47 protein-coding genes, 1 pseudogene and 1 riboswitch (2 of these 49 cut by a window edge) are annotated in these 57671 nt (G+C 69.4%); of the genes and pseudogenes, 26 read left to right on the top strand and 22 right to left on the bottom strand.

Annotated elements, in window-relative coordinates:
* Both AB0F61_RS17700 and AB0F61_RS17695 read right to left on the bottom strand, forming a co-directional pair.
* Positions 1 to 3999 carry the 5' portion of an RHS repeat-associated core domain-containing protein gene (locus tag AB0F61_RS17700; protein ID WP_357810510.1) on the bottom strand. It extends 4611 nt beyond the left edge of the window, so the window shows 3999 of its 8610 coding nt (coding positions 1–3999); the start codon lies at positions 3997 to 3999; the stop codon falls past the left edge of the window.
* Positions 4000 to 4220: 221 nt separating this feature from the next.
* Entirely contained in the window at positions 4221 to 4640 is a 420-nt protein-coding gene (locus tag AB0F61_RS17695) for a helix-turn-helix domain-containing protein (protein ID WP_357810507.1), read from the bottom strand.
* A 114-nt stretch (positions 4641 to 4754) separates the two neighbouring features.
* On the opposite strand from AB0F61_RS17695, the gene AB0F61_RS17690 reads away from it, so the two are divergent.
* Positions 4755 to 5411 (top strand): NAD(P)-binding domain-containing protein, encoded by a 657-nt coding sequence (locus tag AB0F61_RS17690; protein ID WP_357810505.1) that lies wholly within the window; start codon positions 4755 to 4757, stop codon positions 5409 to 5411.
* A 93-nt stretch (positions 5412 to 5504) separates the two neighbouring features.
* Here the strand turns inward: AB0F61_RS17690 and AB0F61_RS17685 are convergent, their stop codons facing one another.
* The 3 genes from AB0F61_RS17685 to AB0F61_RS17675 form a co-directional block, all read right to left on the bottom strand.
* A complete protein-coding gene (locus AB0F61_RS17685; protein ID WP_357810502.1) occupies positions 5505 to 6131 on the bottom strand; it encodes a DUF642 domain-containing protein in 627 nt (208 codons plus the stop codon).
* A gap of 475 nt (positions 6132 to 6606) precedes the next feature.
* The gene (locus AB0F61_RS17680) at positions 6607 to 10506 is read right to left on the bottom strand and encodes a phosphodiester glycosidase family protein (RefSeq protein WP_357810499.1); all 3900 of its coding nucleotides are present in this window, start codon (positions 10504 to 10506) and stop codon (positions 6607 to 6609) included.
* Between the two features lie 288 nt (positions 10507 to 10794).
* Positions 10795 to 11319 carry a CGNR zinc finger domain-containing protein gene (locus AB0F61_RS17675; protein WP_357810496.1) on the bottom strand — a complete coding sequence of 175 codons (525 nt, stop codon included), beginning with the start codon at positions 11317 to 11319 and terminating at the stop codon, positions 10795 to 10797.
* Positions 11320 to 11518: 199 nt separating this feature from the next.
* Between AB0F61_RS17675 and AB0F61_RS17670 the strand changes: the two genes are divergently transcribed.
* From AB0F61_RS17670 to AB0F61_RS17655, 4 genes are all read left to right on the top strand, one after another.
* Complete coding sequence (locus tag AB0F61_RS17670) at positions 11519 to 12196, top strand: pyridoxamine 5'-phosphate oxidase family protein (RefSeq protein ID WP_357810493.1); 678 nt, start codon at positions 11519 to 11521, stop codon at positions 12194 to 12196.
* Entirely contained in the window at positions 12193 to 12675 is a 483-nt protein-coding gene (locus tag AB0F61_RS17665) for a nuclear transport factor 2 family protein (RefSeq protein ID WP_357810490.1), read from the top strand. Before AB0F61_RS17670 ends, AB0F61_RS17665 begins: the two co-directional genes overlap by 4 nt.
* A gap of 192 nt (positions 12676 to 12867) precedes the next feature.
* Positions 12868 to 13623, top strand: coding sequence for an MBL fold metallo-hydrolase (locus tag AB0F61_RS17660; protein WP_357810487.1), 756 nt, complete (start codon positions 12868 to 12870; stop codon positions 13621 to 13623).
* 215 nt (positions 13624 to 13838) lie between these two features.
* Positions 13839 to 14012, top strand: a complete 174-nt coding sequence (locus tag AB0F61_RS17655; RefSeq protein WP_357810484.1) for a hypothetical protein — start codon at positions 13839 to 13841, stop codon at positions 14010 to 14012.
* A 20-nt stretch (positions 14013 to 14032) separates the two neighbouring features.
* On the opposite strand, the gene AB0F61_RS17650 is transcribed toward AB0F61_RS17655, so the two are convergent.
* Positions 14033 to 14611, bottom strand: a complete 579-nt coding sequence (locus AB0F61_RS17650; RefSeq protein WP_357810481.1) for a CGNR zinc finger domain-containing protein — start codon at positions 14609 to 14611, stop codon at positions 14033 to 14035.
* Positions 14612 to 14743: 132 nt separating this feature from the next.
* On the opposite strand from AB0F61_RS17650, the gene AB0F61_RS17645 reads away from it, so the two are divergent.
* Both AB0F61_RS17645 and AB0F61_RS17640 read left to right on the top strand, forming a co-directional pair.
* Positions 14744 to 15742 (top strand): zinc-dependent alcohol dehydrogenase family protein, encoded by a 999-nt coding sequence (locus AB0F61_RS17645; protein ID WP_357810479.1) that lies wholly within the window; start codon positions 14744 to 14746, stop codon positions 15740 to 15742.
* A 35-nt stretch (positions 15743 to 15777) separates the two neighbouring features.
* On the top strand, positions 15778 to 16794 hold the full coding sequence (locus tag AB0F61_RS17640) for an alcohol dehydrogenase catalytic domain-containing protein (protein ID WP_357810476.1): 1017 nt from the start codon (positions 15778 to 15780) through the stop codon (positions 16792 to 16794).
* Between the two features lie 57 nt (positions 16795 to 16851).
* On the opposite strand, the pseudogene AB0F61_RS17635 reads toward AB0F61_RS17640, so the two are convergent.
* Positions 16852 to 16961, bottom strand: a pseudogene (locus AB0F61_RS17635) (RtcB family protein); the annotation flags it as partial.
* Positions 16957 to 20571 carry a methionine synthase gene (gene metH, locus AB0F61_RS17630; RefSeq protein ID WP_357810473.1) on the bottom strand — a complete coding sequence of 1205 codons (3615 nt, stop codon included), beginning with the start codon at positions 20569 to 20571 and terminating at the stop codon, positions 16957 to 16959. The pseudogene AB0F61_RS17635 and the gene metH, both read right to left, overlap by 5 nt.
* A 24-nt stretch (positions 20572 to 20595) precedes the next feature.
* Positions 20596 to 20671, bottom strand: a riboswitch (S-adenosyl-L-homocysteine riboswitch).
* Between the two features lie 624 nt (positions 20672 to 21295).
* On the opposite strand from metH, the gene AB0F61_RS17625 reads away from it, so the two are divergent.
* Complete coding sequence (locus AB0F61_RS17625) at positions 21296 to 21970, top strand: hypothetical protein (RefSeq protein ID WP_357810470.1); 675 nt, start codon at positions 21296 to 21298, stop codon at positions 21968 to 21970.
* Between the two features lie 27 nt (positions 21971 to 21997).
* Here the strand turns inward: AB0F61_RS17625 and AB0F61_RS17620 are convergent, their stop codons facing one another.
* Positions 21998 to 22132, bottom strand: coding sequence for a transposase family protein (locus AB0F61_RS17620; RefSeq protein WP_357810586.1), 135 nt, complete (start codon positions 22130 to 22132; stop codon positions 21998 to 22000).
* A gap of 683 nt (positions 22133 to 22815) precedes the next feature.
* Here AB0F61_RS17620 and AB0F61_RS17615 point away from each other — a divergent pair.
* On the top strand, positions 22816 to 23190 hold the full coding sequence (locus tag AB0F61_RS17615; RefSeq protein WP_357810467.1) for a hypothetical protein: 375 nt from the start codon (positions 22816 to 22818) through the stop codon (positions 23188 to 23190).
* 283 nt (positions 23191 to 23473) lie between these two features.
* Here AB0F61_RS17615 and AB0F61_RS17610 read toward each other — a convergent pair whose 3' ends face one another.
* On the bottom strand, positions 23474 to 23647 hold the full coding sequence (locus AB0F61_RS17610) for a hypothetical protein (RefSeq protein ID WP_357810464.1): 174 nt from the start codon (positions 23645 to 23647) through the stop codon (positions 23474 to 23476).
* Between the two features lie 249 nt (positions 23648 to 23896).
* Between AB0F61_RS17610 and AB0F61_RS17605 the strand changes: the two genes are divergently transcribed.
* Positions 23897 to 25393 (top strand): sulfatase, encoded by a 1497-nt coding sequence (locus tag AB0F61_RS17605; protein ID WP_357810461.1) that lies wholly within the window; start codon positions 23897 to 23899, stop codon positions 25391 to 25393.
* 235 nt (positions 25394 to 25628) lie between these two features.
* On the top strand, positions 25629 to 26162 hold the full coding sequence (locus tag AB0F61_RS17600) for a hypothetical protein (RefSeq protein ID WP_357810458.1): 534 nt from the start codon (positions 25629 to 25631) through the stop codon (positions 26160 to 26162).
* A gap of 276 nt (positions 26163 to 26438) precedes the next feature.
* On the opposite strand, the gene AB0F61_RS17595 is transcribed toward AB0F61_RS17600, so the two are convergent.
* Positions 26439 to 26597: a hypothetical protein gene (locus AB0F61_RS17595; protein WP_357810455.1), complete on the bottom strand. Its 159-nt coding sequence runs from the start codon at positions 26595 to 26597 to the stop codon at positions 26439 to 26441.
* A 122-nt stretch (positions 26598 to 26719) separates the two neighbouring features.
* Here AB0F61_RS17595 and AB0F61_RS17590 point away from each other — a divergent pair, with 122 nt between their 5' ends.
* The gene (locus tag AB0F61_RS17590) at positions 26720 to 29485 is read left to right on the top strand and encodes an AAA family ATPase (RefSeq protein WP_357810452.1); all 2766 of its coding nucleotides are present in this window, start codon (positions 26720 to 26722) and stop codon (positions 29483 to 29485) included.
* 93 nt (positions 29486 to 29578) lie between these two features.
* On the opposite strand, the gene AB0F61_RS17585 is transcribed toward AB0F61_RS17590, so the two are convergent.
* Entirely contained in the window at positions 29579 to 30274 is a 696-nt protein-coding gene (locus AB0F61_RS17585) for an alpha/beta hydrolase (RefSeq protein ID WP_357810449.1), read from the bottom strand.
* A 594-nt stretch (positions 30275 to 30868) separates the two neighbouring features.
* Entirely contained in the window at positions 30869 to 31243 is a 375-nt protein-coding gene (locus AB0F61_RS17580) for a DUF4259 domain-containing protein (protein WP_357810446.1), read from the bottom strand.
* A 104-nt stretch (positions 31244 to 31347) separates the two neighbouring features.
* On the opposite strand from AB0F61_RS17580, the gene AB0F61_RS17575 reads away from it, so the two are divergent.
* From AB0F61_RS17575 to AB0F61_RS17565, 3 genes are all read left to right on the top strand, one after another.
* Positions 31348 to 31782 (top strand): hypothetical protein, encoded by a 435-nt coding sequence (locus tag AB0F61_RS17575; RefSeq protein ID WP_357810443.1) that lies wholly within the window; start codon positions 31348 to 31350, stop codon positions 31780 to 31782.
* A gap of 132 nt (positions 31783 to 31914) precedes the next feature.
* Complete coding sequence (locus AB0F61_RS17570; RefSeq protein ID WP_357810440.1) at positions 31915 to 32520, top strand: hypothetical protein; 606 nt, start codon at positions 31915 to 31917, stop codon at positions 32518 to 32520.
* A gap of 440 nt (positions 32521 to 32960) precedes the next feature.
* Positions 32961 to 33722 carry a GNAT family N-acetyltransferase gene (locus AB0F61_RS17565; protein ID WP_357810437.1) on the top strand — a complete coding sequence of 254 codons (762 nt, stop codon included), beginning with the start codon at positions 32961 to 32963 and terminating at the stop codon, positions 33720 to 33722.
* 255 nt (positions 33723 to 33977) lie between these two features.
* On the opposite strand, the gene AB0F61_RS17560 is transcribed toward AB0F61_RS17565, so the two are convergent.
* From AB0F61_RS17560 to AB0F61_RS17540, 5 genes are all read right to left on the bottom strand, one after another.
* Complete coding sequence (locus tag AB0F61_RS17560; RefSeq protein ID WP_357810434.1) at positions 33978 to 34757, bottom strand: AfsR/SARP family transcriptional regulator; 780 nt, start codon at positions 34755 to 34757, stop codon at positions 33978 to 33980.
* Between the two features lie 160 nt (positions 34758 to 34917).
* On the bottom strand, positions 34918 to 35058 hold the full coding sequence (locus AB0F61_RS17555) for a hypothetical protein (protein WP_357810431.1): 141 nt from the start codon (positions 35056 to 35058) through the stop codon (positions 34918 to 34920).
* 102 nt (positions 35059 to 35160) lie between these two features.
* Positions 35161 to 38403 carry a BTAD domain-containing putative transcriptional regulator gene (locus tag AB0F61_RS17550; protein ID WP_357810428.1) on the bottom strand — a complete coding sequence of 1081 codons (3243 nt, stop codon included), beginning with the start codon at positions 38401 to 38403 and terminating at the stop codon, positions 35161 to 35163.
* Between the two features lie 212 nt (positions 38404 to 38615).
* Positions 38616 to 39071, bottom strand: coding sequence for a hypothetical protein (locus AB0F61_RS17545; RefSeq protein ID WP_357810425.1), 456 nt, complete (start codon positions 39069 to 39071; stop codon positions 38616 to 38618).
* Positions 39072 to 39192: 121 nt separating this feature from the next.
* Positions 39193 to 39324: a hypothetical protein gene (locus AB0F61_RS17540; RefSeq protein WP_357810422.1), complete on the bottom strand. Its 132-nt coding sequence runs from the start codon at positions 39322 to 39324 to the stop codon at positions 39193 to 39195.
* 76 nt (positions 39325 to 39400) lie between these two features.
* Between AB0F61_RS17540 and AB0F61_RS17535 the strand changes: the two genes are divergently transcribed.
* Both AB0F61_RS17535 and AB0F61_RS17530 read left to right on the top strand, forming a co-directional pair.
* On the top strand, positions 39401 to 43492 hold the full coding sequence (locus AB0F61_RS17535) for a hypothetical protein (RefSeq protein WP_357810419.1): 4092 nt from the start codon (positions 39401 to 39403) through the stop codon (positions 43490 to 43492).
* Positions 43493 to 43710: 218 nt separating this feature from the next.
* Positions 43711 to 44358 carry a hypothetical protein gene (locus tag AB0F61_RS17530; RefSeq protein ID WP_357810416.1) on the top strand — a complete coding sequence of 216 codons (648 nt, stop codon included), beginning with the start codon at positions 43711 to 43713 and terminating at the stop codon, positions 44356 to 44358.
* A 372-nt stretch (positions 44359 to 44730) separates the two neighbouring features.
* On the opposite strand, the gene AB0F61_RS17525 is transcribed toward AB0F61_RS17530, so the two are convergent.
* The 4 genes from AB0F61_RS17525 to AB0F61_RS17510 all read right to left on the bottom strand — a co-directional run bounded on the left by AB0F61_RS17525 (position 44731) and on the right by AB0F61_RS17510 (position 48200).
* Positions 44731 to 45915, bottom strand: a complete 1185-nt coding sequence (locus tag AB0F61_RS17525) for an ABC transporter permease (protein WP_357810413.1) — start codon at positions 45913 to 45915, stop codon at positions 44731 to 44733.
* Complete coding sequence (locus tag AB0F61_RS17520) at positions 45912 to 46598, bottom strand: ABC transporter ATP-binding protein (RefSeq protein ID WP_357810410.1); 687 nt, start codon at positions 46596 to 46598, stop codon at positions 45912 to 45914. Before AB0F61_RS17520 ends, AB0F61_RS17525 begins: the two co-directional genes overlap by 4 nt.
* 82 nt (positions 46599 to 46680) lie before the next feature.
* A complete protein-coding gene (locus AB0F61_RS17515; RefSeq protein WP_357810407.1) occupies positions 46681 to 47784 on the bottom strand; it encodes an HlyD family efflux transporter periplasmic adaptor subunit in 1104 nt (367 codons plus the stop codon).
* Positions 47781 to 48200, bottom strand: a complete 420-nt coding sequence (locus tag AB0F61_RS17510; protein WP_357810404.1) for a hypothetical protein — start codon at positions 48198 to 48200, stop codon at positions 47781 to 47783. Before AB0F61_RS17510 ends, AB0F61_RS17515 begins: the two co-directional genes overlap by 4 nt.
* A gap of 296 nt (positions 48201 to 48496) precedes the next feature.
* Between AB0F61_RS17510 and AB0F61_RS17505 the strand changes: the two genes are divergently transcribed.
* The 9 genes from AB0F61_RS17505 to AB0F61_RS17465 all read left to right on the top strand — a co-directional run.
* Positions 48497 to 49846 (top strand): histidine kinase, encoded by a 1350-nt coding sequence (locus AB0F61_RS17505; protein ID WP_357810401.1) that lies wholly within the window; start codon positions 48497 to 48499, stop codon positions 49844 to 49846.
* Positions 49843 to 50508 carry a response regulator transcription factor gene (locus tag AB0F61_RS17500; protein WP_357810398.1) on the top strand — a complete coding sequence of 222 codons (666 nt, stop codon included), beginning with the start codon at positions 49843 to 49845 and terminating at the stop codon, positions 50506 to 50508. Before AB0F61_RS17505 ends, AB0F61_RS17500 begins: the two co-directional genes overlap by 4 nt.
* A 199-nt stretch (positions 50509 to 50707) precedes the next feature.
* The gene (locus AB0F61_RS17495) at positions 50708 to 50959 is read left to right on the top strand and encodes a transcriptional regulator (RefSeq protein WP_357810395.1); all 252 of its coding nucleotides are present in this window, start codon (positions 50708 to 50710) and stop codon (positions 50957 to 50959) included.
* Positions 50960 to 51039: 80 nt separating this feature from the next.
* On the top strand, positions 51040 to 51570 hold the full coding sequence (locus AB0F61_RS17490) for a hypothetical protein (protein ID WP_357810392.1): 531 nt from the start codon (positions 51040 to 51042) through the stop codon (positions 51568 to 51570).
* Positions 51571 to 51931: 361 nt separating this feature from the next.
* Positions 51932 to 54058: a molybdopterin oxidoreductase family protein gene (locus AB0F61_RS17485; protein ID WP_357810584.1), complete on the top strand. Its 2127-nt coding sequence runs from the start codon at positions 51932 to 51934 to the stop codon at positions 54056 to 54058.
* A gap of 16 nt (positions 54059 to 54074) precedes the next feature.
* Entirely contained in the window at positions 54075 to 54422 is a 348-nt protein-coding gene (locus AB0F61_RS17480) for a molybdopterin oxidoreductase (protein ID WP_196924121.1), read from the top strand.
* A complete protein-coding gene (nirB, locus tag AB0F61_RS17475) occupies positions 54422 to 57055 on the top strand; it encodes a nitrite reductase large subunit NirB (RefSeq protein WP_357810388.1) in 2634 nt (877 codons plus the stop codon). Before AB0F61_RS17480 ends, nirB begins: the two co-directional genes overlap by 1 nt.
* The gene (locus tag AB0F61_RS17470; protein ID WP_357810385.1) at positions 57055 to 57384 is read left to right on the top strand and encodes a Rieske (2Fe-2S) protein; all 330 of its coding nucleotides are present in this window, start codon (positions 57055 to 57057) and stop codon (positions 57382 to 57384) included. Before nirB ends, AB0F61_RS17470 begins: the two co-directional genes overlap by 1 nt.
* Positions 57385 to 57437: 53 nt before the next feature.
* Positions 57438 to 57671: the start of a nitrate/nitrite transporter gene (locus tag AB0F61_RS17465; RefSeq protein WP_357810382.1), read on the top strand. The gene runs 1158 nt beyond the window's last position; only the first 234 of its 1392 coding nucleotides appear in the window; it begins with the start codon at positions 57438 to 57440; its stop codon lies beyond the right edge, outside the window.

The raw sequence follows: 57671 nt of genomic DNA, 5'->3' as shown, positions 1-57671 counted from the left end.
GGTCCACGCCCACTGCTGGGCCGCGACAGGGAGTCGGACTCCGGTCCCGGGCTGCGGCCAGGCGGACCAGATGGTCGCCGTCGAGCTGGCCGTGACCGGGTCGGCCCCGCCCGCGGCGACCGTCTCCCACGCGGCCACGACCGGTCTCAGCAGGTTCGCCGCGAGCAGCGCCGGATAGACCTGGTGGCCGTACACGCGTTGCTCAAGATGAGTCTCGACGGTCCCGTCGACCGAGGTGAGCTGCCAGCAGCGCCCCAGCACGGCGCCGGCGAACGGGGCCGGCAGACCGGGAGGCACATAGTCGAAGACGGTGGCCATCGGCACCCCGTCGCGCCGTTGCACCACCGTGTCCGGCCGCACGTAGCCGCCGTAGAGGGGCAGGCACGACGCGTCCTGCCCCGGCGACGAGCTGCGGGTGTCGAACAGGGTCCAGGCCGTGGTGCTGCTCTGCACCGCCGTGCCGGTGAACACGCGTACCGCGTCCGACGGATCCGGCGCGCCGGTGTAGTCGATGTTGTAGATCGCGGCGCGGGTCGGGTCGTTCACCGACCAGAACAGATACCCGCCGTCGACCTGCACGCACTGCACCGTCGCCGTGTCGCTCACTGTGATTCCGCCGGCTGAGAACGCCTGGAGCAGCCCCGCCGAGATCGGCTCCGGCGGGCCGGGGGACGCGTCCGGGTCGAGCCCGAGGGCCGGATCGAAGTCGGTGGCGAAGGCGAATCCGCCGGCGAAGACGACGGTCTGCTGGAGCAACCCGTCGAAGAGCAGCTCGGTCGACCCGGGGACGGTCCCGTTGAGGTACGAGAAGACGGTGCGGCCGTACGTCGACGTCGCCGGGTCGGCAGCGCCGTCGTACACCGCCGAGCGGTAGTACTTCACGACCTGCCCGCTCGGGTCGCAGGTGGCGGTTGCGGCGTCGAACTCGTACGCGGTCGAGTAGCTGGCGCCGAAGCCGTCGGTGATGGTGAGTGCGCTGACCGGGTAGTCGGTGACCGGCCCGCTCATCGCCTGCCCGGCGTAGCGGAACACGCGGTAGCAGGCCGCCTCGCCGAAGCCACCCTCGTTGGCTGCGTAGGCCACCAGGGAGAGTGGCCCGGTCGGGAGCTGACCGTTCGGGCCGCCCGGGGACACCCCCGGTACGTAGTACGCCGAGCCGGACAGCACGTCCGGCAGGGGTTGGAGCACGCCGCCGTTGCGCAGCACGAGGAGCTGGACCGCGTCGTTCGCGGGCTCGGCCGCGTCGGTGACCAGATAGGCGAGGTAGGCCGGCGCCTGGTTGACGATGCTCAGGGAGTCGACGTCGGCGGCGAGCTGCGAGGTCGAGGTCAGATCGAAGACCGGCTGTTGCACCGAGTCGGTCCACGTGGTCGACGTACCCCGGTAGTAGACGGCGTTGCGGGCGACGATGAAGTCGCCGCCCGACGCGGACGGCCAGCCCTGGTCCGCGACCGCGCCGCCCGACGGCAGTGGGGTGCAGACCGGCGTCGGCTGGTCGGGGAAACCGCCGCCGTCCGGGTCGTAGGCCAGCACACCGGTCACCGCGTCGGTGTCGTCGTTGGCGACCTGGACCGCGACGTCGTCGCCGTAGGCGAACGCCAGCCATCCGTACCCCTGCATGGACGTGGCGAAGTCGGCGGTGTACCAGGTGCCGGAGTCGAATCGGAACAGGTGCTGCCGCGCCGCGACGAACGCCCCGTCCACCACGACCGGTGGCGGCGGCCAGGACACCGATTGCTGGTCGTCGATCGGCTCCCCCACCAACCCACCGACGTACGCGGTGTCGACGAACTGGTAGCCGAGATCCCAGCGCACGAGCTGCACACCGTAGGTGGTGCCGAGCTGGCCTTCGGCGAACGACAACGCGACGAGCGACGGACCAGCGTCCCAGAGCACGAGATAGTCGTCGTTGAAGTCGACCTGGTACGGCAGGGCGGCCTCTCCGCCGTCCTGCCAGGTCGATGTCGCGTCGAGCCAGCACAGCGACAGGTCGGTACCGGTCGTCGACGTGGCGGCGACGAGCAGGCACTCGGCGTGGCCGAGCGCGAACAGCGGCGCCGGCCCGGTACGCGCCGGCCCGTCCAGCCCGGTCCACCCGCAGCGCCAGTCCCACGCCCACCGGTAGAGCTGGTACGAGGCCGAGGTCGTCAGCACCGCGGCGACGAACCCGTCGCCCGCGGTCAGGCTGACCTGGCCCGCCAACGCCGGCACGCAGGTGACGCCCCACTGGTCCGGTTGCCGGGGCGTACGGCTGTAGAGCGTGACGGCGCTCGTACCGGCCTGGGTGGCAAGTGCCAGCGCGAACGTGTCGACGGCCGTGACGAGCTGCGCCTGGTCGGTGTCGAGGGGGCACGCCGGATCGTCGTAGACAGTGCCGCCACACCAGGCCGACCAGCGGCCGAGCCAGGTGTACACGTCCAGCGTCGCCGTCGTCCGGGCGGCGTTCAACCACAGCGACACGACGTAGTCGGAACCGCTCCAGACCATCGGTGTCGCGCCCTCGCCGAGCACGCTCGGTGGCGCGATCTCCGGTGTCGCACGGTCGCAGATGTCCAGACACGACGCGGCGTAGGACCAGGTGGCGACGGCACCCTGGGGGTAGGTGATGGAGCACAGCGCGCCGACGTTCGGAGAGTCCGCCGCGTCGACGTAGTAGGTGAAGGCGTAGCCGGGCAGGCTCGCGCCGTAGGCGTTGCGCTCGGTGACGCCGGCGAGGTAGCGCTTGGCGGCGGTGACCGTGAGGTCGGGCGGCGTCGTCGAGACCACCCGTGGCGCGGTGTAGGTCAGCTCGATCGCGAAGAGCAGGTCGCCGCTGGCCGCCAGGACATCGACGCCCTGCAGGTACAGCGTCTGGTAGCGGTCCTGGTAGGCGTTGGGGGTACCGAGGTTCACCGGCGGGGTTTCCGGCGCATCAGCCGGGACGAGCTGCTTGTGCGGATCGAGGTACTCCTGCGCCTCGGCCGTGAAGGTCTTGGCGCCGTACCGGAAGGCCACGACCTGACCGGCGACGCTGGTGACGCTGGTCGGGTAGACCGCCTTGGTGTAGGGCAGCCCGGCACCGACCTGCTGCTCGGCGTTGTTGCCCAGCAGGCCGTCCACGTCGCGGGGAAATTCGTTGTACGCGTAGGCGACGGACGACCCCCAGCGGTCCCGCCGGGTGCTGAGGTTCCACGCGCGGGCGTACTGCGCCTGGCCCACGACGACGGTCGACGGCCCGGTCCAGGTGCCCGCCGGCCCACCCCACTTGACCGCCCACTCGACGCTGTTTCCGGTGCTGGTCGCGTAACCCTGCGCGGTCTGGCCGAGCCCGCCACCGAACGTGCGCACCTCGGCGGAGTCGGTGGTCAGCTCCCACTTCTCGTACTGCGGGTAGTAGGAGATCTGCCAGAACAGGTAGTCCTGCGCCTGGTGGCGCAGCCCGCCGTCATAAACGTCCCCACCACTGGCGGTCGCCGCCACGGCGAAGACCCGCTCCCAGGTGGGATCGGTGATCGTCCAGCCAGCCGTGGAATCGCCGGTGACGGTCGCCGCCACGTCGAGCGGCAGGCACTGGGCCGCGAACGCCGCGACCACCTCGGCCGACACCGGGCCGTCGGTGAGCGCGCCGACGGTCTCCTGGTCGAGCTGTGCCCGCAGCCAGGGCGTCGTGTCCGGCACCAGGGCGTTGGAGACGCCCCCGGACCAGAGGACGTACCGGGGGGTGGCGCTGACCGATCCGGCGTCGCATGCCTCGATGCGGTCCCAGGCGAGGTACCAGCCGAGGCCGACGATCCCCGTGGGCGCGTCGAGGTTCCACTGGTCGACCTGGTCGCTGACATTGCTCCGGTACTGCAGGGCGACGCCGACCGCGAGCGTGTCGTCGCCGGGTACGCCGGGCAATTGAACGAGGTTCTGTGGATAGTTGAGGTCACCCCGGAACATGTTCACATTGCGCGCCAGCTTCCCGATGGCGGCGACGTCGAACTGCCCGGGATCCAGGGCGGGAACCTCGTTGGACATCGGACCCCCCGCCTCGACGCGTACCAGCCAGCGCCTCCAGCAGGCCCTGGCTCGGTATCCCTGCATTCTGAGCAGGCCGGATCCGGTCCAAGGACCATTTCGCACATGTCTACCGCAACGGGGGCGACGGACGCGTCCAGATCGACAGAACGCACTCGGTCAGCGGGCCGGCGAAGCCCTCGGCGGTGGCGCGGCGGGTCGGTATGCAGCCCCTCGCTCGATCACACCGGTGGGTTGGATGCTTTCACCAGCGACGCTGAGCTGGTGGGTTGCGGCGAACGTCTGCGCGCCTCGAACCGCTCTTGGGCGGCATCGACTGCGTCGGCGTACCTGGTGGCCCAGTGGCCCATCATCCGCATCGGCTCCAGCAGCGCGTCGCCCGCCTCCGTGAGCGCGTAGTCCACGCGGGGTGGCGTTTCTCGGAATGGCCGGCGTTCCACCAGGCCGTTGTACTCCAACCGGCGCAGCGCCTCGTTGAGTGCCTTAGGGCTGATCCCGCCGATCCGGGTGAGGAGCACCGCCGGCCGCATCGGACCGTACGCGCCGATTGTGAACACGACGACGCTGTCCCAGCGGTTGGCGAGCACCTCGAAAGCCACGCGAGCGCGGCAATCGGAGGTGTAGTCGGCGGGGGCACTCATGCGTCCATCCTGCCCGATGTATCGCACACCATTCGGTGTGCATCGCCCTGTCTATCGTTCCTGCACGGTGGTCGGCCACCGAGGTCGCCCCAGTGCGGAAACGGAGCACAACAGATGAACATCGGCATACTTGGGACGGGCGGCATGGCGGCGGCGCTCGGCGGCGCATGGACCGCGGCAGGGCACAACGTGGTGATCGGCGGGCGCAGTCAGGAACGTGCGCAACGGACCGCCGGACGAATCGGTGCCGCCGGGCACGGCACCCTCGCGGATGCGGCGAGTCACGGCGACGTCATCCTCGTAGCGACGCCGGCGACAGATGCGCCTCACCTGGTGGGCAGCCTCGCCGGTAGCCTCGCCGGCCGGACGGTCGTCGACTGCACCAACCCACTCGTGCCGACCGGCGACGGACTCATGCTCAACACCGGTGGCGCCACGTCTGTGGCACGACAACTGGCAGCGGCCGCACCTGACGCGCATGTGGTCAAGGCATTCAACCTGTGCCACGTGAGCATCTGGACGTTGCGTCCGCCAACCTTCGAGGATGTACCGCTGGCGGTGCCCTACTGCGCCGACCACCCCACCGCAGCCGCAGCCACGCAGACGCTGATCAGCTCGATCGGCTGCACGCCGGCACCGTGCGGCGGGCTGGCGCGGGCGGCGTATCTCGAGGCGACAGCGGCGCTCGCAATCGGGCTGTGGTGGGCCGGCGGACAGCCGCGCGCCGCGTTCCCATCCCTGGCCGAGGTGCCGCAATCCCTGAACGTCTGACGGCGAGTCCAGATACGTCACCCCTGCTCAGCCCAATTCGATCGCTCCCGCGAGAGAACGGACCCTGACCAAGCTGACGGGGCGACGTCGGTGCTAGGCGACTCGGACGGCCGTGGTCGTGCTGGCGGGGCAGATGACGAGCAGGCAGCTCTCGACCCGTACGTCGTCGATGACCGGGCCGAAGGCATCCGCGGTGGTGCTGGCGAACTGCAGAACCGTGGTGGGAGACAGGACGTTCGTGAAATAGATCGTCCGGTGGACGTACCCCATGGCGGATGGCGTGTGGCCGGCAGTGTCGAACGAGAAGGTGTCCACTGTCTGGCCGTTGGCCGTGACCTTGCCCGTCACGATGAGGGGGCCGTTGTCGGGGTTGCCGGCGAGGGCGTAGCTCACTCGATAGGTGGTGAGCAGCTTCGTGGGCAGGGTACGGGCGACCGCACCCGGGCTGAACCCGTTCAGGTCGAGTGACTGGTTACCTTCCGCGGCCTGCCAGTCGCGGGTCAGGCCGACGGTGCCGGTGGTGACGGTCCACGAGCCGAACTGTTGGCCGGCGGAAAACTCCGTGAAGTCGTTGGTGATGGCGGGGCTCTCGAAGCCGTCGGCGAAGACAGAGGCCGCCGCGGCCGGACTCGCTGTGAGGGCGGTCAGTAGGGCGGACAGCGTCGCCGCCAGCGCCACTCCGATTGCCGTGCGACGGGTACGCGGACGTCTCGGTGCCATGCCTGTCCTTCCGACGTGGCCACCGGCCGGGGCGGTGCCAGGACTCCGTGTCGCGGATCAACCACCGGACGCTGACAGATCGATACTCGTCAGCGACGTTACGGCGACGCCGCACGGCCTGGCAAGGCCGTTCAAACACCGAAAGTCCGCCAGAATCTGACAACGGCCGAGCATTGGTACGTCTTGACATCTACCTGCCCCAACGGCGCGACCCGGCACCCGCCCGGGTGGTCGCCCTCCCACCTCTGGTTGCGCCAGGTGGCGACCCGGTGCAGGTAGGGCCCGTCGACCGAACTCGACCGCGACGAGTGCGGGTCGGCCTGCGCCTGACGTTGATGACGGCAGCTACGAGCGGGCGTGGCTTCGCTTGTCCTGCCACGGAGGGCGGACACCGATCGGGGCTGGGGGTGGACGCGTGGCGCCCACCCCCAGCCCCGACGCCGGCTTGCAGACCTTCCTGCGGCCTGCTGAGGAACTACTCGGCCCAGGCCAAGCCGGTCTGGTTCGGGTACTGCGCCGGACCGTCTCCAGCACCCCAACTCCACTGGAGCTTGGTGCTCGTTGCGGTCAGCGTCACCGTGTCGCGGCGCTCGGCGGTGTTCGTGCGGAAGACCAGCGACGCCGTCGAGGTCACGTCCGGCCGCACCGGTGTGAACCGCACCGAAACGACGCAGGTGCCCCCCGGGGCAATCGTGCGACCCGAGCACTGGTCACGGTCGACCCGGAACACGTCCCGGTCACGGTCGGCACGCAACGCGTCTCGCGCTTCCAGGCTCTTGCTCTCAACGTCGATCGAGGAGATCCGCAACGCCGTGTCGCCGGTGTTGGTGACGGTGACCTTCTGCACCTGACCGATCGTGCCCACCGGCTGTGTGGTGAACACGGGGGCCTCGGCGGAGAACTTGGGCCCGGTTGGCGCCGGCGGTCCGACCTGGATGGTCTTCGACGTGCTGATCGGCGCGAGCGAGGCGACGTCGGTGTACTGCCGCATCGAGTCGTTCGTCACCGAGACGGTCACCGAACCACGACGCAGTGCCGTCAGCGTCCGCGTCTGCGGGTCGAGGACCGCGACCTTGCCCTCGCGGCGGGCAGCGGCGATGGCCTCGGTACCGCTGCCGATCGCCAGGCTCGACGATCCACTCCAGTGCACGGACATCGGGTATCTCAGCGGCACGACGCGCGAGCCCGTGGACACCCCCTGAGGCTGGACGATGCTGCCGCCGAGCTGCGCCGTCTCGTTCAGGTCGAGCGTCTCCGGCGCGTCCAGCGTGATCGACTGCGCGAAGGCCCGCACGTCCGCCTGCAACCACTGCTCGCTCGCGTTGCGACGGCTGTCCACCGACCAGTTCACCCAGCCGCTGAAGCCGCCCCGGTCGGGCGTGCCGTACGGGTCCTTGCCCGACGAGGGCAGCACCACGTACGGGACCCCTTCGACGCGGTGGACGTCGGCGATCTGGGCGTGCGAGCCGAACATGGTCACGCCCTTGCCGCTCTCGTCGCGGAAGTCCGTGAGCAGCTTCTCGATGAGCGCCACCTCGTCGCGATCGCCGAGCTGGCTGGATTTCGTCTCGGCCGGATCGTCCACCGGGTGGTGGGCGGACACGACAACGTTGTGTACCGACGGGTCGCGCTTGGCGTCGTTGAGCGCCTGCTGCATCATCGGCAGCTGCTCCCAGGCAGTGCCGCGCAGCGTGCCCAGTGAGCTGGCGAGCAGGATGAACCGGGTGCCCTTGTGGTCGAACGTCCGGTACGGCTGCCCGAACTCGGCCTTGAAGTTGGACAGGTCCGACTGGGTGTTGTTGAGCCCGTAGGACTCGTGGTTGCCCGGGACGTAGTAGCAGGGCACCTTCCCCGTGTTCGGGTTCGGAGTGCTGTTTTCGGCCGGCTCCTGGCCGACCGGGATCAGGTCGCATCCCGCATCGGTCAGTACCTGCCGGGCCAACGCGAGATCCTGCGGCAGGCCGCGGTCGGTGATGTCACCGTTGAGGAGCACCAGGTCCGGCTCGGTCTGACGGATCCGCCGCAGCGCGGCCGTCGCGACCTGGGCCAGATTCGGATTGTCCGCGGTGAACTGCACGTCCGACAGCGACGCGAAGGTCCAGGTGCCCACGCCGTGCAGCGACGAGCCGTCGGTCGACACGAGCCGGTCTGGCTGCAGGTCCGGCTGCGCCGGCAGGTCGATCGAGGTCGGGATGTCGGCCTCGATGCGGTTGAGGATGAACGTGCCCGCATGCTGCTGGGGAACGCTCGTGTTGATCCCTTGGAAGCCGGAGATCGCGATCGGGAACACGGTGTTGGCCGGCAGGGTGAACGTGGCGTTCTGCCAGTCGTCGCTGGCCACCAGTGCCGTTCCGTAGACGCCCGTGCCCTTGCCGTTGGCGTCGGTGTAGCCGAGGTAGGTGAGTCCGCTCGGCACCGCGATGCTCGACTTGATCCGTACCCGTACGCGCAGCGGCTGACCCGGCACCGTTACCCGGTCGGCGGTGGAGGTCGAGGCGATGCCGACGTTGCGCATCGCGGCGAAGTCGATCCGCAGGCCGTCAGGGTCCTTGGAGAACGTGGTCGCCGCGGTGCTGTTGTTGCGCCAGCGGGCGAGCACGTCGTCGTTGAAGTCGTACACCGACACGTTTTGCACGCCGATCGTGATCGGCAGCCGCACCGACTCGCCCCCGACGGAGATGGTCAGGATCGTGCCGGCGGCCTTCAGCGGGATGATCTGCAGTTTGCCGGCCGTGGGCTGGACGTTGACGACGCTGTGGTCGTAGTCCAGCTTGAGGTCGGTCGGGTCGATCGGGGCGGTGTAGCCCTGGTCGTCGCGGCCGGTGACGCTCACCGTGGCCGCGCCGTCGGGTGTCGCGTCGGCGATGGACAGGCGGCCGGCCGACAGCTCCACGCTGTCGAGCTTGCCGAGCACGTCGACCTTCGTGGTGGCGCGCTCGCGGCCGACGGTGGCGGTGACCTTGACCGTCCCGTGGTCTCGCGACGAGGCCTGCAGCATGCCGGCCTTCACCGTCGCGCCATCGGCGTCCCAGCGGATCGACTGTGGTTTCACCGCGACGGGCGTCTCGTGGTTGTCGACGCCCTGGGCGAGCAGTGCGCGGTGCAGCCCTGGGAAGACCTTCACGCCTGCGTCGCTGGACGTCCCGCCCGGGGCCGGGCTGATCAGGAGCTGGTGGAGCTTGCCATCGCCCGGGGTGACGAACACGCCGACGCCGTTCGGGTCGTTACGCTCGTGGCCGTCGGATGGCGTGTTGCGCACCGTCGCGTCGGTCCCACCCAGCGCGCGGGCAACCATCGTGGTGGAGCCGCCGCCGTCGAGGTTGACCGCGGTCTCCACACCCAGGGCGGCCAGGTCGCGTGCTTCCTTGTCGATGCCGACGCCGCCCTTGCCGGTGCCGCCCGGGCCGTCCCAGGTGGCGAGTACGAGGCTGCGGCCGCCGTCCTTGAAGCCGAGGGCGGTGCGCGGCGCGATCGAGGTGTCCAGGCCGCCGACGACCTTGCCGCCGGACACGATCGTTCCGCCCTCGCCGAGCGCGAACTTCATCGTCTTGGCGACGTCGTTGGACAGCGAGTACTTCAGCGTCACCGGGTCGCCCGGCTGCAACGCGCGCAGCGCGGCCGCCGCAGCGTCACGACCGACGAGCACGAAGCTGTCGTCCGGGATCGCGCCCGAGCCGGCCGGTCCGGTCGGAGCAACGGAGACGACCTTGTCACCAGAGACGAGGACCTCGGCGATCTGGCTGGCGTCGACGCCGGCGAAACCCCGGTTACGACTGTAAGAACCCCACGCTGCGGTGTAGGCGACCATACCGTCGACGGGTACTCCCCCGCCGTTGGCAGCGTTTATCGACAGGACCTTGTGGTCCGCGTCGGCGAAGGTCGCGTTCGAGTCGACCGCGAGGTCGACGAGTTGGGCGATGCCGTCCTTGCTGACCCCGACGTGCTCCCGCCCGCCGATGTCCGCCGTCTTGACCAGTTGGCCGTTCTGAATCTCGCCGCCGAGCGCGGCGTTGCTGTTGCCGATGTCGAAGAACTCGCCGTTGACGCCGGCCACGGCGCCGGCCTTGTTGGCCGAGACGCTGAGCGGGCCGCCGGACGCGACCGGGCCGGAGGTCAGCAGGTCGGTGCTGACCGCGCTGTTCGACAGGTCCACCGTCAGATACTGCGCGTCGTACCAACCGCTCTGGTCCAACGCCTTCACGTGCTGAAGACCGATTCCCGGACCGATCTTCTCATTCGTGTTGATCAGTTGAAGTCCGCCGGTGACGGGGACATCCGGCAGGCCCGGCTTGGCGCTCGCCATGGCCGGGAACGCCACAAGCGTGACGGCCGTGGCGAGCACGCCGACCAGCGGCGCGACCCGCCTTACGTTCATGATTCTTGATCTCACGTGGATCCTCAACTCAAAGACAGCGGGCGACGAGGCCGCGCTACGCCCCCACTCGGTTTGGGGATCGAGCCGACGCTAATGATCTTGGCCGAATCGGAGATGAATCGGCCCCGACCAGCCAATGAACCTCTTAGAGCGTGTTTGAGATGGGTTGATCAGGGCCAGGTGAAGGTATGACGGGGTTGTCGGCGGGCGGGTTGGCCGCGGGTGATCCAGGAAGTCACAGCGCGCCGACGCACAGGTACATATCGGATCGCGGCGCTTGCTACGCGGCTATGCGGTGGGCGTCCGGTGGCGTTGGTAGTGGCGGGCGGCTTTGGCGCGACTGCCGCAACCATCCATGGAGCACCAGCGCCGGGTGCCGTTGCGCGAGGTGTCGTAGAAGTGCAGGACGCAGGCGGGGTTGCCGCAGCGTCGGATTCGGGTGGGTTGCTGGCGCAGCAGGTCCAGGTAGTTGGTGACCGCCTGCCAGGAGGGAAGCCAGTCGGTGTCGACGTCACGGTGCTCCTGTACGGCCGACTGACGAAGCGTGTAGCGCGTGGCGCCGCGGGCGAGGATCGCGTTGATCCCCTGCTCGGCGTCCTCGCCGGGTTGCTCGAGGACGCGGCGCAGCGCCGAACGCGCCTGGCGCAACGGAACCTCCACCGATGCGGGATCGCCCGGGAGTCCGTGCTCGGCGAGCCATCCCCGTAGTCCGTCGGGCTCGTCGAACAGGTCGACGATGCGGCCACGCTCGGCCCACTGGGTGTTGACCAGGTCCAGCGCGAGGGGTTCGCCCACCAGCGGTCGCCGCGTCATGCGCCGAACCTTACCACCGTTCGCCAGTTGACCGGTTAGCCATAGCGTCGTAATGTCTTACCGGTCAAAGCCGTTAAGACGGTTAGGTGGCTGGCCCGCGACGTCCTCGGCCGCACCCTGCCCCGACCAGCCCGTCTGCCTGCTGGGGCGGGCAGCCGTCGCCGCCCGCACCGACCTACACCCTGGAAGACGTTTCGTCATGCCACATCGCTACCTGCAAGAACTGACCACTCCGTCGGTGGCCGCCGCGCAACAGTGCTACGGCAGCCGACCCGCCATTCAACGGATGGTCGCCGGCTGGGACACCGATGCAATGCTCGGCGCTGGTGAGGCCACCTTCATCGCCGAACGGGACAGCTTCTACCTCGCCACGGTCAGCGAGAACGGCTGGCCCTACCTGCAGCACCGCGGTGGCCCACCCGGTTTCCTACGCGTCCTCGACCCCGTTGACGGGCACAGCGTCCTCGGCTGGGCCGACCTACGCGGCAACCGGCAATATCTGTCGGTCGGCAACCTCGGCACCTCGCCCCGGGTTTCACTACTGCTCATGGACTACGCACACCAACGCCGCCTCAAAATCATCGGCACGGCCCACGTCACCGACGTGCGCGACGGCACGTCCGAGGACCTGCTGGAATGGCCGGGCGCGCCCAAGCAGCTGGGCAAGGTGGAACGGTTGATCACCGTGCACGTGCAGGGCTACGACTGGAACTGCCCTCAACACATCACGCCGCGCTTCAGCGAAGCGGAACTCTCGGACGCGCTCGCACCGATACGCGACGAACTCGCCCGCCTCCGCGCAGACAACCACGCCCTACGCGAGCAACTGCGCCGCCGTACCCGTCCGCCAGCAGCAGGGAAGCAGGGACAGCCATGAGCACTGACGCCGACGACACGCGGGCACCGCTGCGGCACCCGTTGCCCCCGTTCACCGCCGCCACCGCGCTGATCAAGGTCCAGGCGGCAGAAGACGCCTGGAACAGCCGCGATCCCCAGCACGTTGCCGCCGCTTACACACCCGACAGCACCTGGCGCAACCGGTCGACCTTCCTCACCGGCCGTGCCGAGATCGAAGCTTTTCTGACCGAGAAGTGGGAACGCGAGCTCGACTACGCCCTGCGTAAAGAGCTGTGGGCGTTCCACCAGAACCGCATCGCCGTACGGTTCCAGTACGAGTGGCACGACGCCACCGGCCAATGGTGGCGCAGCTACGGCAACGAACAGTGGGAGTTCGACGACCGCGGCTACATGAGCCGCCGCGAAGCCAGCATCAACGACGTCGCCATCACGGCAGACGAGCGTCGCATCCACGGCCGGAGGCTGCCTGGGAGCGACACCGGCATCCCGCTTCGGTGACACGGCCACCGGTTACCCGGTGGGGTGACCACGGGGTCGGCCAGCAGGCGGTCGCCGGAGCCGTGGGCTACGAGCCAACCCACCGCGTCCTCGTGCGAACGAGCCGGGCCCGTCGCGGCCTCACCATCAACAGCCGGCTCGCGGCCTGACGTCGACGACTGCAAGCGCCACAGGGCAACCAAGGAGAACGCCATGAACAAGCTGACCGTACGCATCATCGGCGGGCCGACGGCCGTCCTCGACTACGCGGGCTCGCAGGTCGTGTTGGATCCGACCTTCGACGAACCGCGGACGTACCAGAACGGACCGGTCACCGCGACCAAGCTGACCGGCCCGAGCGCCCCGCCCGGGGACCTCGACCAGGTCGATGTGGTGCTCGTGTCGCACGAGCATCACATCGACAACCTCGACATCTCCGGACGGGAGTACGCACGCCGGGCCCCTCGTGTGTTCACCACCGCGGCGGGGGCACCGAATCTCGGCCCTCATGCCGTCGGCCTCCGGCTGTTCGAGCACGCCGAGGTCGGCGACATCCGCGTCACGGCTGTCCCGGCGCTGCACGGGACGCCGGAGATCGGTGTGGTCAACGGCCCGGTCATCGGATTCGTGTTGGAGGCGGATGGTTGGCCGACGGTCTATGTCAGCGGTGACAACGCCTCGTTGGATGTCGTCGCGGTTGTCGCGGAGCAGTTTCCGGCGATAGAGATCGCGATTCTCAACCTCGGCGCGGCCCGGATCGCGGCACGCGGCGAGGGGCTCCTCACCCTGAGCGCGGAACTGGCGGCACGAGCAGCTGCCCTGCTCGGCGCCCGGGCGGTGGTCCCGGTCCACCAGGACGGCTGGGGGCACTACACCCAGGACGCCGACGACGTCGTGCGCGCCTTCGAAGAGGCGGGCTTGACGGAGGTGCTCGTCGACCTTCGGCCCGGCGACGCGACGACCATCTGACAAGGAATCGCCGGATCCGGACGAGGACAGGCCAACCTCGCCGACCCGCCAGCGCCGAACCCGGAGTGCTTGACCGCGGCGGGCGCCGGCAGGCGAACGATTCGGCTTCGGCCCGCCTGACCCACCCGGACGCCGTGGCCGACGCGATCCCGGCCGCCTGAGCCAACCCGGGCAGCGGCCACCATCGCCTCGTCCACTCGGCCAGCGTTCTCGACGTGGCCGCGCCGGAGCAGGGCGGCGGCATGCTGGGCTGGACCAGCCGGCCGCAGGAGCTGGCCGGGCTGCGGCTGGCCACCGGTCGGCTGAGTCCCCAGCACACTCCCGACGGGGTGCGGGTGACCGGCCCGCTGAGCCTGGCCGACCTGCGGCGCGTCTTCGCCGGCTTCTGACGGCCTCTCCGGCCCGCCGCTCAGCGGGCCGATGGCGTACCGGGCCGACTCCCGGCCGAGCGGGCCCGGTACGCGGCGACGTTCGCGCGGTTGCCGCAGAACTCGTAGGAGTGCCAGCGACGGCTGCGGTTGCGGCTCGTGTCGTAGAACACGACGCGGCATTCCTCGTTGGCGCAGAGCCGCAGCCGCGACCAGTTGCCCTCGGTGACGAGCGCGGCGACGGATTGGATGATCTCGCCGACCACCGGGTCGCCGGTGACCTGCCGCAGCTCCGCGTGGCCGGGAGCGCTGAAGTCCTGGCGGAAGGTGATGGATGCCGTGCGTCCGGCGAGGGCCGCCCAGTGTCCGGCGGGGTCGGTGCGGTCCGGTGGGTCCACGACGTCGAGCAGGTCGGCGCGTACGGCACGGACCAGGTCCAGCCGCTGCGGGGACGGCACGCCCTCCTGCCCGAAGGGCAGCAGCACGGCGGTGGCGTGCTCCGCGGTGTCGAGCTGGTCTGGGGAGAACGAGTACGAGCGCGAGTTGAGAAGGCCCACCACGGCCGCCGCTCGGGCGGGAACGGGGCCGTCGTCGCCGGCGCGTGCGGTGCTGGTCGCCATGGGCTCCAGCATACGTTGCAGAGGTCAAAGCCGAACGCCCCTTACGTCTGGCAGATGTGGCTGCTAGTTTCGTAAGGGTCAAACGGCGAACACTCATTACGTCTGGCACATTCCACTGCAAGGAGCACCACCATGAGCAAGCTCACCCTGGTCGGAGTCGGCGACCCCGCGCAGAATGTCCGGTTTGACGAGGACGGCGATCTGACCGTCGGCACCCACGACGTGCTCCTCCAGATGGAGGCGGCACCGATCAACCCCGTCGACAACCTCTTCGCCAACGGCTGGTACGCCGTGCAGCCGACCATTCCCGGCTCGATCGGCGCCGAGGGCGTCGGACGGGTGCTCACCGTCGGACCGGCAGCCGACCAGTCGCTGGCGGGCCGGCGAGTGGTGATCCTCGGCAGCTACGAGCAGGGCGTCTGGGCCGACCGGGTCGTCGTCCCCGCGCGCAACGTGGTCGCCGTACCCGAGGGCGTCGACGCCCTGCAACTGTCCATGGCGGTGATCAACCCAGTGACCGCCTACCTGATGCTCAACAGGTACGTCGACCTCAAGCCCGGCGACTGGATCGGCCAGACGCTCGGCAACTCTGCCGTCGCGCGCGCCGTGACCACACTCGCCCGGATCGCCGGCGTCCGGACGGTCAGCGTCGTCCGCAGCGAGAAGGCCGCCCAGGAGGCCCGAGCCGCCGGTGCGGACGTCGTGCTGGTCGACGGCGACGACCTGGCCGAGCGGACCACGGAGGCGCTGGGCGGTGCCCGGCTGCGCATGGTCTTCGACGGCGCGGGCGGCGCCACCGCGGGCAAGCTCGCGACCGTGGTGGAGACCGGCGGCACCGTGGTCAGTTACTCGTCGGCCACCGGTGAGCCGCCGGCCCTCCCGCTGGGCAACCTCGTCTTCGGTGAGTTGGCGCTGCGCGGCCTGTGGGTCGTCAGCTGGTTCCACACCGCGCCGCGCGCCGAGATCGAAGCGGTGATCGCCGAGATCGTCGAGCTGGTCGCCAGCGGCCAGCTCGCCGTCCCGGTCGACTCCACCTTCCCGCTGCACCGCTACGCCGAGGCCCTGGCCCGCAACGCCTCTCCGGAGCGCGCCGGCAAGGTGCTCTTCACCTTCGGCTCCACCCAGGCATGACCAACCCGTCACGCCACGACCACGAGGAACGGAACATGTCTGTCTACCGTGCATACGAGGTTCAGGGAGGAACCTTCGCCCTCGTCGAGCGCGAGTTGAGCGAGCCCTCCCCCGGGCAGGTACGGCTGCGGGTCGAGGCCTGCGGCGTCTGCCACAGCGATGTTCTCGCCGTCAACGGGCTACTGCGGCCGGACCCTTCGGTCCCGATCGTGCCCGGCCACGAGATCGTCGGAGTGGTCGACGCCGTCGGCGCCGGGGTCACGACGTGGCAGGTCGGTGACCGGGTGGGCGTTGGTTATCTCAACGGTCACTGCGGCGCCTGCGAGCAGTGCCGACGCGGCGACTTCGTCAACTGCACCGACCAGCCCGCCACCGGAACCACAGTGGACGGCGGGTACGCCGAGGTGGCCTTCGCCCGGGCCACCGGACTGGTCCGGATCCCGGACGGGTTGTCCGCCGTCGACGCGGCGCCACTGCTCTGCGCGGGGCTGACCGTGTCCAAGGGGCTGCAGCAGATCGACGCCGCTCCGGGCGCCTTCGTGGCCGTGCAAGGCATCGGCGGCCTCGGGCACCTGGCCATCCAGTACGCCACCAGGCTCGGCTTCCGGGTCGCCGCGATCGCTCGCGGCACCGGCAAGGCGGAGCTGGCGGCCCAGCTGGGCGCCGAGCACTACATCGACAGCAGCGTCGAGCACCCCGGTGAGGCGCTGCAGCGCCTCGGTGGCGCGGCCGCGATCGTGGCCACCGCGGCCAGCGGCGCGTCGATGTCGCCCCTGGTCCCGGGGCTGGCACCGCGCGGCCGGCTGATCGTCCTGGGCGCCGCGTTCGACCCGATCGAGGTGCAGACCGGCGACCTGATCTTCGGGACGCGGACGGTCAGCGGAAGTCTGACCGGCAGCTCCATCGAGAACGAGGACAACCTGCTGTTCAGCCAGCGGCAGGGCGTCCGCTCGATGAACGAGGTCCTGCCGCTGTCCGAGGCGCCGAAGGCGTACAGCCGGATGCTGTCGGGCGAGGCCCGGTTCCGCGTCGTGCTCGACACGGCCGCCTGAGGTCATGACCACCGGGTTCGCGCCGCCGCCGAATGCGGCGGGGGCGCGGCCCGGTCGTCAGCCCTTCACGCAGACCACCTGCTTGAGGTGCGCGACCACCTGCACCAGGTCCTCCTGCTGCGCCATCACTCGGTGATGTCCTTGTACGCGCCTGGGATCCCGTCAAGACGGTTCATAGGCCAAATTGGGTCGCAGCCACCGCTCGACGTCGGCGACGCTCATGGCGCGGCGGGCGGCGTAGTCTTCGATCTGGTCCTTGCCGATACGGCCCACTGTGAAGTACTTCGCCGCCGGGTTGGCGAAGATCAGCCCGCTGACGCTGGCGGCCGGCGTCATCGCGAAGGACTCTGTCAGGCCGATGCCGAGCTCGGCGGCCTTCAGCAGGTCGAACAGTTCCCGCTTCTCGCTGTGGTCCGGGCTGGCCGGGTAGCCGAGCGCCGGTCGGATACCCCGGAAGCGTTCGGCGTGCAGGTCGGCGAGGTCCGGCTCGGCGTCTGGCTCGAACCAGTCGCGACGGGCGTTCAGGTGGACGTACTCGGCGAAGGCTTCGGCAAGCCGGTCAGCCAGCGCCTTGACCATGATCGCGCGGTAGTCGTCGTGCTGGGCCTCGTAGTGCGCGGCCAGGGAGTCGCCGCCGTGGATGGTCACCGCGAAGCCGCCCAGGTGGTCGCCATCGGGCGCCACGTAGTCGGCCAGGCAGCGGTTGCTGCGGCCGGCCGGTTTGACCGTCTGCTGGCGCAGCATCGGCAGGCGCAACCCGTTGCCGAGGACGATGTCGTCGCCCTCGGAGCGCGCGGGCCAGAAGCCGTAGACGCCCCGGGCCTGGAAGGAGCCATCCTTCGTGATCTCGTCCAACAGGGTGTTGGCGTCGTCGTAGAGCGCGCGGGCGACCGGCTGATCCAGGATCGCCGGAAACTTGCCCTTGAGTTCCCAGGCCAGAAACAGGAACTGCCAGTCGATCATCTCGCGCAGCTCGGCAAGGATGGGCTGGACCGTCCGCCGGCCGGTGAAGGCCGGGGTCGGCAGGTCGCTGAAGTCGACCTCCTCGCGGTTGGCGCGAGCCTCAGCCAAGCCGAGCATCGGCTGGGAGCGCCGGTTGGCGTGCGCCTCGCGCAGTTGCTCCTGCTCGACGCGGTTGGCGCGGTCCAGCTCGCGGGCCCGGCCATCGTCGAGCAGGTCGGAGACCACGCCGACGACCCGGGACGCGTCGAGCACGTGCACGGTTGTGCCGTCGTACGAGGGGGCGATGCGGACGGCGGTGTGTTGACGCGATGTCGTGGCCCCGCCGATCAGCAGGGGCACCTTGAGGCCGCGGCGCTGCATCTCGGCACCGACCGTGACCATCTCGTCCAGCGATGGCGTGATCAGGCCGGACAGGCCGATGGCGTCAGCGCCCTCGGCGACGGCCGTGTCTAGAATCCGGCCGGCCGGAACCATCACGCCCAGGTCGATCACCTCGTAGTTGTTGCAGCCCAGGACCACGCCGACGATGTTCTTGCCGATATCGTGCACATCGCCCTTCACGGTCGCCAGCACGATCTTGCCCTGCCCGCGGCCCGGGTCGATCCGGCCCTCCAGGCGGGCCTGCTCCTTCTCGGCCTCCATGAACGGTTCGAGGTAGGCGACCGAGCGCTTCATCACCCGGGCGCTCTTGACCACCTGCGGCAGGAACATCTTGCCGGCGCCGAACAGGTCGCCGACGATCTTCATCCCGTCCATCAGCGGACCCTCGATGACATCGAGGGGTCGGGCGAGGCCCTGCCGGGCCTCCTCCGTGTCCTGTTCGATGAAGTCGACGATGCCCTGGACCAGCGCGTACGACAGCCGCTCGTTCACCGGCGCCTCGCGCCACGACAGGTCGACCTCGCGTTTGGTGCCCGAACCGGTAACGGTCGACGCGAAGGTGACCAGGCGCTCGGTGGCGTCCGGGTGCCGGTCGAAGATCACGTCCTCGACGAGTTCGAGGAGGTCGGCGGGGATGTCGGCGTACACGGCGAGCTGGCCGGCGTTGACGATGCCCATGTCCAGCCCGGCGCGGACAGCGTGCAACAGGAACGCGGAATGCATGGCTTCGCGAACCACGTTGTTGCCGCGGAAGGAGAAGGACAGGTTGGAGATGCCGCCGCTGGTGCGGGCACCCGGGCAGCGCGCCTTGATCAGCGGGAGGGCGTCGATGAACGCCTTCGCGTATCCGTTGTGCTCGGCGATGCCGGTGGCGACCGCGAGGACGTTCGGGTCGAAGATGATGTCCTCCGGCGCGAACCCGGCCTGCTCGACGAGCAGATCGTAGGCCCGGCCGCAGATGGACACCTTGCGGTCGGTGGTGTCGGCCTGGCCGTGTTCGTCGAAGGCCATCACCACCACGCCGGCGCCGTAATCGCGGATCCGGCGGGCCTGAGCCAGGAATGGCTCCGCACCTTCCTTGAGGCTGATCGAGTTGACCACGCCCTTGCCCTGCACGCACTTGAGGCCAGCTTCGAGGACCGTCCACTTCGAGCTGTCGATCATCACCGGGATCCGGGCTACCTCCGGCTCGGTGGCGATGAGGTTCAGGAAGGTCGTCATGGCGCGCTCGCTGTCGAGCAGGTCGGCGTCCATGTTGACGTCGAGCAGGTTGGCGCCTCCGCGGACCTGCTCCAGGGCCACGTCGACCGCGCCCTGATAGTTGTCCGACTCGATGAGCCGGCGGAACTTGGCCGAGCCGGTCACGTTGGTGCGCTCACCGATCATCACGAACCCGGTGTCCGGTCCGATCGCGAACGGCTCCAACCCACTGAACCGGGTGGTTTCCGGCAGGGCGGCAACCGTCCGTGGCGGTGTGCCCGCCACGGCGGCGACGATCTTGGCGATGTGGTCCGGTGAGGTGCCGCAGCAGCCGCCGACGATGTTGACCATGCCGGACGCGGCAAACTCGCCGACCAGGCCGGCGGTCTCCTCCGGCGTCTGGTCGTAGCCGCCGAAAGCGTTCGGCAGACCGGCGTTGGGGTGACACGCCACATAGGTCCCGGCGATCTTGGAAAGCTCCTCGACGTGCGGGCGCATCTCGGCCGCGCCCAGCGAGCAGTTCACGCCGACGACCAGCGGATTTGCCCGCTCTATCGAGCGCCAGAACGCCTCCACGGTCTGCCCCGACAGGGTCCGGCCGCTGAGGTCGACGATGGTTACGGAGATCCACAGCGGCAGCTGCGGCGCGACCTCACGGGCCGCGGCGATGGCGGCTTTCGCGTTCAACGTGTCGAAGATCGTCTCGATCAGAAGCAGGTCGACACCGCCCTCGGCCAGAGCCGAGATCTGCTCCGCGTACGCCGCGCGCACTTCGTCGAAGTCGACGGCGCGATACGCCGGGTCCTCGACCCGCGGCGACAGCGACAGTGTCACGTTCAGCGGCCCGACCGAGCCGGCCACGAACCGGCCATCGAACTCGTCCGCCGCCTGCCGGGCCAGCCGCGCACCCTGGACGTTCATCTCACGAACCAGTGACTGGAGCCCGTAGTCGGCCTGGCCGATGCTCGTCGCCGTGAAGGTGTTGGTGGTGGTGATGTCGGCGCCGGCGGCCAGATACCGCCGGTGTACGTCCAGAATGACGTCCGGCCGGGTCAGGTTGAGCAGGTCGGGATCACCGCTGACGTCCCGCGGATGGTCGACAATCAGGTCGCCTCGATAGTCTGCGGCGCTGAGTTTCGCACCCTGCAACATCGTTCCCCAGGCGCCGTCCAACACCAGAACACGCTGCGACATCAGCTGCCGCAACGACGATGCGGTGCTTCTCACGTTCACTAACGCACTCAAGGGCGCCTCCGAAGTTCGGAGGCGCCCTTGTCGATGAAATGAAGGCCGAGCGTGGCGGGCTCCGCCCGTCGCAGCGCCTCTCGACCCGACAGTCAGAGAATACCCTCGCCGGACGCCGCACCGGCAGTGGGTCGAGCAGCTCGCGCCACGCGATGACGGGCGCGGTGGTCGTGGTGTCGGGTGGCTTTCCGCCACGGGTGTAGATGGCCAGGAACGTGTCCTTGGCCGCTTGGCGCGCGGCCTTCACGTTGCTGACGCTGGCGGTGCGCGGTGGCCTTCAGGCGTAGATTGCCACAGCCGTCCCGGATTCGAACCGACGACCCCTTGACCCCCAGCAGTCCGGTGGCCCGGCGACATGCTCACGCACGTTTGCCCAGGTCGCCCCAAGCACAAACTGGCGGATTAAACGAGTCGTGGCACCGCTGCTTCGACAAGCACCGGCCTCCTGCCGACACGCAGTAGAAGCGCGCAGCGACTTTGCCTCCCACCTTTCACCTGGCTAACGAGATGTCCAGAGGGATTTGATCTCCGTCGGTGCCGACGAGGTGAAGCGGAAGCTGGAGCGGTCCACGCTGTCTGTTGGGTGAGGATCTTCGCGTGTCGGTGTTCGAGATGTTGCGAGGCCTCGCGTGCGAGTGTTCGAGTTTTGTTCGGGCGACGCGCGTGTCGGGATGGCCGGTTCCCAGGACGGACCCCTGCTACGGTCCGCGCCATGGTTGCCGTATGGCGAATCGTGGACTACCGGCGCGCCGAGACGCCCGTGACCGAGCCGATCACCAAGTTCGGCGGCCAGCCCACCTGGCTCGAGCCACCGCAGTGGCCAGTCAGCGCGGCCTGGGGCACGCCGATGCGCTTCCTGTGCCAGATGGTGCTCGAACCCGAACTCATCGGCGACGACCCGGGACGGCTCGCCTACGTCTTCGTCACTCACGGGGGCCACGGACGCGATGCCGACGAGTTCGACCCGGACGTCATCTTCGCTGACGGGGGCGAGAACGCCGTGGTCGTCCAGCCCGGTACCTTCGCCGGGCCAACCGTCCCACTGTCCAGCGGCCCGACGCTCTACCACGACGATGGATCACCTGCGGAGTACACAGTCGACCTGGTTCGCGATGAGGATCCCGAACCCCTGTTGTCGGACGTTTACCTGGCGCTGTCGTCCGAAGATCGGGACCGCTACGTCCAAGCGATCGACTACGACAAGATCGGCGGTACGGTCCTGCCGCTCGACGCGGATGACTGGCCTGCGGGTGGGCCGTGGCGGCCCCTTCTGCGTCTGGCGACGAACTGGACGCCGTTCTATCTCAACCTCGGTGCCGCTCCGGTGGCACTCGCGTTTCTATCTGCCGACGGCCGCGCAGGTTGCCTGCGGATAGAGGACTCCTAGGCCGTGTGTCATAAGGGCTCTTCGGAGTTAAGCGGAGTTGAGGTGCCCGCGGTGGCGGCGGAGGGTCGTCGGGCAGTACCAGCGTCGTCTACGCCAGCGCAGCCTCACCGGCCGACCCGCGACCGGCAGATCCCGTGGCCGGGTCGTGGCCCCCTGCGTCACCCGCACCGCCCACTGACCGCACTCAGCACAGCATCGTGCCTGCTCGCAACCGGTGGACAGATCCACCACCGGGACGCACACGGCGTCCAGTTCGACCTTCACGGCGACCAGGCCCCGCCAGGCCCAGCAGCCGGGTCGTATCGTTGACCATGCCCGCAGCTGTTTACTTGTGACTATCCGACTAGACACTCAGATGATCACAATGGGCCACAGAGCCATTCACACTCGGGTCGCCTTCAGCCACGAACCCTGCTCTACTTCGACGAGCCGACAATTGACTCCATCGCCGATAGTGGAATTCACGATATTCTGGCGACGACCGTTGAGATGGTATGGGGGGATATGGGGTGAACGAGGAAGAGGCCCAGGAGGGTACCCCACCTGGCAGCTCAGACGGTGTCTCCGACAAAGACGCGTCGCCCCCGGCCATAGGAGGTAGCGAAGGGCGGCAACCCCGCTCTCCGTCGCGGCTGTGGGAAGCCGTGGTCGGAGTCTCTGCCGCTGCCGGGGTGATCGTGGCGCTCGCCGTCGGCCTGCCGAATCTTCTGTCGGACAGGTCTGCCGAGTCCGACCGCCCCCCGGCGTCCGCGCCCCCGGCGTCGCCCCCGGCGCCGTCGCCCAGCCCTCCACCGCCTGTCATGATCCTCACGCCAACGTCAACAGATGGCGCAACCGTGAAGTGTGTGAAAGACGTCTGCGCCGTCGAGGTGCGCGGCAGGACGCGCGCTGCGACTGGGCTGCATTCGTATGTGCTGATCGCGCGCGAATGCTGCCCCGGAGACGCGCCGCGGTACTACGTCCAGTGGGATTCCACGAAAGAGGTCCCCGGTGGCGACTGGGTCGCTCTGGCCTACGTCCAAAAGCCGCCCATCAACGCCACGTTCCAGATCAAGGCGATTCTCACGACCTCCGCCATCCGGGCGACCTCCGGAGCCGATGACCTCATCGTCTGGTCCGACGACATGGCGAAAGCCGTCGGACTCGCCGCGGAGACGCCGACGGTCACCGTGAAGGTCGCGGGCATCGTCCAGGCGACCGCGTTCTGCGACTGCTCATAGCGAGTGTTATGTGCGGTACCAGGCGTCGTACCGACGCACCTGGTATTGATCCAGGCCGGCTTCAGGAGGCCGAAGATGGTCGCCCAATAGCGACCTCCGTCCTGCAAGAAACGTCGCGTGTTGTAGCCGAAAACCCAGGCGGTCGGGAATTCCTGACAAGAACAGACGACGACGTCCACACCCGCATTTTGCGGACGCCGGTGGGCGGCGCCCTCGACGTCTTGAGCGCCGTCGGCGCCGGCACCGGCGGTCAAGCTGGTGTCGCGCTCGACCGCGGACCGATCTATGCCGGCTCGCGCACGCCGCCGGCGTTGCCACCGTCGTCTGGCATCGGTTCGGCCGGGGCTTCGGGCAGTTCGTCCGGCGCGCCGAGCAGAAGGATGCCCGCGTCGTCGGGCACCGGTTCACGCGGGTCGATGGGCGGATACTGTTCGGGGTCGAGATCCGGTCCAGTCATCAGGCGAGTATCCGTCGTCTTCCGGACTCCCGCTTGTCGGGCCGTGCGTGCCGGGCGGCCTTCCCCTCGCCTTGAGCGACTGGCGGCACTGATCCGTCGGCTGCCTGGGTCACCTCGGGCGGTGCTCATCGGCGTCAGCGCCCCGATGGACACGGTGGCACGGGCCGGGCTGTGCGGCTACCGGGGTATTGACCGGATCATCACCACTTGTTGAATAGCTGCTGACAAATTTTGACCAGGCTTGGCAGCATGGCTATCACTCACCGACGCCTCCTCGCCGCCACCCTCGTGGCCGGGCTGGCTCTGCTCACCGCCTGGACACCGGCACGCGGCGCGGAGCCCGCTCCCCCGGCGCCCACCGCCACCGCACCCAACATCATCTTCGTACTCGTTGATGACCTCGCGTGGAACCTCGTGCAATACCTGCCGCAGGTGCAGCGACTACAGAGCGAAGGGGCCACCTTCACCAACTACACGGTGACCGACTCGCTGTGCTGCCCGTCCCGCTCGTCGATCCTCACCGGGCAGTTCCCGCACGACACCGGTGTATTCACCAATGGTGGAGCCGACGGCGGGTTCGCGGTCTTCAAGGGCCGGGGCAACGAGAACCGCACCTTCGCGACCGTATTGCAGGGCCAGGGCTACCGGACCGGCTTCCTCGGCAAGTACCTCAACGGCTACCTGCCGGCGGACACGCAGGGTGGTTCGCTGCCGTACGTCCCGCCCGGCTGGTCGGAGTGGTACGTGGCGGGCAACGGGTACCCCGAGTACAACTACGACCTCAACGAGAACCACACAGTGGTCCACTACGGCAGCCAACCGGCCGACTATCTGACAAACGTCCTGTCCCGCAAGGGCAAAGACTTCATCCAGCGCTCGGCGGCCGCCAACACGCCCTTCCTGCTGGAGGTCTCGACCTTCGCTCCGCACAGCCCGTTCACCCCGGCCAACCAGGACCTCGACGACTTCCCCGGCCTCACCGCCCCGCGCACCGCGGCGTACGACCGGCTGCCCACCAACCCGCCGTCCTGGCTGGCCGACAACGGACCGCTCACCGCACAGGAGAAGAGCACCCTGGACACGAACTTCCGCAAGCGTGCCCAGTCGGTGCAGGCCGTCGATCGGCTGATCGGCAACCTGCGCGCCCAGCTCGCCACCAGCGGCATCGCCGACAACACCTACGTGGTGTTCAGCTCCGACAACGGCTTCCACATGGGCGAGTACCGGCTGACCGGAGGCAAGCAGACCGCCTTCGACACCGATGTGCGGGTGCCGCTCGTCGTCGCCGGGCCGGGCGTCGTTCCCGGATCGGAGCGCGCCGAGATCGTGCAGAACATCGACCTGGCACCGACCTTCCAGCGCATCGGCGCCGCCGACGTCGGCACGCACGTCGACGGACGCAACCTGCTTCCTCTCGCGCAGGGCGAGGCGGCACCGAACTGGCGTACCGGGGCGCTGATCGAGCACCACGGCCCCAACCAGGCCGCCGACGATCCCGACGCCCAGGACCGCCGCAACGGCAGCCCGATCACCTACGAGGCCCTACGAACAGCGACCTACACCTACGTCGAGTACTCGAACGGCGAACGGGAGTACTACAACCGGACCATCGACCCCTACCAGCTCAACAACATCGCCGCCGGGCTCTCGGCAGCGCGACTGTCGGCGCTACACGATGCGCTTGCGGCATACGTCGCCTGCCACAGTCACTCGGCGTGCTGGACGGCAGGTCACGTGCCGGCCTGACGGGCGCATCAACCGCAACGGCCCTGACCTGCGGCCTCGCCCGTCGCAGGCCAGGGCCGAAGTCGTTCCAGGTTGGACGGACACTACGCTTGAACGTCAGCGGGCTTGCCGCGAGCCGTCTCCGTTGATGTTGTCGCCCGCGGGTACTCGGCGCCACGACAGGTCAACGTCGCGAAGCGCGTAGCGGCGACCAGCAATACGCTGATCCTCGGTGCCGACCGGGTATTTTTCAGGCGTGACCGAGTATGCAACTCTGCTGCACGCCTACGGCCTCGCCGTGGACACCCCCGGCCACCTGACGGCGCTCGCCGGTGACGACCCGGCGGCCCGCGCGAGGGCGATCAAGCATCTGTGGTCCGCGATCATCCATCAGGGAACGCCGTGGACCGCGACCCCACCGGCCGCCCTCGATGTGGCCGCGCTGCTCGCCGACCCGCGGGTGACCGATCCCGGCCTGCGTGCCGAATTGCTCAACTTCCTGGCCGCGGTGGCCGAGGCGGGCAGCAGCACGGACAGGGACCTGCCCGTGCCAGACTTCGACGTGGACGCCGCTCTGGCCCAGGCGCTCGGCGATGGCGACGAGGAGGGGATCTGGGAGGACGAGCGGCTGCAGGGCGCCCTCTACGTCCGGGCCGTGCTCGGTTGCCGGCAGATCGTGCCGGCGTTGCTGGCCACGGCCACTGCGGCGTTGTCCGATCCGTCCCCGCAGGTCCAGGCCGCAGCCGCGCATACGATCGGCGCCTGCGGTGGGGTGACGCCTCTCGCCTGAAGAAGTTGACCCGGGCGGCCGGGCCGGACGAGCGGGCCGCCCTGGTCCTGGCCGTCGGCGACCTCGGCGTCGCGCCTCGCCGCGATCTGCAAGATCCTCACCCGGCGGTACGCGCCTGCGCCGCTTCCGCTCCCGCGCTGGCTGCATCCAACACAAATCGGCCCGCGCACCGCAGAAGGCACCAGGAACGTTTCGCCAATCCCTGTGCTTCGGCGGCCCCGGGCGTTATTGGCTCACAACCAAAGCACGGACCCGACCCACCACCACAACATTGCACTACGCACGTGATATCGAAAACTTCCTGATTCCCATATCGGGCACCTGATCCTCGGTGACGATCAGGTTGGCCGGGCCGAGGTCCGTATGAGCGAGCCGGTCGCCGTCCATCGCCGGGTGCCCGAACCCGAGCCGCACCTTCGGACTGAACAGCGGCACACCGGGTGCTGGTGTCTACGGACTCCTCGGACCAATCGGCTCGACTTCGTAGAACCGGTATGATCGTCCCTACCCAGGCCACTGAAGGCGGCCGAGTCCGACGACGCAGAGCGTGATGGGAAATGACGACAGACATCGTCGGCAGAAGTGACGTTCTTGCGACAATCGATGAGTTCTGCGAGCACTCGCGCACGTCCGGCAAGTCTTTGATCATTGTCGCCGATCCCGGTATGGGTAAAACCACGCTGCTGCGATACGCCGCCCGGCGTTGGGTGGCAGAGGGCGGCCGCGTCCTGGGGGTGACGGCGGTCGAGTTCGAAGCGGACATCAGTTTCGCGGCGCTGAAACAGATTGTGAGCCCGATCGTCGATTCGGTCCCCGGTGCCGAGGTTACGCGAGCCACCATCCTGGAAGCCCTTCTCGATCCGAACACCTCTACGACACTGGATCGGATGGCGATCACCGAAGCACTCCGGAATGTGCTCCGTGCCGCAGCTCACGATTCGCCGATCCTCATCCTCGTCGACGACGTCCAATGGCTCGACAGGTCAAGCGCCGCGGTGCTCACGCTCCTGGCCCGGCGGCTGACCGGGACGCGTGTCGGCCTTCTCGGGTCGGCGCGTCCGGCGGCCGAAAGTTTCTTCGAGCGAGCACGCCTCGACGAGTACGTGCTGGCCCCTCTCGACGAGCAGGCAGCGGCAGAGCTCTTGACGGCCCGTCATCCCGAATTGCCGCCCGCGATCCGACGACAGGTGTTGGCCAGCGCGGCCGGGAACCCATTGGCGCTCGTTGAACTGCCGCTGGCCCTCGCCGGCCCGGGTCACGACAGTCCGAGGGCCGACCTCTCCGTCGTCCAGCTCAACCGCCGACTCCAGATGGCATTCTCGTACCGAATCGCTGGTCTGCCAGATGCCACGCGACAGTCGCTGCTGCTCGCCGCACTCGAGGCGACCGGAAGCCTCCGCGTCCTCGAGGTCGCGGCGGGTGAGCGCCTCCTGGAGACACTGGCACCCGCGGAACGCGCTCGACTCGTCCACATAACTGACCACGGCACCCGACTGGTGTTCTCTCATCCGCTGACGCGATCGGCCGTCGTCAACGCCTCCACGGCCGCGCAGCGGCGCTCGGCCCACCGCCGGTTGGCCGAGGGCACCCGTGACGACCCAGACCGGCGGGTGTGGCACCTCGCGCAGAGCAGCCCCGGACCTGACGAGCAAGCAGCCTCCTCGTTGGAAGAAGCGGGATATCGACTGGTCCGGCGCGGCGACATCGTCGGCGCGGTCACCGCGCTCACCAACGCCTCGATGCTCAGCCCCGCCGACACGCAGCGGGCTCGCCGCCTGGCTGTCGCGGCCTACCTCGGTGCCCGCTTGGCGGGCGGGATCGCGGGAGCTGGTGACGCGCTGCGCGAGGTGCGTCAGCTCGACGCTGGGCATCAGCGCTCCCTGGACATGGCGGTGGCCACGTCATTCGTCATCCTCAACGCCGACGGAGACGTCGACACGGCTCACCGCATCCTCACCGGCGCGTTGGACGCCGTAAGTGAGGAGTCGCATCCGACCTTCCAGATCAGGGAGGCCCTACTCACCCTGCTGTACGTCTGCTTCTTCGGTGGGCGGAGCCATCTCTGGTCAGCCTTCGACGTGGTCTTGTCGCACCTGAACCGCCAGGGCCTCGACATCGTCGTTCTCATGCGGCATACGCACTCGGATCCAGCGAACGCCGGCGACGCGGCGTACCGACAGCTCGACCGGCTCGTCGAGAGCCTGGACAGCGTCAATGACCCCAGCGAGATCGTCCTGGTCGGCCTCGCCGGGTCGTGGGTGGACCGGCTCGGTAGCTGTCGTGCCGCCCTGCATCGCGCGCTGGAGCGGGGACGCGCCGCGGACGACACGAATGTCATGGCACAGGCATTGACCCTGCTGGCGCTCGACGCCTACTTCCTGGGCCAGTGGCAGGACAGCGAGCGGTACCTGGCCGAGGCGCTGTCCCTGACCAAGGAGCAGGGACTGCGGCTCTTTCGCTGGGCCATCGATCACTGGATCGCCACAATCGCCGCTGTGCGCGGCGACGACGTGACCGCGCGACGGATCACCGACGAACTCATCTACTGGGCCGTACCTCGAGGTGTCGCCGTGGTGAGCCATCTTTGCCACTACACCCGGACCCTGCTCGCACTGGGATCTCAGGACTATGAGGAGGCATACCGGGAGGCAACGGCAATTGGCCCTGCCGGCACGATCCCGCCTTTTCGCCCGGTGGCGATCTGGATGGTGCTCGACGTGGTGGAGGCCGCCGTCCGGACCAACCGCCACGTGGAAGCGCGGGCGCATGTCGCCGCGGCTCAGGTGGCGCGACTGGAGACGATCTCCGGCCGGCTCGACATGCTGGTGACGGCCGCCGAGGCACTCGTCTCCGCCGAGGAACAGGCGACAAGCCTGTTCGACCGGGCGCTCGCGACACCGGAGGCCGAGCGGTGGCCGTTCGACCGGGCCCGCGTCGAACTCCTGTTCGGCCAGCATCTCAGACGGATCAGATCGGGGCGTGCCGCGCGGGAACACCTCGAACGGGCCCACCGGACGTTCGAACGCCTCGGAGCCGATAAGTGGGCGCGAAGCGCTCGCCGAGAGCTCAGGGCAGCAGGCCAGCGAACGGGAACGGTCCCCCGGCCAGGAAACGCGACACTGACCGGCCGGGAACACCTCATAGCCCAGATGGCCGCGACCGGCATGACCAACAAGGAGATCGGCGAAAAGCTGTTCCTCTCGGCGCGGACCGTCGGCGCGCACCTCTACCGCACCTTCCCCAAACTCGGCATCACATCGCGGGCGGGTCTGCGAGACGCCCTCACGATCATGGACGAGACCCGCACAAACCAGCACGAGTGACGCCGCGGACCGCGCAGGCACGGCACCTCGACAGACAACTGCGCCGCGTGCGGCGCGGGCCCTCACCGGCCCACACCGCACGCAGAAAACTCGTCACGCGGAGGCGAGTTCGTCCCGGATGAGCCGCGCGAGCGCCACCGGCTGTGACAGGAACGGGGAGTGAGACGTCGCCATCCGCGCGACCCGGTCAGCCCGCGTGGCGAAGTACTCCTGCGCGACCGGCGGGAGGGCATTGTCGGACTCGCAGACGATGTACGTGCTGGGGATTGTGTGCCACGCGGCCCTGGTCTGCTTTTGGGTCTTCGAGGCGTATGACTGGTATCCCAGCTGCGTCACGGCCTGCCGGGCGATGTCGGGATCGACGTCGCCGTAGAACACACTGATGGGATCCACCGGCTCCACGTAGTCACCTGCACCGGCGCCGTCGTGGATCTTCCACCACGGCGCGGGCGTGCCTCCGGCGCTGGACAGCAGCGATTCGCCGATCTCGATCTGGAACGCAGCGAGGTAGATGATCCTCCGAACGTTGCCGGCGCCGACCAGGCCCTCGCTGGTGGGGATGCCGCCGTACGAGTGGGCCACGACGACGACGGGGCCGCCGATCTCGGCAACGGCCTTTTCGATGAGTGCCGCGTCCTGGTACATGTCACCCACTTCCTCCGGGTTGTCACTGCTGCTGGACAGAGCGACGACCTGGACGTCGACATCCCGTAGTTCGTCCTTCAGGAGCGCCAGGTGCTCGGGCTTGTGCCAGGCGCCCGGAACGAGAACGAGTGATGGCAGGGACAACGGAACCTCCGAGTACGGGTGATGTGGCGAGCCGGCTCATGAACTGATCCGCCAAGTCGTGCCGCGACCCGACCACGGCGGCATCGACCAGAAGTGCGTCCACGGTTCGCGCTACGGGAGTCGCGATCATCCGACGTACCTCGGTGCCGGCCTGCGGCCGCCCGCCGGTGCGACGTCGAACACGCGGGGCGGCCTCGCCATCACGTCGGCAATCGCGGGGCACGGCGGTTCACAGAACAGGAGCCAGCACAGCGTCGCTCTCATTTCCTGGGCGCTTCCTGCGCCCGTCACAAGAGTCTTGCGCTGCGTGATCCGTGCGGCATCAGTCAGATGACTGCACCTCGCAGGGAGGCCAGCGCCCGAAACGAGCAGGCTGAGCGGGGGTGGTGCGTCGGCGAGCGGCGGCTCCAACCCTGCCCGCCGATTCAACGGCGGCAAGGTCAGAAGCACCTGCCTGCCAGCGTCGCCGAGCAGGTAGAAGCACGTAACGGGGCGGGGGCGGCTGACTTCGATGCCGTCTCCCTGCCGCACGGCGAGTGACGACCAGGGAGATGTTCATCCCTGATGTGGGTGGTGCGGGAACGGGCCGGAGCGTTACGCCTGTTCGGCCAAGGCCAGTTCGGCGAGCTGGTCGAAGGTACGGACGAGGTGGGCGCGCCGCTGTTCCTTGTGGTCAGGTGTGGGCTCCAAGTCCTCGATGGCCTCGTCCCAGACGGCCAGGAACTTGGTTTTCCAGCCGGCGATGGTGTCCGGGTCGGGCAGGCTGGCCCCGACGTAGTTCTGTTGTGCAATGAGGTGGAGCAGTTCGAGGTTGCAGGGCACGGCGACGCCCCAGTACTCGTCGGGCTCGATCTCGACGGGGTCGCCGGACATCGCCTCGGCGACTTCGGCGATGAGTCGGTCGGTCACCATTCCCAGATGGTCGGCCGCGGTGTCGCTGTCGAAGTTGCCGTTTCCCCAGTTTCCCATGGGTCCTCCGCCTGTCGTGCCCGCTTGTCCGGTGGATTGAACCAGGCCGGTACGACTGTGGCAGCGGCGCAGCTCGTCGTCTCGCTTCTGCGACCATGCTCTTCATGCGGGACGAGAACCTGGTGGGATTCTGGGACAGCAGTCCGTACGACTACGGCTCGATGGAGTCGAGCTGGGTCTGTCTTCGGCGTGACGGCACTGGCTGGACAGCGGTTGCCAACACCGGCAGTGCGGCCGTAAGCCAACTCACCTGGGATTGCCCCCGCGACGGCGAGGTCGAGCTGCGGTACACCTGGACGGCCTCCGGGAGGTGGGCTCCCGGCACACCGTTCATCCTCGCCGAGATCGACGAGCAGGGCCCGTACGACGAACTGGTGCGGACGCGATATTCGATCGGCACCGAGACGCCGCCGATGGAGGATGCGACAGTCACCGTTCTGCACCTGGACGAGACTGTCGAGTTCACCCACCGCTTCGCGCTTGCGAGCCGGGAAACTGATCGGTCGGAGCCGGAAGCTACGCCGGCAGCAGACGATTGAGCGGGACCGGCCAGGGGCTGACCGCCTGCTTGGGTCATACCTGTTCGGCCTGCCCATCGCCGCTCCTCGACGCTCGGGTCGTGTGCGCTCGGCCATGCCAGTTGGTGAATGCGTACGAGTTAGCATTTCCGGATGGAATCAGGGGCCGGTGCGACTGCCGCAGGAGTACCGGACCCCGCCGACCTTCGTCGGCGGGTCGCCCGCGGCCGCGGTCTGGTCGTCGTCCTTGACGAGACCGTCACGATGCCGGCTGCCACGGCCGCTGCGCGGGCGTTACGGGTTGCGCTCCAGCCCGATATGGCCGTCTTTGCCTCCGCGGGACGCCAGGGGCCGATCGTCACTGTGCTGCAGCTTGTCAGCGACTCGGAAGCCGCCACCGTACGCCCGGCTCTGGAGAACCTTGTCGCCGAGTTCCGCCGGGTAGCAGCCGCACTCGTCGAGCAGATGGAGGCTGGTTCGTCACCTGTGAGCGACGTCGACGCGGACCCCCCGGAGTCTGTGCGATATCACGGCGCGACCTGGTACCTGTACCCGCACGGAGAGCACTGCCAGTTCGAGAATTCGGCAAGCGGCGAGGTCGTCGAGGCCAACATCTATGCCCCCGGCCTCGTCGATCCGTACTTCCTGTTGCAGTACGCGAAGACCTCCGGCCGGCATGGTGCTGTCGTCGATGCCTGCGCGGAGGGTTTCCACGATATGTGTCGTCTACTCGATCACGCTGGAATTGCCTACGGCTAGTGGCCATGGTCGACTGGCTGGCTGGCGCACGCATCCTCGCGGCCAGCACTAAGTGCGGCATCGGCACTCAAGGCGAGGCGCGCTGATCGCCACCACGTTCGCGATCTCGGCTCACGCTACCCGGACGTGGCCCGGGTTCGCCGCGTTCACCGGGCGGGCCCTTGGTGACCGGGCCGCGCGGCGGAGGTTACGCACTGCCTTGCCGATCGCGGACGAGCGCCGCTCCCCCTGTTGCTACCAAGCTGACCCGGTCCTCACCCGGTCGTCACCCGGTGTGGCCGTGGCATCACTTCCTGCGTGGCCGCACTTCGGGATCTGAGTCACAGGAAAGCTACCGGTGGAAATCGAGAGGGCTGGGGTCGGCGAGGATACGCAGGTCAGAGTTTCTGAAGTCGGCTGAGCTAGCGCCCTGCGGGCCGAGGGAGAACACTGGGAGGCCAATGTTGAACACCATCGCCGATCGATTGGCAGCGTCGTATTTCGACGCCATCGAGGTCCTTTGCGCGGTCACCCCGAAGGGCTGGTACGCCGAGCGGGGCACCGCCCGCGCGGGAGTGACCCATGCTGGTGTGGCGACGCTGAACGCGGCCTACGACACGACGTTGGAGCCGGATCTCGAGTCGCTCGACGAGATGGCAACCGAGGTCGGCAGGCAGGCCGCGCATTGGTCGATCATGGTCCGGGGCGAGGCGGGCGACGAGGTCAGCGATCTCGCGGCCCGGCACGGCCTGCTCAAACGCACTGAACTGCCGTTCCTGGGCTGCGCCGCGGCCGACATCGTCTTTCGGGTCGGCGCGCCACAACGGGAGCTGGTCCGACAGGTTCGCGCGGCGGATGCTGACCTCTACACCGACACGCTCACTGAGGGCTTCGAGGTTCCCGAGGGTCTCTTCGGTTCACTGATGGGCGGTGGGGTGCTCGACGCCGATTCCATCACCGGCTATCTGGCCGAGGAATCCGGGCGGGCCTTGGGCACCGGACTCGGGATGCGGAACTCCGGGGTGGTTGGCGTGTTCAACATCGCCGTCCTCGGATCCGCACGCGGTCGTGGGCTGGGCCGGATGATCACGGAGGCCGTTCTGCGGGACGGGTTCGCGGCCGGCGCGGATGCCGCGTACCTGCATTCCAGCGCGATGGGTCGGCCGCTCTACGAGTCGATGGGGTTCCGTCTCCTGGAAAGCTGGACCGTGTTCCAAGCGTGATGACGAGCACGAATTTCACACCGGGGAGGGGATGGGACGTCTCCACGAACAGCTACTACGACGACGCCGACCTGCGGAAATCCGGACCTCCAGACCTCCAGACCTCCCGCCTGTGCGACTGCTTCGCAGCGACCGGTGCAGACGGCACCGGACGACATCGGGGGTGTGACGATGCTCCGCTGATGTCTCGACTGCCCAAGCTGCATCTCGTCACCTTGCGAACGAAGAGGAGATGCCCGCCGATGAGGCTCACCGTCACGCGCCGGCCCCCACGCCCATCGGCGGGAGCCGGGCCTCGTCCTCGGTGAGGATGGCCTGACGCAGGTCCCGCAGCCGCCGGCTCGGCTCCAGGCCGAGTTCACGGCGCAGCGACGAGCGCAACCGGTCGAAGGAGGCCAGCGCGTCGGCACCCCGCCCGCTGCCGTAGAGCGCGACCATGAGGGCCGCCTGCAGGCGGTCACGGCCGGGATGAGTCCGGGCCAGTGCGGTGAGTTCCGGTACGGCCCCTGCGTGCCGGCCCAGACTCAGCTCGACCTCCAGCCGTTCCTCGATCACCTGCAGCCGCGACTCCTCCAGGCTCATGGCCTCCGGCTCCAGCATGCCGTCGGCGAGACCGGCGATGGCGGGTCCGCGCCAGAGGTTCTCGGCCCGCAGGAAGGACCCGACGGCCTCCGCCGCGCGACCCGCGGCCAGCGCCCGCCGAGCCCGATGGGCCTCGTCGTCGAACCGGGTCCGATCCAGCGCGCCGGGCTCCACCGTCAGCAGGTAACCGCCCGGCCGGCGTACCAGCGAGCGCTCGGGCAGGCCGCCGGCGATGAGCTGGCGGCGCAGGGCCGCGGCGCAGTTGCGGATCTGACTCGCCGCGGTGGCCGGCGGCCGCATCGGCCACAGGCAGTCGACCAGGCTGTCGGCCGGGACCACCCGGCCGGCCCGCAGCAGCAGTACGGCCAGGATCCGCTGCTGCCGGCGTCCGCCGAGCGGCAGGGGCGTTCCTTCGACGGACGCTTCCAGCGGGCCGAGGATCCGGAACTCCATGCGATGACCTCCATGCCGACCGCACCCCGCGTACGGCCTGGTCATCAGGTTGCCCAGCACGGGTTGGCGTTTCCTTGGCAGCGCCGTACGCCGTGGCAACCAAACGAGGCGTCCCCGACTTCGCGGGGTTCAGAACACCCATCAGGATGCACTGTGGAAATCACCAGACCGGGCCTCCGGCGGTCGCGGGAGCGGCGGCGTCGCTGCTGGTCGCGTCCCCGGCGCTGGCGACACGGCGCCAGTTGCCGCGTTGGTCCTGGACCTGGAATCGGCCGACCGCCGCGGTGAGGAGACGTCTCATCTGGACCTTCCGAGGTGCGGAGAATGTGTGGACAGCCTCCGTCGGCCCGCCATCACCGCCGCATCACCCGGGCACCGGTCCCGCCCCCGGAGGGAAGGTCGGCTATCCGGCCGGGACGCCGACCGGACGGCCGTCGTGCCGCTCCAGCAGGGCCCGGACGATGTCCGCCTCGGGAGTGCCGAGCGGATCCAGGATGCTCAGCGCCTCCTGCCAGGCCCGCGGGGAGTCCTCCAGGTGGCCCAGGGTGATCAGCGCGCGGGCGCGTACCAGGGGTGCTCCGATCGCCTCCGCGCGATGTGCCGCCTCGCCGGCGAGCCGGGCCGCCTGCACGAGGTCGCCGTGCCGCCGGGCGAGTTCGCCCAACGCCGCCAGCGCGTCGATCTCGATCACCGCGGCGCCGGACTGTCGGGCCAACGTGACCGCCCGCTCCAGGGTGGAGCTGGCCAACAGCGGCGTCCGCTCCGCGACGGATGCGGCGAGGCCGACCAGGGCCTCCGCCTCCGTCGCCAACGTGCGCGCCGACCTGGCCCACTCGGCGGCCCGGGTGTACGTGGCCGCCGCACGGGTGGGGTCGCCGGTCAGCCGGAGCAGGCTCCCCTCGGCGATGTCGATCGACGCCTTGCAGTGCCAGTCGTCGCTACGGTCGGCGAGACGCTGCGCGGCGGCGAGCGCGGACCTCGCCTCCGGCACGTCGCCGCGTAGCGTGTGGATCTGGCCGATCCCGGCCAACGCATTCGCCTCAATCGACGCCATGTCGACCTCGTGAGCCGTCCGCACCGCCGCGTGAAGATCGTTCAGGGCGGCCGGGTACTCACCCCGGATGATGCGCGCGAGGCCGAGGTTGTTGAGGATGACCGCCTCGTTGGGTCGTGCGCCGTCCTCCCGGTGGATGACGATGGCGGCGGTGAGTCGCTCGACCGCCAGCCGCAGTCGACCCGCCATGGCGTAGATCGTCCCGAGGTTGCTCGACATCACCGCGATGCCGTAACGGTGGCGGATCCGCTCGTAGAGCCGCAACGCGTGCTCGAAGCAGGCCGCCGCCTTCGCCAGTTGCCCGAGGTCGCCGAAGACCGCGCCGAGCGAGCCGGCCGCGGCGGCCTGGCCCTGCGCGTGCCCGGCGCTGCGGAACAGGTGACCCGCCCGTCGTTGGTGCGCGATCGCGACCAGTTGGTTGCCCGTGAGGTGGTACACGTTGCCCAGACTCATGTGCGCCGACGCCCGCAGGGCCGGGTGGGCGTCCCCACCCGACGCGTGCAGCGCCGCCTGCGCCACGAGCAGCCAGTTCAGTGAATTGCGGGTGACCCAGAAGTACGTTCGTAGCTGGTCGGCGAGCAGGGCGGCAGCGGCCCTCGACGTGCCGTCGGCGCCCGCCCTGATCAGTGCCACCATGTTCGACTCCTCGGCCTCGAGCCAGGCCAGCGCCGCGTCACGGTCCGGGAGGCCGGCGTCACCGGCCGCCAGGCCCGCCGGCAGCTCCAGGCGGACCCGCCCCGGCGCCAACAGGTCACCGGCAGCCTGCGCGCGGACCAGGTACCACGCGAACAGGCGGGCGAGGACGGTCTGCGCCTCCGGCCGGCCGGCCTGCCGCGCACTGTGCTGGCCCGCGTAGCGCCCCAGCAGGTCGTGCAGCGCGACGCGATCGTCGTCGAACTCCAGCAGGTGCGCCGAGAAGAGTCGGGCCAGCGTCCGACGGGCCGCGTCCAGGGTTGTCTGCGCCAGGTACGCGACCGCGTCGACCGACAGCCTGAGCCCCGGAACGGTGCCGAGGAGGCGGAACATCCGCTGGGCCTCGCCGGGAAGCCGGGTGTAGGAGAGGTCGAACGCCTTCTGCACGGCGACGCTCGGGTCGTCGTCGATCGCCAGGGCGGCGATGCTCCGCTGCCGCAACTGCCGCACGTAGGCCGACACCGCGAGGTCAGGCTCGTCGTGCAGCAGCGCCGCCGCGATCCGCAGGGCCAGCGGGAGCCGACCGCAGACCTGGGCGAGGTCCCGGATCGCGTCGCGTTCGGCGGCTCGCGGGTCGGCACCGAGCAGGACGGTGAGCAGCTCGATCGCGTCCGGTTCCGGGAGCAGTCCGATGGTCAGGCGGTGGGCGTCCTGCTGGGCCACGAGCCCGGTCAGGCGGTCACGGCTGGTGACCACCACCAGGCTGTCCGCGGACCCGGGCAGCAACGGCCGCACCTGCTCGGCGTCGAGGGCGTTGTCCAGCACGATCAGCAGCCGGCGATCGGCGACGACGGTGCGGTAGAGGGCCGCTGCCTCCTCCGGATCCGCCGGAATGCGGGCCGCCGGCACGCCCAGACCCCGCAGCAGCGCGCCGAGCGCCTCCGCCGAGCGCATGGGCCGGCCGGCAGAGTAACCACGCAGGTTGAGGAAGAGCTGCCCGTCCGGGAAGCGGTCCCGGACGCTGTGCGCCCACCGGATGGCGGTCGCCGTCTTTCCGACACCTGCCGTGCCGACGACCGCGGAGAGGATCAGTACCTGCGGCCCTGCCGCGTTGGCGAGCAGGCGGTCGAGCTGACGCGACTCGGCGCCGCGGCCGACGAAGTGCCCCGGCGGCCGCGGTAGCTGCGCCGGCCCGCCGGGAGACGTCGGCGCGGCGTCCGAGGGTGCGGTGGCGCGTGACAGCGTCCGGTAGGTCGCCTGGATCTGCTGACCGGGAGCGACACCGAGATCGGTGGCGAGTCGATCGGTGAGGGCGGTGTAGGCCGCGATGGCCTCGGTGCGACGACCGATCCCGTTCAGGGCCAGCATCAGCAGCTCGACCGGGCGCTCGCGTGTCGGCGCCTCACTGATCAGCTCGTGCAGCGGTGCCAACATCTCTCGGTGCTGGCCGGCGTCGAGGCGCGCGTCGAGCAGCTCTTCCCGCGCGGTCAGCCGTGCCTCGTCGAGATCCGGGAAGAGCCGCCCCCGCTGGGCGTCGTCGAAGACGTCGGCCAGGGCGGCGCCCCGCCACAGACCGAGCGCGGTGCTGAGCATCGCGATGCGCTGATCGGCGTCGGTGACGCTCCTACTCTCGGCCACGAGGGCGGTGAACCGGTGCACGTCGACCCGCTCTGCCCGGATCTCCAGTGCGTAGCTGTTGGGTCGGGCGAGCAACGCGGGCTCCACCGACCGGCCCAGCTCCAGCGTGGACCGCAGGTGCGAGATCATGGCCTGCAGGCCCGCTCGTGCCTGGGCCGGAGGCCGATCTTCCCAGAGCAGGTCGATGAGTCGCTCCGCGGAGTGGAACTGGCCCGGTCGCATCGAGAGGATGGCGAGCAGCCGTCGCTCCTGACGGCGTCGCACGGGCACGACCCGTCCGTCGATGACAGCCTCGACGGGGCCAAGCAGTCGCAGCTCCACAGCCGCAGGCTAACAAGACAAACCGATCTCGACGGAGGGCCGTACGTCTATGCGGGGCGTACCCGGCGGGCAGTTTCCCCGGTGCTCGGCATGTCCGTCACGGCGGGGGATGATGACCGGATGCCGCAGTCCCCCGGGTCGACACCCAGCTGGCCGGATGACGGATCTCAGGGCCCCCGCGCCGCCGGGGGGCCCTGACGTCCGCCTGCTGTTCAGACCCAGGGGGTGCAGGTCCAGGCGCCGCCATTCAAGCTGAAGCAGGCCTGGTGCTCGTCCGAGGAGTCGAAATCCTCGAGCATGTTGGTCCACACCCCGCCGTTGGTGGAGAGGAACTGCTTGCTGAGGCTGCCCGTGTACCACCAGCCGTAGGACGACCACACCCGGCGCTCGATGCGCACGGTGAAGGTCGCACCCGCGTAGCGGACGTACTGGTCGTTCTGCAGGCGTGCCCAGGCCGCCCTGCAACCGGGCGACTTCACGACGACGATGCCGAGTCCGCTGTCGTAGCCGCCGCCGGTCCAGCCGTACCGGGTGCCGCTGCACTGGCCGTTGGGATTGACGTTGTAACAGCCGGTGCCCGAGCACGCGGCCAGCGCCGGCGACGCCGATACCGCCGTGGTGACCACGCCGAGTCCCATGAACGCCACCAGGGCGATCAGCGTCCGCACCAGGCGATGCTTCCGGACCTTTCCTACCTTCATGCTGTTCTCCTCAGTCGTGCTGCATGTCGTGGGGGTGATCCTTCGGCGTCGCCGCACTGCGGCTGCATCGTCCGGTCACCGCGCGGTGTCATGCCGCCGTCGGCGTGGGCACCGCGGACCGCCAGGCGAGGAACGAGCGGACCGACTGGAGCTGCCGCGACTCGGTGAGGATCTGCCGGGTGTGCAGGCCCGTGCCGTGACGCCGGCGCGGTACGCCCACGATGACATCGTGATGCGCCGACGGTGAGCGCGGCTCCGACACTGCATCGACCCCAAGCCATCCTGGAGGAACCGCAGTGTCAGCTTCACCGCCCCGCCCCGCGCCGCCGCGCGGGCTCAGTCCCGGCACCGTCCGTCGCAGCGCCACCCGTCGCGGCACCGCCCGTCGCGGCACCGCCCGTCGCGGCACCGCCCGTCGCGGCGCCACCGTCGCGCTCGCCACCGCCTCGATCGTCGCCGGCGGTCTCGTGGCGCTTCCCGCGCCGGCCGCCGCGGCGCCGGACCCGCCCCCGAAGGATGTGGCGTCCGCCACGATACCGCCCGGTCAGCGGGACTCCGCCCTCAAGCAGGGCTGGCGGACGTCGCAGGACCGGGCCTGGACCCTCTCCGGCGACATGACCGGCCTGCACGTGCTTGTGGCGTCGGCGGCCTCCGGCTACAGCTGGACGACCGCGGCCACGCTGAGCGAGCCCGGGCTGGAGACCGACCAGTGGATCGGCAACGGCTGCCTCACCGAGTCGGGCCGGCGGCTGGTCGTCACGTACGCGCCGCGCGCCTACACCAACAAGCCTGACCTGTTCGACCGCGGCGCCTTCGTGGCGGTCGTGGACATCAAGGACCAGTCCGTCCGGAAGGTGGCCGCGCACGCGTCCCTCGCGTACTTCAGCCCCGGCTGCGGGACCGGTGAGAACGTCGTGCTGAGCACGTTCACCGGCGGCGACACCGGCTCGGGCAAGACCCGCCTGACGCAGCTCGACGCCGCGACCGGTACCGTGGCCGCGCCGATCCAGGTGGCGGGCCAGCTCACCTCGGCGCTACCGGTCCAGGACGAGATCATCGCCGCCGACAACGGCGCGCTGGTCAAGGTCGACGGCAAGGGGCGCCGGTCGGCCGTCGCGAGGACCACCGGGGTGCCGTTCCGGCTGGCGGCCAACGGCGACGCCGTCGTGTACATGGATGCCGACAGCAAGGCCGGCCGGGTCAAGCGGACCGTCGTGAAGTCCGGCGCGACAGCCACGCTGGCCGAGGGCGGCACGACCGACATGAACGTGGTCAGGGGCGCGGGCGGTCGGGTCGGCATCACCGGTACCCCCGGCAAGGTGCACAAGCTGCCCACGCGTGTCGCGAAGCTCGACGCGACCGTGCAGGCAGAGATGTCCAGCGAGGGTGACCTGCTGCTGGACGACATCAGGTGGACGACCGACCCGCGGGCGGCGCAGGCCGCGGACGGCCGCGAACGGTCGCTCACCATGAAGGCCAAGGTGCCGGCGACCGGTCGCAGCGTGAACTTCGCGGTCGCGCCAACCACGCCGGCGTCGGGCGACGCCGGCGCTCGGGCGAACCCGAAGACGCCGGGGCGGGCCCCGTCGGCACCGGGCGCCACGACGCTGGCGACACCGCTGCACGACCCGGTCGACACGGCCGCCTGGTGCGCGATCCCCCGCAACGACGTGCGGGTACAGGTGTACCAGCCGCGCGCCCGGGAGATCGAGTGGGTCGTCGACATGGCGGTACAGGACACGCTGATCCTCAACCGGGGCAACAACTTCAACCAGTCCGGCCTGCCCGGCTACAACGTCGCAGACTGGTTCCCGATGCGGCCGCTCAACGGCGGTGGCCACGTGCCCGCGCAGATCATGCTGGGCATCCTCGCCCAGGAGTCGAACCTGTGGCAGGCCTCGCCGCACGTCCTGCCCGGCGAGTTCGGCAACCCGCTCATCGGTAACTACTACGGGCTGGACATCTACGACGCCGACACCAGCGACGACTGGACGATCCGCTGGGACAAGTCCGACTGCGGCTACGGCGTCGGGCAGGTCACCGACGGCATGCGCAAGCCCGGGTTCCAGAAGCCGAACGAGGTCCCGCTGCCGTACAACCAGCAGATGGCCATCACCGTGGACTTCGCCGCGAACATCTCCCAGTCGCTGCGGATCCTGCAGGACAAGTGGAACCAGGTCGACGCGTACAACATGAAGGTCAACGGCGGCGACCCGCAGTACATCGAGAGCTGGTTCTTCGCGGTGTGGGCCTACAACACCGGGTTCTACGCGCCGGAGGGCAGCACGGACGGGCCGTGGGGCGTCGGCTGGGCGAACAACCCGGCCAACCCGCGGTACCCGGCCAACCGCAAGGCGTTCCTGGAGTTCACCTACGACGACGCGCGGCACCCGAGCCACTGGCCGTACCCGGAGAAGATCATGGGTTGGGCCGGCCACCCGCTCAACGCGATCGAGAAGCCGGACACCTACACCGACGGCTACCGGTACGCGTGGTGGAGCACGAACGACGGGCGCGAGCGGGTGAAGCCGCACCTCCAGACGTTCTGCGACCAGTCCAACGACTGCTTCTACGGCAACAACCTCCCGCCGACGGCGCCCGATGTGATCGACGAGCCGGCCGGCCCGTGCCACCACGTCAACGGCATCGGCGACCGGGACCTCAAGTGCTGGTACAACCGATCCGCGGACTGGAAACCGGGCTGTCTGGACTGTGGTAACGCCGCCATCAGGTACGACCCCGGCTGGGCGTATCCGGCCGCCGGGGTGAGCTACTACCCGAAGTGCGGCACCGACCTGCCGGCGAACGCGCTCGTGGTGGACGACGTGATCAACGAGGTCACCAGCCCACGCCGTGACGAGGCCGGTTGGCTCTGCACCCGACGAACGAACAGCGGCACGTTCACGCACGGATTCGCCGGCGAGACGCAGAACGGCACGCTCCAGTACCCGGGCAAGATCGACCTGCACCAGGTCGGCGGCGGGTACGGCGCGCACTACTGGTTCACGCACACCCGCCCGCCGGGCAGCAACCTCTACGTCAGTGGGACGTGGACGCTGGACCGGACGGTGAACGGCTGGATGCGGGTCATGGTCCACATCCCCGATCACCTCGGTACCACCCAGCAGGCGGCGTACAAGATCACGACGAAGAACGGCGTGGTCAAGACCCGCATGGTCCAGCAGCGCGGGTACGCGAACCGCTGGGTGGCGCTCGGCGTGTTCGAGTTCAACAACGTCCCGACGGTGGAGCTGACCAACATGGTGTCGGACCTGACACCGGAGGAGTTGGCGCAACTGCGCGACGACGTGCCGACCAGCGGGCAGGGCGACCTGGCCCTGGGCCGGCCGCAGGAGAACGTGGCCTTCGACGCGGCGGCGTTCATCCCGCTGCCGGGCAAGCCGCAGCACCAGGTGGTGGCACTCGGCGACTCGTTCTCGTCGGGCGAGGGCGCCTCGCCGGTGAACGGCTCGGACTACTACCGCGAGACGGACAACAACCGCGACAACGCCTTCCGCAACGGCTGCCACCGCTCGAAGAACGCATGGTCGCGCAAGGCGGTGCTGCCCGGGTCGTCCACGCCGATCGGGTCGCGGGCGGACATCACGAGCCAGCAGCACGACGTCAACATGGACTACCACCTGATCGCCTGCTCGGGCGCGGAGACGGAGAACATCCTGCCGCTGCGTACCGTCAGCAACGAGCCCCGCAACGCCGACAATGAACGGGGCAAGGGCCAGTACCTGGAGGTGTCCCAGCTCGACAAGGGCTACCTGGACGAGAACACCACGCTCGTCACGGTCTCGATCGGCGGCAACGACGCGAAGTTCGGCCCGGTGGTCAGGGAGTGCGTCTTCATGGCCGGCCCGCTGGACTGCTTCAAGGCGAACCTGTCGGGCGAGACGGACACCGTGGACGTGTCGACCAGACGCCGCATCACCGACACGGTTCCCCGGTCGAACACGAAGGTGCTGGAGGAGATCCACAAGAAGGCGCCGAACGCCAAGATCATGCTCATGGGGTACCCGAAGCTCGTCGAGATCGGCGGCGACCCGCTCTGCCCCCTCAAGCTCGTCCTCAGCGACGAGGAGCGGGTGTGGCTGTCCGAAATGAGCGTGCTGCTGCGTGACGAGCAGTTGGACGTCGTCCGCGACTTCAACACCGCGCACGGCGCGACGATCGCGTACTACTCCGACCCGATGGACGAGTTCGCGGGCAAGGCGGTCTGCGGCTCGCCGGCGGGCATCCACGGGATCGTGACGGACAAGTCGCCGGGTGACACCCCGGACGGCCCGGCGTCGACGCAGTCCTTCCACCCCAACAGCCCGACCGGTGTCAGCCTCTTCGCTCAATCGATGAATTTCACCGTCACGCAGATGTACCCGTGACGAACGCGTCACGATCCAGGAGCCCGGGCGGCCGTCTGCTGCTCGGGCTCCTGGCCACGCTCGTGCTCCTCACCTCCGTACCGGTGCGTTTTCGGGGGCGCAGTTGGCGCACCTGTCGTCAACCCGGCCGGGCCTGACCGCTGTCCGCTCGGGCGAAGTGGGAAGCTGCTGTGGTGTCTGCGGACCCGCGCGGTGACTACTTCTGGCTGTCCGACCTGGTGGCGACCGATCCGGTCATCCGCCACCTTGCGCTTGCCCGCCACCAGGCGTTGCTCGCCGCGGCGAACGACGCACTGCACCGTTCGAATGCTCTGTGGGCAGCTCATCACCGGTCGAGGTCCAGCCAGGCCCGTCTGGGCACGGCACTGGACCAGTCGCGCGCCGATTTCCGGTGGCACCAGGAGCGGACAATCTACGGGCCCCTCTACGCCTTCCGGGACGCCGCGGACGGTGACGATGGCACCCGCGCGCTGTGGGCACCGATCGCCGCCCTGTACCTGCGGTGGGAGGCCGAATACCCCGACGAGTGGGGAGCGCCGGAGTCGTGGATGTGGTCCCGCTGGGGAACCAAGGAGGCCGTTCTTCGCCGCTTCGATCGCGTCGGTTGCCCCGAAGACATCCAGCCCCAGATCGCCGCGCTGATCCTTGCCGCTTTGCAGCGACCGTATCGGTGCAAGGACTGGATATATGCCTGCCTGGCCCGCCACCTTGACGACCCGTTGTTCCTCCACGGGGTGGAGATGCTGGCTTCGGCCGATGACCCCTCGGTCCGACTCCGAGCACAGTTCGTTCTGCAGGTCGCCACACACAGCGAGCAACGGATCACCCGCACGAGCTGGCGACGTTGGCTCAACGCAGCCGGCTGACCGCTTGGCTGCTGACACGGACAAATCGACGGTACGGGGTCCGCCCTCCAGCGTGAGCCGCGCCGCGTCATCGTTCGTCCTGATAGCCACGCGGTCCCACATCCGTCGGACCACCTCTCGCCCAGCCGGCCGACGAGTGCGTAGAAGACGGCACAATGACCGGCGCCGCACTGCACGTTGCCAGCTGCGCCCGGGTAAGCCTTGGAGACACCGAGCTGTGCTGTGCTGCGGTGGGAAAACCCATGGCCTACCCACCTCCCGCCAGCGATACAGTTCGTCACGATCAATTGGGCAGCGAGTTGACTCGCACTGCGGGCGTCATGTGCGGTCCGGGCAGCGTCGTCCTGTCCCATCCGGCCAGGGCGCCCGCACTCACGCCGATCGCAGTGCCGTGGACGGGGAGAGTCGGGCGGCCCGCAGAGCCGGATAGACCCCCGCCAGCCCTCCGATAAGAAGGGCAGCGGCCAGCCCCGTGCCAATCGCGGCAGCCGGCACGAGCGTCTGCCAGCCGCGGACGACGGCCATCACGTACGTGACCGTGGCGCCCAGCAAGACCCCCGCCGCGCCACCGCCCGCGCCCAGCAGCAGCGACTCGACCAGGAATTGCGCCGCGATGTGCCGGCGGGTGGCGCCCAGCGCCCGGCGCAGCCCGATCTCGCCGCGCCGTTCCAGGACCGAGATCACCAGCACGTTGGCGATGCCGATGCCGCCGACCAGCAAAGCCACCACGCCGAGGCCCAGCAGCAGTACGGTGGCTCCGCCGGTGACCGCGAGCCGGGCGGTGAGCGCTTCCGAGGGCCGGCTCACGGCGACCTCCTCGGGGTGGGCAGGGTTGGCCGCCCGCCCGAGCAGGCCGGCCACCTCGTCGGTGCGATCGGTCTGTGCCCGCACGAAGATCCGGGTCGGTTTGCCGTCGTACCCGAATTGGTCGGCCGCCACCGGCGCGCCAATCAGCGCCGAAGCGTCCAGCTCTGGCGCCAGCTCGACCGGCGCCATGATGCCCACCACCGTGTACCAGCGGTGGCCGAGGTAGACCTGCGAGTTCCCGGTGACGCGGCGGATGCCCAGCGACGTGGCGGCGTAGTGGCCGAGCACCACCGCCGGATAACGGGCCGTCGCCACGTCCAGGAAGCGGCCGTCCACCAGGGTGCCGTCCAGAGTGGCGAGCAGCGCCGGGTCGGCGGCACGCACCGACAGCCCGCCGGTCCGCCCGGCCGGCATCCGGTCGTTGCGGTAGATCCGCACGTCGAGCATCGCGGTCGCCGCCGAGATGAGCACCCCATCGGTACGCGCCACCGCCGCGCCCGCGGTCACCGGCAACTGGGCCTCCTCTCCGCGGATGGTCTTGCCGCTGCCCACGGTGAGCAGGTTGGTGCCGACCCGATCGATGCGGGCGATCACGTCGGACTGGCTGGACCGGGTGACGCCGAGCACGGCGACCATGGCCGCGATCCCGATCGCCACCCCGAGGATGGACAGCGCCGCCCGGCCGGGCCGCGACCGCAGGCCCACGGTGCTCACCGGCAGCAGGTCGGCGACGCGCAGTCGGGACCTCACGACGCAGCCCCGGTGTCTGCGACCACCAGACCGTCCCGCAACTGGATGCGGCGCCGCATCGCCGCGGCGACCCGCTCGTCGTGCGTGATCACCACGATGGTGACACCGTCGTCGTTGAGTTCGCGTAGCAGTTCGACGATCTCGGAGCCGGTGACGGAGTCGAGATTGCCGGTAGGTTCGTCGGCGAGCACCACGGCAGGGCGGCCGACCAGCGCGCGGGCGATCGCCACCCGCTGCCGCTCGCCGCCGGACAGATGTGCGGCAGGGAAATCGGCGCGGTGGGCCAGCCCGACCCGCTCGCAGGCGGTGCGGGCGGCCCGCCGGCGTTCGGCGGCCGGTACACCGCGGTAGAGCAGGCCCGTTGCCACGTTCTCTGCCGCAGTCAGCCGCTCCAACAGGAAGAACTGCTGAAAGACAATCCCGAGGAGGTGCGCACGCACCCCGGAGAGCTGCGCGTCGCGCAGCTTTTCGACCGGGTGGCCGGCGATGCGTACCGAGCCGCCGGACGGGCGGTCCAGGCCGGCGGCCAGGTTGAGCAGCGTGGTCTTGCCAGAGCCGGACGGGCCGGCAACGGCGACCAGCTCGCCGCTGTGCACGGTGAGGGTGGCGCCGCGCAGCGATTCGACCGGCGGTGTGCCGGGGTAGACCTTGCGCGCGTCGATCAACTCCAGGACGGCCGTCATGGCTGTGCCTCCTTCTGCCACGCCTGGTCCTCGCCGGTGAGGTGGTTACGCACTGCGGATGGGTGCCACTCGGTGTGGTCGGTCATGACGAGGGCACCTCCACGGTCTGGTCGGCGGTGAGGCCGTGGACGATCTCCACCTGGCCGGTGCTCTCGTCGAAGCTGCCCGGTTCCACCTGTGTTGCGGCGCCGCCGGCCAGACACACCTGGTAGCCGCCGCCCGGCCGCGCGAGCAGTGCGGCGATCGGGACCAGCAGGACATTGGGACGGGTGCCGGTGACGATGTCGACGGTCACCGGTGCCTGATCCAGGTCGGAGCCGCGGGGCAGGCGGACCGCGATGGTGAGGGAGACCGTCGCCGTGTCCGGGTTCGCCGGCTGCTGCGGGCCGTTGCCGGAGCCACCGGAGGGCGCCGTCGCGACCTCGCCGACGCCGGTGACCCGACCGGGAATCGGTTCGGCGTCCGGTAAGCCGACCTCGACAGGGTCGCCGGTGTGTACTGAGCTGCGCTGCGCGGTGTCCAACTGTGCCGTCACCGCCCGGTCCGTCGACGTCCCGGTGAGCACCGTCGTCCCGGGCCCGACGGTGCCGCCGACCCGGATCTGCAACTGGGTGACGCGCAGCGGGGCGGGCAGGAAGACGATCTGGGCCTGGGTGAGCCGTCCGGTGCGCTGGTAGGCCGGCCGCCCCCAGGACGCCTCCCAGCGTCGGATAGCCGTGGCCGTGGCGGCGCTGAAGTGCCGGTCCACAGTAATCCGGTGGTAAGGGTCGAAGCCCATGTCGACGAGGTTGCGCTCCAGTTGGCGCACGTCGGGACCGTCGCTCATCCCGTACCGGAAGTCGCGGTAGGCAGGAACGCTGCCCAGCAGGAGGCGGACAGGTATGTCGGCGACCCGATAGAGGACGGCGCCGCGGCCGAACGTGGCGCCCGAGTCGGGCCCTGCGGTCAGCACGCCTGGCATGCCCCGATGGTCGACGGTGTAGGAGCCCAGGTAACCGAGGACACCGCTGACCTGGATGCGTTCGGTGAGCGTGCCTTGGGTGACCTTGGCGGTTCCGATGGCCACCGCGGCGGCGGGTGGGTCGGGGGCGTCCCCCTGGGGGCGGGCGGCGTAGGCCACGCCGGCGGCGAGCGGCGCGGCCACCGCGACCGCGAGCACCGTGGCGGTCCGGCGCCGGCGGCTCACTTCTTGCCTCCGTTCGCGCCACCGCCGTTGTCGTGGATGCGGACCTCCCCGCTCCAGATCTGCCTGCACGCCTGGGCTGCTGTGTTCATCCGCTGAGGCGGGACTCCGTTGGCCAGCGGGGTTCCGGTGAGGTCGAATTCGCCGGCGGCGTTCGGGTCGGGGAACTCGGGGACGCCGTGTTCGCGGATGCACTTGGCGTACTCGCCGAGCTTGCGCACGTCCTCCGAGGAGAGTTGTGCCTTGGGGCGGAACGCCGTCGGGGGATACCGGTCCTCGATCGACTTGCACGCCTCGATGGCCGCCGGATGGTTCCGCAGGTCGCTCTTCCAGTCGTACCCGCCCTGGGGTGGGAATTGGAGGTATCCCTCCGAGCCGACGTCGGCGTCCGGCATTCGGGGCAGACCGTGATCGCGCATGCACGTGACCCACTCCTGGCCGAGGGCGAGGAGTTGCTGGCGGCTCACCGAGGCAGACGCCGACGGAGTTGGCGCCCCGGAGGCAGAATCGCCGCGGTCGCATCCGACAGCCCCGGCCCCGACGGCGAGCAGGGCGGCTAGAAGAACTCTGGACGTTGTTCTGGTCATGGCTACACGGTGCCTGCCGTAGCGATTCACCTCGTCGGACCGGAGTCGGTCCTTTGGCCGCCGCCGGTACCGCCGACGTAGCACCTGAGTCGGACGCTGCCGACGCCCTCCGTCCCTACGATGGGAGGGTGCCCCGGTTCGTGCCGCGCCACCTCCTGACCGACGCCGCGCTGGCGCTGGTGCTGATCATGCTGACCTTGGGGCCCGGGCTCGTGGCCAGGACGATCGCGGATGCCGCCGGGGAGTACGTGAAGAAGAACGCTCTCCCGGCGGACCACCTGTGGTGGATGTTCGCCGGGCTGATCGTTCTCGGCCTGCTGATCAGGCAGCACCATCCTCCGGTGGCACTGGTCCTCACCGGGGCGGGGGTGTTCGGCCATCTGTTCAGCGACGCCAAGTTCCAGCTGCTCGATCTGGCACTTCCGCTGGTCCTGTACACCGTGGCCGCGTTGGGCCGAAACCGGCGGGTCTCGCTCGCCGTTCTGGCCCTCACCATGCTGCTGACCTACGCGGCGATGCTGAGCGGCCGAATCCATGCCGAACAGCAGGAGTTTGCGAGGTCCGGCAAGCAGGTTACGCAAGAGCAGGTCGCGCAGAGGCAGGTCGAGGGGGCGTCGGCCGACGACGGGGTCAAGCGAGTGCTGGCACCGCCGTCGGTGTTCTCGGTCGACAGACTGGTCAATGTCGGCCAGTCGGTCACGGAGCTGTGGCTGCTGCTGGTCGCGGCGTTCGCCGTTGGTGACGCGATGCGTAGCCGGCGCGCGCACCTGACCGCGGTCGAGCAGCGCACCGCCGACCTGACCCGGGAGGAGCGGCAGCGGGCGGCGCTGGCGGTCGCCGCTGAGCGCGCCCGGATCACCCGGGAGCTGCACGACGTGGTGGCGCACGGGATTTCGGTGATGGTGGTGCAGGCGCAGGGTGCGTCCGCAGCGCTCGATCGGCATCCGGACCGCGCCGCCACCGCGCTGCAGCACGTGATCACAACAGGACGGGCCTCCCTGGCCGAGATGCGCCGACTGCTCGCCGCCGGGCGCAGCGATCCGGCCGGCGACGCGCGGCTGACTCCGCTGCCGGGCCTCGGCGCGCTGCCCGAGCTGATCGTTCAGCTGCGGTCCACCGGGATGCGGATCGACATGCACGTCGACGGAGTGCCCGCCGCGGTGCCCCCAGCGGTCGATCTGTCCGCCTACCGGATCATGCAGGAGGCCTTGACGAACACGCTGAAGCACGCGGGCCCGGGCGCCGGCGCGGTGCTGCGGCTGGCATTCGAGCCCGGGCGTCTCCGGATGGAGGTGACCGACGACGGCACGGGCATGACGGACGGGGCGGACGGACGCGGCAACGGGTTGCGCGGCATCGCCGAGCGCGTCGCCATGCTGGGAGGCGAACTGGAAACCGGCGCGGCCGACGGCGTCGGATTCCGGCTCTGCGCGACGCTGCCGCTGCAAGCGCGCACGATCACATCGGTACCGCGATGAGCATACGAGTCGTGCTGGTCGACGATCAGACGCTGGTGCGCACCGGGTTCCGGCTGGTGCTTGAGGAGACCGGCGACATCGAGGTGGTCGGGGAGGCCGCCGATGGGTCGCAGGCGTTGAACGAGGTGGCCCGCAGCCGGCCCGACGTCGTCCTGATGGACGTGCGGATGCCCGGCCTGAACGGCATCGAGGCGACCCGCCGCATCCGCCTCGGTGGGCACCCGGCCCGTGTGATCATCCTGACCACCTTCGACCTGGACGAGTACGTGCTCGCCGGGCTTCGCGCCGGAGCCAGTGGCTTCCTGCTCAAGGACGCGCTCGCCGCCGACCTGATCTCCGCCGTACGAGTGGTGGCCGCCGGCGAGGCGGTGGCCGCGCCCACCGTCACCCGCCGCCTCTTCGCGCACTACCTCGGCAGGACCCCGCCCCGGCCCGACACGAACGCGCGGCTGGCGGTGCTGACAGAGCGCGAGCGCGAGGTGCTGACCCTGGTCGCGCGAGGGCTTTCGAACGCGGAAATCGCGGCGGCGCTCTTCGTCTCCGAGAGCACGATCAAAACCCACCTCGGCCGGATACTGGCGAAGCTGGGGCTGCGGGATCGGGTGCAGGCGGTCATTCTCGGCTACGAGTGCGGCTTGGTGGAAGTCGACAACGATCGGTAGGCGAAACGGTATTTGTCACGTCAAACTGAGACGGTTGTTGTTTGGGGTGTCATGGGCCAACGTCGCGCTGATCCTCGGAGACTGATCAGCGGGTCGCGGCCCGCCGCAGCACCGCGACGATCTCCCTGATGTCGCTCTCGGAGAGCCGGGGCAGTTCGCCAGCGAACCGGACCGTCACCCGTACCGTTATCGTCGAGGCATGCCCCGCGAGACCATTGAATCTGTTGCTCGCTCCCGCGCCATCACCGCAGCGGCGGTTCTGCAGCAGCTGGTCGATCTACGCTCCTACCCCCACCGGCACCTTGCCGTGGCCGCCTATGCCCCCGGCGGGGACAGCATCAGCCAGGCCCTTGCCGCTGCCGACTACCTCAGCCACATGGGGTGGGACCTCATCAATGTGACGGAGGTTGGGAGCAGCAGAACACTGCACGCGATCATGAGACGTAGATGAGTCAGTGGATGTCGCGTTCCATCGGCCGTCAGCGGTTGACCTGAGTGCCTAGCCTAGAGAGATAGGCGAGCTTCCACCTCATGCTTGTACGGGAGGAAAGCAGAGTGGACGGATCTCCGGCAACAGATGTCACCACCCCGCACAGGATCACCACGATCGTCGCGATCGCCACTGACGACACCTTCGCACACGTCTACTCGGACGTGCGGCAAATGATCGAGGATGGGTTCGGTGATGCCGACACCCGTCGGGGGCCCCTGGAATTCTTCAGCGCGGCAGGCGCACAACTGGTTCCGGTATTCGGGCCGGCCTGGCAACTGGTCGACCTACGGGAGAGCCGCGACGAACCCGACGTCGACCGACTGCGCCAGCGCCTCGCAGCCGTAGTGGACCACGTCGTGGCATACCTCAGGAAGCATCCCGAGTTCGTCAAGGCGAGCGGTCTGACACTCGATGAGGCACTCCTCCATCTTCCCCGACCGGCCGAGCAGGACCTTGCCCACGTCCTGGCCCTCCTCCCGCACCACACCGACGACGACAAGACCATCCAGCCGCTCAGTCAAGGGGGCTGGTTCCACAACAGTCTTCACGCCGCCGGCTGGACGCACTGAGGGCGACCATCGCGCCCCCGCCATCTGCGCGGACGCACGAGCCACGTACTCCCACTGGGTTCGCCGCCTGAGGCCTCTACAGAACCCCAGCTCCCGGGTGCAGCTGTTGACCCCGGACAGCTGCCGCTCGCGGTTCACGTCGCGCCGTGGGCGGTAGTTGGCCGGTTTCGACCTGTTGAACCACGCCGCCGACCACACATGGCACACCGACGAGCAGGATCATCGATCTCGTTCCAGCCCGGCCGACATCCCAGGCGGCCGGCCAAGACCATGACGCAGCCCGAGGGTCGCAGAGCGTTACGACCTCGGTATGGACCGGAAACAGTGCCCGGCAAGCATCGGACGGGTGAGCGCATCGTCCATGATCGATACGCACTGCCCCTACTGCGCCATGCAGTGCGGGATCTCCCTGACGATCGGCGACGGGCCGCCTCTGCTGGCGCCCACCGAGTTCCCGGTCAACAGGGGCGGTCTGTGCGCCAAGGGATGGACGGCTGCCGACCTTCTCGACCACAAAGACCGGCTGCTGAGCCCGCTCGTCCGTAAGGATCCCGCCGACCGCACCAGCCCGTTGCGACCGGCAGGCTGGGACGAGGCCCTCGACCGTATCGTCGACGCCATCCGTGCCAGCCAACACCGGTACGGCCCCGACAGCGTCGGGGCCTTCGGTGGCGGCGGGCTGACAAACGAAAAGGCGTACGCGCTGGGCAAGTTCGTCCGGGTGGCGCTGCGGTCGGCGTCGATCGACTACAACGGCCGGTTCTGCATGTCGTCCGCGGCGACCGCCTCGAACCGCTCCCTGGGGATCGACCGTGGCCTGCCGTTCCCCCTGGCCGACATCGCCCAGGCGCAGGCCGTGCTGCTGGTCGGCGCAAATCCGGCTGACGCGCTGCCGCCGTCGATGCAGTACTTCGACGCCGGACGGGCCGCCGGTGCGCGACACGTCGTCGTCGACCCCCGCCGTACGACCACCGCGGGGGGAGCTCATCTCCACCTGCAGCCACTGCCCGGCACGGACCTCGCACTGGCGAACGGGCTGCTGCACGTAGCGATCCGCGAGGGCCTGGTCGACGAGACGTACGTGCGCGACCGTACGAACGGGTTCGACGCGGTCCGGGCCACCGTCGCGTCGTACTGGCCGGACCGGGTGGAGCGGATGACCGGCGTACCGGAACGGGACCTGCGGGAGACGGTACGGCTGCTGGCGGCCGCGACGTCGGCGATGGTGCTCACCGCTCGCGGCGCCGAGCAGCACAGCAACGGCACGGACACCGCGCAGGCGTACCTCAATCTGGCTCTCGCCCTGGGCCTTCCCGGACGGCCCTTCTCCGGCTACGGCACGATCACCGGGCAGGGCAACGGGCAGGGTGGCCGCGAACACGGGCAGAAAGCCGACCAACTGCCCGGCTACCGGCGCCTGGACGACCCCGCGGCGCGCGCACACGTCGCGGCCGTCTGGGGCATCGACCCGGACGAGCTGCCCCGGCCGGGCCGGTCGGCGTGGGAGATGCTCGACCGGCTCGGGACCGACGACGGGGTACGCGTGCTGCTCGTGCTCGCCAGCAACATCGCGGTGTCGGCCCCGCACGCCAACCGGGTGATGGACCGGCTGCGGGCGCTGGACCTGCTGGTCGTCTCCGACATCTTCCTCTCCGAGACCGCAGCCGTGGCCGACGTGGTGCTGCCCACGGCCCAGTGGGCGGAGGAGGACGGCACGATGACGAATCTCGAGGGGCGCGTCATCCGCCGTAAGCGGGCCCTGTCGCCGCCGCCGCAGGTCCGCACCGACCTGCGGATGCTCGCCGACCTCGCCGGGCGGCTCGGGCGCGGCCGCTACTTCGACGACGATCCGCGCCGCGTCTTCGACGAGTTACGCCGGGCCAGCGCCGGCGGGACAGCGGACTATGCCGGAATCACCTACGAGCGCATCGAGGCGGAGCAGGGGGTCTTCTGGCCGTGCCCGAGCGAGGACCATCCCGGTACGCCCCGGCTGTTCACCGACCGATTCCCGACCGCCGACGGGCGGGCGAAGTTCTTCCGGGTGGAGCACCGCGATCCGGCCGAACTGCCCGACGCCGACTATCCGTACGTGCTGACCACCGGCCGCAACATGCAGCAGTACCAGAGCGGCAACCAGACCCGTCGGGTCGGCGCCCTGACCATGGCACTGCCGGACGCCCGGGCGGAGCTGCACCCGGACCTCGCCCGCCGGCACGGCATCGCCGACAACGACGTGGTGGAACTGCGCAGCCGACGCGGGCGGGCTCTCTTCCGGGCGCGCCTCACCAACGGCATCCGCCGCGACACCATCTTCGCACCGTTCCACTGGGCCGGCAGCTCCGCCGTGAACGCGCTGACCGACCCGACGCTGGACCGCCATTCGCGGATGCCGGCCTTCAAGTCCTGCGCGGTGTCGATCGCGCGCGCGGGCGGCCCGGACGACACCGACCTGTTGATCAACCCACCGCCCAATCCAGCATCTCTTTGAGCAAGGGAGCGTCGCTGTGCACACCACTCCCCGTTTCTTGCAAGGCGTCTACAGCTTCGAGGGCAAGGGCCTCGACCGGCCCGGCCTCGTCGACGGCACGCTCAGCTACGTGGTGCCGGGCGGCGTCGTCGCCCAGCCGGTCTACTTCCGGGGCGGCAATGCCAGCGACGAGCTGATCTGTGTCCTGCTCATGCGCGACGGCCAGCCGATGCGGTACTTCCCGATCGGCGCGAAGTCCGACGTCCACGTGCCGCTGCGGGTGGTCGAGGACCTCGACTCCGGCACCGGTATCGAGGTGCACGTGGCGGCGCCCGCCGGGGTGTCCGGCACCGTGATCGTCGACCTGGGGCTGGTCGAGGTCTGATGGACGCCGTCGACCAGCGCCGGCGCCTCGTCGTGGTGGGCAACGGGATGGCCGGCGCCCGCACGGTCGAGGAGATCCTCGAACGCGGCGGGGGCGACCAGTTCGCCATCACGATGTTCGGCGAGGAGCCGTACGGCAACTACAACCGCATCCTGCTCTCCAACGTGCTCTCCGGGGTCGACGACGAGGCGGGCATCTTCCTCAACGACATGTCGTGGTACGCCGAGAACGGCATCACCCTGCACGCCGGCACCCGGGTCACCCGCATCGACCGCTTCGCGCGACGGATCTACGCGGACGACGGCACCGAGACGCCGTACGACAAGCTGATCATCGCCACCGGCAGCCGGGCGTTCGTTCCGCCGATTCCCGGCATCCACCGCCCTGGGCGCGGCTACCACCAGGGCGTGTTCGCGTTCCGCACCATCGACGACACCCGCAACATGATCCGGTACGCCCGCGAGCATGAGCGCGCTGTGGTGATCGGCGGCGGCCTGCTCGGCCTGGAGGCCGCCCGCGGCCTGCAGAATCACCTGGCCCACGTGACCCTGGTGCACGCCGCCGACCATCTGATGAACGCTCAGCTGGACGCTCAGGCGGGCGCGATCCTGCGGCGCAGCATCGAACGGCTCGGCATCGAGGTCGTCCTCGGCGCGCACACCACCGAGGTGCTCGGCAAGCACGCCGTGACGGGGGTCAAGCTCAAGGACGGTCGGACCGTGGCCTGCGACGTCGTCGTCGTGGCCGCCGGCATCCGGGCGAACGCCGAGATGGCCGCGACCAGCGGGCTGCCGGTGGAGCGGGGCATCGTCGTCGACGACCAGATGCGCGTGCAGGACGAGGTCGACATCTACTCGGTCGGCGAGTGCGCCCAGCACCGCGGCGAGACGTACGGCCTGGTGGCTCCGCTGTGGGAGCAGGCGCGAGTGCTCGCCGACCACATTACCGGGACGAACCCGAACGCGGCGTACCACGGCTCTCGGCTGGCCACGAAGCTCAAGGTGGCGGGCGTGGACGTCGCTTCGATGGGCCTGAAGGAGGCCGAACGCGACGACGACGAGACGATCATCTTCGCCGAGCCGCGCAAGGGCGTCTACAAGAGCATCATCATCCGCGACGACCGGCTTGTCGGCGCGACTCTCCTCGGCGACGTGCGGAAGGTCGCGTTCCTCATGCAGGCCTTCGACCGTGGGCTTGCCCTGCCGAAGGAGCGGGTCGAGATGTTGTTCGACCTTGGCACGCCGTCGGCCGAGGTGAGTGCCGCGGAGCTCGCCGACGACGTGCAGGTGTGCAACTGCAACGGCGTCACCAAGCGGGCGCTGGTTGGCACCGTGCAGGGCGGCGTGAAGACGCTCACCGGTGTCATGGACGCCACCCGTGCCGGCAAGGGCTGCGGGTCGTGCAAGGGCCTGGTCGCCCAGATCGTCGAGTGGGCCGCTGACGGCAAGGTCGAGGACGACCCGGCCGCGAGCTGGTATGTCCCCGGTGTGCCGATGCCCAAGGCGGAGCTGATGGCGGTGATCCGCGAACACGGCCTGAAATCCGTCTCCGCGGTGTTCGCCACCCTCGTGCCCGGCGGCGAGGAGGACGCGAAGAGCAAGATGGGCCTGGCCTCGCTGCTGCGGATGATGTGGGGCGACGAGTACGTCGACGAACGCGACGCCCGCTTCATCAACGACCGGGTGCACGCCAACATCCAGCGAGACGGCACCTTCTCGGTCGTCCCGCAGATCAAGGGCGGCGTGACCACACCGGCGCAGCTCAAGCGGATCGCCGAGGTGGCCGAGAAGTACTCCGTACCACTGGTGAAGATCACCGGCGGCCAGCGCATCGATCTGCTCGGCATCCGCAAGGAAGACCTGCCGAGGGTGTGGGCGGACCTCGACATGCCGTCCGGGTACGCGTACGGCAAGAGCTTCCGTACGGTCAAGACCTGCGTCGGCTCCGACTTCTGCCGCTTCGGCGTCGGCGACTCCACTGCTCTCGGCATCGCGATCGAGGACCGGTTCAAGGCCATCGAGGGCCCCGGCAAGATGAAGCTCGCCGTCACCGGCTGCCCCCGTAACTGCGCCGAGGCGTACGTGAAGGATCTCGGTGTGGTCGCCATCGACGGCGGCAGGTGGGAGATCTACGTCGGCGGGGCCGCCGGCGCCCACGTACGCAAGGGGGACCTCCTCGCCGTCGTCGACTCCCCCGACGAGGTCATCACGCTGACCGGCCGGTTCCTGCAGTACTACCGGGAGAGCGCGAACTGGTTGGAACGCACGTACGCGTGGGTGCCCCGGCTCGGCATCGACCACATCCGGGCGGTGGTCGTCGACGACAGCGACGGCATCGCGGCGCGGCTCGACGCGGCCATGGCTGCCTCCGTGGCCGCGTACCGGGACCCGTGGCTGGAACGGCGCGACCCGGTCACTCCAGGGCAGTTCCGCACCTCCCTGCCGTTGGCGGTCCTGCCTCAGGTGCCGGTCCGCGAAGCCGTACCGGTCGCTGTCCCGGGGCCGGTGGTGCCGTCGATCGGCTCCGCCGTGCCGGGGGGCGGCTCGGCCGGCAACGGACACGGTGGCAACGGCCACATGGGGCGCGGCGACAACGGCAACGGTGCCGGTCCGTCATCCGCGGGGCGAGCGTGATGGCCAGGCTCATCGCCGTGGAACACCGGCTCGGGCCGGTCGACGAGATCCCCCTCGGGGAGGGACGTGCCTACGCCGTGGGTGACGACATGATCGCCATCTTCCGGCTGCGTGATGGCAGCCTGCGCGCGGTGTCGGCGGTCTGCCCGCACGCCGGCGGGCCGCTCGCGGACGGCCTGGCGGACATGACTGTCGTCGTCTGCCCCCTGCACCAGAACACCTTCGAGTTGGCGACCGGCTGTTCGACCACCGGACAGCCCCCACTCACCGTGTACCCGGTCCGTGCCGACGCCGACGGACGCCTGGTGGTGGGTCTGCCGCCGGCCTGAGGAGCGAACCCATCACGGTGTCGAGCGGACCGAGGACTCACCTGGGAGGAACCATGACCACGGCCGTGCCCGGCAGCATCGAGCAGGACCGGCGCAGCCTGACCCTTCGCGGACACTGGATCGACGACTGGCGGCCCGAGGACCCCACCTTCTGGGAACGCCGGGGATCCCGCATTGCCCGGCGCAACCTGATCTTCTCGATCTACTCCGAACACATCGGCTTCTCCATCTGGACGATGTGGTCGGTACTGGTGCTGTTCCTCGGGCCGCAGTACGGCATCGATCCG

It is taken from the genome of Micromonospora sp. NPDC023888 (assembly GCF_040639415.1).
In the GTDB taxonomy this organism is placed as follows: domain Bacteria; phylum Actinomycetota; class Actinomycetes; order Mycobacteriales; family Micromonosporaceae; genus Micromonospora.
Note: the sequence above shows the minus strand (reverse complement) of the source record. Positions and strands in the feature narration are given on the sequence as shown.

Bases quoted from the DNA above. Each gene is read 5' to 3' on its own strand.
- AB0F61_RS17695 (WP_357810507.1), bottom strand. From the start codon at position 4,640: ATGAGTGCCCCCGCCGACTACACCTCCGATTGCCGCGCTCGCGTGGCT.
- AB0F61_RS17690 (WP_357810505.1), top strand. From the start codon at position 4,755: ATGAACATCGGCATACTTGGGACGGGCGGCATGGCGGCGGCGCTCGGC.
- AB0F61_RS17685 (WP_357810502.1), bottom strand. From the start codon at position 6,131: ATGGCACCGAGACGTCCGCGTACCCGTCGCACGGCAATCGGAGTGGCG.
- AB0F61_RS17680 (WP_357810499.1), bottom strand. From the start codon at position 10,506: ATGAACGTAAGGCGGGTCGCGCCGCTGGTCGGCGTGCTCGCCACGGCC.
- AB0F61_RS17675 (WP_357810496.1), bottom strand. From the start codon at position 11,319: ATGACGCGGCGACCGCTGGTGGGCGAACCCCTCGCGCTGGACCTGGTC.
- AB0F61_RS17670 (WP_357810493.1), top strand. From the start codon at position 11,519: ATGCCACATCGCTACCTGCAAGAACTGACCACTCCGTCGGTGGCCGCC.
- AB0F61_RS17665 (WP_357810490.1), top strand. From the start codon at position 12,193: ATGAGCACTGACGCCGACGACACGCGGGCACCGCTGCGGCACCCGTTG.
- AB0F61_RS17660 (WP_357810487.1), top strand. From the start codon at position 12,868: ATGAACAAGCTGACCGTACGCATCATCGGCGGGCCGACGGCCGTCCTC.
- AB0F61_RS17650 (WP_357810481.1), bottom strand. From the start codon at position 14,611: ATGGCGACCAGCACCGCACGCGCCGGCGACGACGGCCCCGTTCCCGCC.
- AB0F61_RS17645 (WP_357810479.1), top strand. From the start codon at position 14,744: ATGAGCAAGCTCACCCTGGTCGGAGTCGGCGACCCCGCGCAGAATGTC.
- AB0F61_RS17640 (WP_357810476.1), top strand. From the start codon at position 15,778: ATGTCTGTCTACCGTGCATACGAGGTTCAGGGAGGAACCTTCGCCCTC.
- AB0F61_RS17625 (WP_357810470.1), top strand. From the start codon at position 21,296: ATGGTTGCCGTATGGCGAATCGTGGACTACCGGCGCGCCGAGACGCCC.
- AB0F61_RS17610 (WP_357810464.1), bottom strand. From the start codon at position 23,647: ATGACTGGACCGGATCTCGACCCCGAACAGTATCCGCCCATCGACCCG.
- AB0F61_RS17605 (WP_357810461.1), top strand. From the start codon at position 23,897: ATGGCTATCACTCACCGACGCCTCCTCGCCGCCACCCTCGTGGCCGGG.
- AB0F61_RS17590 (WP_357810452.1), top strand. From the start codon at position 26,720: ATGACGACAGACATCGTCGGCAGAAGTGACGTTCTTGCGACAATCGAT.
- AB0F61_RS17580 (WP_357810446.1), bottom strand. From the start codon at position 31,243: ATGGGAAACTGGGGAAACGGCAACTTCGACAGCGACACCGCGGCCGAC.
- AB0F61_RS17575 (WP_357810443.1), top strand. From the start codon at position 31,348: ATGCGGGACGAGAACCTGGTGGGATTCTGGGACAGCAGTCCGTACGAC.
- AB0F61_RS17570 (WP_357810440.1), top strand. From the start codon at position 31,915: ATGGAATCAGGGGCCGGTGCGACTGCCGCAGGAGTACCGGACCCCGCC.
- AB0F61_RS17565 (WP_357810437.1), top strand. From the start codon at position 32,961: ATGTTGAACACCATCGCCGATCGATTGGCAGCGTCGTATTTCGACGCC.
- AB0F61_RS17560 (WP_357810434.1), bottom strand. From the start codon at position 34,757: ATGGAGTTCCGGATCCTCGGCCCGCTGGAAGCGTCCGTCGAAGGAACG.
- AB0F61_RS17555 (WP_357810431.1), bottom strand. From the start codon at position 35,058: ATGAGACGTCTCCTCACCGCGGCGGTCGGCCGATTCCAGGTCCAGGAC.
- AB0F61_RS17520 (WP_357810410.1), bottom strand. From the start codon at position 46,598: ATGACGGCCGTCCTGGAGTTGATCGACGCGCGCAAGGTCTACCCCGGC.
- AB0F61_RS17510 (WP_357810404.1), bottom strand. From the start codon at position 48,200: ATGCGCGATCACGGTCTGCCCCGAATGCCGGACGCCGACGTCGGCTCG.
- AB0F61_RS17500 (WP_357810398.1), top strand. From the start codon at position 49,843: ATGAGCATACGAGTCGTGCTGGTCGACGATCAGACGCTGGTGCGCACC.
- AB0F61_RS17495 (WP_357810395.1), top strand. From the start codon at position 50,708: ATGCCCCGCGAGACCATTGAATCTGTTGCTCGCTCCCGCGCCATCACC.
- AB0F61_RS17490 (WP_357810392.1), top strand. From the start codon at position 51,040: ATGCTTGTACGGGAGGAAAGCAGAGTGGACGGATCTCCGGCAACAGAT.
- AB0F61_RS17485 (WP_357810584.1), top strand. From the start codon at position 51,932: ATGATCGATACGCACTGCCCCTACTGCGCCATGCAGTGCGGGATCTCC.
- nirB (WP_357810388.1), top strand. From the start codon at position 54,422: ATGGACGCCGTCGACCAGCGCCGGCGCCTCGTCGTGGTGGGCAACGGG.
- AB0F61_RS17470 (WP_357810385.1), top strand. From the start codon at position 57,055: ATGGCCAGGCTCATCGCCGTGGAACACCGGCTCGGGCCGGTCGACGAG.